Source organism: Streptomyces sp. NPDC037288, from assembly GCF_055603265.1.
Genome location: NZ_JBVJVY010000033.1, coordinates 1 through 55,467, shown reverse-complemented (window position 1 = coordinate 55,467; position 55,467 = coordinate 1). Strand labels below are relative to the sequence as shown.

Sequence of the window (55,467 nt, the reverse complement as noted above, 5' to 3'; positions counted from 1 at the left end):
TGCGGGAAGTAACTCCCGGACCTGAGCTTGGGGATGGCGAGTTCGACGGTGCCGGCCCGGGTGTCCCATTCGCGTGGGCGATATCCGTTGCGGTGGTTGACCCTCTCGTCGCTGACCTGCCCGTATTCGGCGTTGCACAGGGCGTCGGCCTCGGCGGACATGAGGGCGTCGGTGAACGTCTTGACCATCGCGCGCAGCAGATCAGGACTCGCCGCGGCGAGGTTGTCTTCCGCGAGGGCGTGCAGGGGCAAACTGTCTGGTGCGGTCATCGTGCTGATCTCCTTCGAGCCTTCGACATCTCGAAGATCAGCCGGTGGCCGTTCTTGTATCCGGACACTCACTCCGACGCCGGGGCAAACGCCCGGATCAGGTGGAAACCGGTACACCACTTCTCAGGACGCAACCCGCGGTGCCGGCCCTTCGCTGAACCACGGGGATCTGTTCGAATGGTGTCCTGATCACCGAAGCATGATGGATCTCAGGCGGCGGGAGGCTCCTCTTCCCGAGCAGCGCATCCAGGAGCTTTCCCATAACAAGCGCCTCCACGAATCACGGAGGTTCGGGCTCTCTTCAAGGCTATGCCTCGTCAGGAGCGCTGACGAGACGGGGAGTGTCGAACCGGATCAGAAGAAAGCGTGTTGGGGGCAACCCCTCACGAGTTCGAATCTCGTATCCTCCGCAGCCGCCCAGCTGGGCAAACGAAGGTCCCGACCGGAATCCGGTCGGGACCTTCGTCGTGTCGTGGTCTCAGTTTTGGTCTCAGTTGACGTGGTCGGACCGGGGCGGACCTCGGTGGACAGTGATCTGGTGCACGGTCCATGCGGGGGGCGACGGCGTTCGCTGATGGCGGGCAGCCGCGATGTGGCGGGTGGTCGCCGCGGAGTCCCGCACAACAGTCGCGAAACAGCCCCGTCAGTGGCTTCGGGCGAGCAGCACAACCGGGGCCGCGATCTCGATCACTTCGGTGCCGCTGATCCCGGCGCCCAGGCCACGCAGTCGGCTTCCTCGTCCAGCCGGTCCACGAGGATCATCGCCACATCGTCGGCCAAGCGGCCCTCGGTGTGATGGAGCAGTTGCTGATGCAGGCGTTCCAGGAACTCGCCAGGGGTGTCGGCGTGCATCCCTTCCATGGCCTCGGGCAGCGGGAAGAAGGCATTGTCCCGATCGCGGGCTTCGACCACGCCGTCGGTGTAGAGCAGCAGACGGTCACCAGGCAGGAACGGATAGCTTTCGGACTTGGCGGGTGGACCGCTGACGAGGTCTTCCAGGCCGAAGGGCGGCAGCGGGCTGGTGGGCACCAGGGCGTGAACCCTGCCCTGGTGAAGGATCAGCGGCGGCGGGTGGCCGCGGTTGACGAGCCGCACCACGGCTTCGCCTGGCGGCACCTGGGCCATGAGCGCGGTGGTGAACCCCTCCATCAGGGCGGTTTCATCGAACGCGCCCGGCACGGCGGCTTCCCTGTGCAGCGCAGCCGCGCAGTGGTTCATGACCTCCATCGGGTCATCCTCATAGTGCGCGGCTTCCCGGAAGGCGCCCAGCACCACGGCCACCGCGCGCATGGCTCTCAGCCCCTTGCCCCGCACGTCCCCGACGATCATCCGCACGCCGTACCGGGTCTGGACGGCCTCGTACAGATCACCGCCGACTTGCGCACCGGTCCCGGCCGCCAGACACAGGCTGGCCGCCCGTACCGGCCCCAGCCGCACGGGGACCGGCCGCAGGATGACCTCCTGGGCCGCCACCGCGATCCGCCGGACCTGATCCAGCTCGGTACGTCTGCGCCTGGCGATGGCCTTGCTCGTCATGACTCCGGCCACGGACACCAGCAGAATGGCCAAAAGGTTGGTGTAGACCTGCTGGGTGCCCCATGCCTGGTTGTAGGTGGCGGTGGTCACGCTGACGGCCAGCGCGAGGACGGCCGCCGAAACGGTGCCCTTGGGGCCCATCGTCACCGCGGCCAGCGCCGGCGTCGCCGTCAGCACAGGGCCGGTGTACAGGAAGTGCTCCGGCGACAACTCAATCGCGACGACGCTCAGAGCGAGCACGAAGGGGACACACCGCGCGAGCGTGAGGAGAACGCCGCCGAAGCCGTCCGCTCCTGGGCGAGGAAACGAGCGGAAGAGTGACCGCATGCATTCAGCCTGCCTTGGTGCAGCTCAATGCTCCACTTGCGCTCTCACGAAAATTGCGCAGCCCATGGCCGCGCCCGGAGTCGGTGCCGCCGCTTCCACCGTCCCCGCGGGAAACGCCGCTCAGCAGGGCCCGGGAATTCGCCGCCGCACTGCATGCAGCCCCGTGCGTCGGCACACTGGCCGCCATACTCGGCACGTCCGCCTGACGGCAGGATCGCCCACTGCGGCGACCTTGCGACAGCTCGACGCACAGCAGAGCGAACTGCAGTTGTTACGCCGCGCGCTGGGTCCCTCTGGTGGCTGGTGGCTGCGCGGGCGCGTCGAGGGCATCGTCCCCGTCCGCACCGCCTGCCGCGTCGATCAAGCAAGCCCGGCCGGAGACGAGGTACACCTGCGCCTCAGCGACAGGAGCAGTACAGGGGCCGAACTGGCCGTCGACCATGTGCTGGCCGCCACCGGCTACCGGCTCGACGTGGATGCCCTTCCCTTCCTCAGGCCGCCGGTGCGCCAGGCGCTGGCCCGCGTGCCGGGCGCTCAGGCACCACGCCTGTCCGGCGCGTTCGAGTCCGGCCTGCCGGGGCTGTACTTCACCGGCTCCCTTGCCGCGCCCACGTTCGGCCCGATGCTGCGCTTCGTGGCCGGCACCGAGTTCGCCGCCCGGCGGATCACCCAGCACCTGGCACGGCACGCCATGCACCACTGAAGTCCGCCACGCAAGCGTTCGCCGGCCTCCTGCGGTGAACGACTGTGCGACGGCGCATGCCCGGTCACCTGTACGGGTGCCGCTGCCGCAGCCTGGGCACGCGGGCCGGGCGGTGCCCATACCCTGCCGGAGTGAGCGAGAAGCCGCGGGCGCAACGCCCGATGGGAGGAAGGACGGCCATGGCCCGTCGCTACGACTGCTCCACGCTCTCCGGACGGGCCGAGGGACTGCGCGAGGCAGCCGTGGCGGTGCGCCGGGGCGAGCTGGTGGTGATGCCCACGGACACCGTGTACGGCATCGGCGCCGACGCCTTCAACCGCGACGCGGTGGATGATCTGCTGCGGGCCAAGGGCCGGACGCGCGCGATGCCCTCACCGGTTCTGGTCGCCTCCGCGAAGGCCCTGCGCGACCTGGTCGCCGACTTCCCCGAGCAGGGCTGGGCCCTGGTGGAGGCGTTCTGGCCGGGCGGGCTGACCCTGGTCGCCCGGCACCAGCCGTCGCTGGACTGGGACCTCGGCGAAACCCACGGCACGGTCGCGGTCCGGATGCCGTCCCATACGGTGGCGCTTGACCTGCTGGCCGAGACCGGACCGATGGCGGTCTCCAGCGCCAACCTGACCGGGCACCCCTCGCCCCAGGACTGCGACGCCGCCGAGAACATGCTCGGCGACTCGGTCGCCGTCTACCTGGACGGCGGCCCCACCCCGGCTGCCGTCGCCTCCTCGATCGTGGACCTCACAGGTCCGGCACCCGTCCTGAAGCGCGCGGGAGCAATCAGCGCCGACCGACTGCGCACCGTGGTGCCCGACCTGCAGTCCAGCTCCTGATTTCGCCCGGCGATGAAGGCAAGCGGTGATCGGCGTTGTGAACGGCGTAGTGGCGCACGGCGAACAGAACGTCGTCGGCAGAGCGCGCAGCACGCTGCGCAGGTGCCCGGCGGAGGGCAGCCCGCACGGCCCGAGCCGGCACGCCGCGAACTCAGCGCTCCGGGTTGGAAGCCGCCGGCGCCCGGCGCCCCGGTGTGCCCGGCGACACGACGACGTTCGCTCGCCCAGCGGCCGCCGGAACCTCGCCGGTGTGGCCCACTGCACGCTGTGGCGAGCCGGGCCTCGTCGTAGCCTGCCGCCATGACTGACATCCTCCCTCCGACTCCCACTCCGTCCGAGGCCGTCGACCTGCTGCTGGCCGGCAACCAGCGATTCGTCGCGGGTACACCGCAGCACCCGAACCAGGACGCTGCACGGCGTGCCGAGACGGCACCCGGACAGCGCCCGTTCGCGGTGCTCTTCGGCTGCTCCGACTCACGCCTGGCCGCCGAGATCGTCTTCGACCGGGGTCTGGGCGACCTGTTCGTGGTCCGCACCGCCGGCCACGTCGCGGGGCCAGAGGTGCTGGGCAGCATCGAGTACGGCGTCAGCGTGCTGGACTGCCCGCTGGTGGTGGTGCTCGGCCACGACTCGTGCGGAGCGGTTGCCGCCACCCGCGCCGCCCTGACCGACGGCCTGGGCGCCACCGGCTACGTACGCGACGTCATCGAACGCGTCACGCCCAGCGTGCTTGCGGCCCACGCCGCCGGGCTCACCTCGGACGACGACATCATCGCCGAGCACATAAGGCACACCGTCGACCTCCTCCTGGACCGCTCCCGGGTCCTCGCCGACCAGGTCAGCAGCGGACGGACCGCCGTCGTCGGCCTGTCCTACCGGCTGGCCGACGGCAGCGCCCGCCTCGTCACGGCCCGCGGTCTGGAGACGGAAGCAGCCACCCCCGCCCCCAGCGCCTGAAGACCGGGGGTCAGTCGCGTGGTGGGCTGCACCGAGCGGCGCAGCCCACCCCTTCAACGTCGAACTTGTGCACGTCAGTTTCAGACTCCGGGCCCCGTTGGAACGCAAAGTAGTAGACAAGGCAACCGGCAAGCCGGTGGGCGCCCTGGTCTCCACTCCAGCGGCGAGCGGTCGCGTGCCATGGGCGAGTTCGTGCGGAGGCGTCGGACCTCGTACGCGCTCCGCTGAAGGTTCGGCCTATCCCGTCACCCGCACCGGTGCCGCCACCGTCACCTGGTCCACCTCCGACACCCGTACCGTCACCTTCATCGTCCAGGTGCCCGGCAGGGGGAGGTCGAAGGAGTCGGCCGCCCAGTAGCCGCCCCGGTCGGTGACCCTGGTGTTCAGGGGGCCGATCCGCCGGCTGGGCAGGGTGAAGGTGACCCGCACTTCGGGGACCGAGGACAGGCCGCCGTCGGGACCGTAGACCACCGCCTGGACGGAGGTGCGGCCCACGCGGCCCGGGTCCAGGGTGACCTGGACCTTGCCGTGGCCGCCGGGGGTGCCGACGTCGAAGGGGACGGTGGTGACGTAGGCCGTCGGGATGCCGCTCGCCGGTGCCGCGGTCTGCGTGGTCCCGGCGGCCTCGGTGGCCGTCCGGCCGGGCACCGTGCTCGTCAGGAGGGTCGTCAGGGCCAGCACCACCACGCCGACGGCCGCCTCCGCCAGCACCGAGCGGCGCAGGAGGTGGACGGGGGGCTGCGGGGGCGGGGCGGAGGGCTCCGGCGGGAGCGGGGGGCCCATGGCCGGTTCGGGGACGCGGGCGGGCGCCGTCTGGTTCGCTCGGGCCTGCGTCAGGCGGGTCGTCCAGGTGCGGGAGCAGGCCGCCGCCAGCAGGAGCGCGGTGACCGCCGCCAGTTTGGCCAGCAGGGTGCGGCCGTACGTCGTGTCCGTGAGCGCCTGCCAGGAACCGAGGCCCCGCCAGGACTGGTAGACACCGGTCAGGACCAGGACCGTCACCGAGGCGGAGGCCAGGCGGGAGAAGCGGGCCGGGACCGAGACCGGGAGGGCCGGCGTGCGGTGCAGCACCCTCAGCAGCGCGGCCAGGCCGCCCAGCCAGGCCGCCATGGCCAGCAGATGGAGGGTGGCGGAGGTGATCGCCAGCGGGACCTGGAGGCCCGCGGAGGCGTGTTCGGCCGCCGACCAGGTCAGGGCGAGGGGCAGGGAGAGGGCCGCGGCCACGGCGAGGGTGGAGCGGCGCGGAAGCCTTGTGCGGCGGGCCCTCAGCAGCGCCATGGCGGCTGCCGCCAGGAGCAGGAGCGCCAGCCGGGCGAGCAGCAGTGCGCCCGGGCGGGTCGTGGCCGCGTGCGCGAGAGCGCGCAGGGAGAGGGCCCGCGCGGGGGAGGTGCCCTCCTCGTAGGGGGTGCGCAGGACGAACAGGGCGGCCGTCGAGGCGAGGAGGGTCCAGGCGGCGGCCAGGGCGGGGGCGCGCAGGGGGGCTGCCGCCGGCGGACGGCAGTACGCCACGAACGCGGCGGTGCCGAGGAGGAGGGCCAGGCAGAGATAGGCGAGCCAGCGGGCGATGTTGTACAGCGCCTCCGTGGTGGGGTTCTCCGTGGCGTCGGGGACCGGGGTCACGGTCGTCGCCGTGCGCTTGCCGACCGAGAAGGTGAGCGCGCCGGACACCGGGTGGCTGTCGGCTGACACCACCCGCCAGGCGACCGTGTAGGTGCCGGTGGCGAGCCTGGCGGGCAGGGAGACGCGGGCCGTGTCCGAGCGGCCGGGGGCGTGGCCGGCGTCGCCCGTGCGCACCCGGTGGTTGCGGGGGTCGTAGACCCGGAAGGAGTCGGTGAGCAGGCCGACCGACTCGGTGAAGGTCAGGGTGACGTGCCGGGGGGCCGTGCGCAGGACGCTGCCGTCGCCGGGGTCGCTCGTGCGCAGGGCCGCGTGCGCCGACGCGGGGGCCGCCGTGCCGAGCAGAAGGAACAGGAGGCCCGTACAGAGCAGGGTCAGCCTGCGCCACCGCCGGTGTGCCTCGCGCACCTCGTCCCTCCCTCGCCGCGTGAACTCCGCATGAGCGCGTGCCTCCGCATGAGCGCGTGCCTCCGCATGAGCGCGTGCCTCCGCATGAGCGCGTGCCTCCGCATGAGCGCGTGCCTCCGCATGAGCGCGTGAACTCCGCATGAGCGCATGCCCCGGTACGAGCGCGCGCCTCTGTATGAGTACGCAGAGACCGGGCGGAGTGCTCACCACGTCGGGCGGGCCGAGACGCCGCCGTCCACGGTCAGGTCGTGGCCGGTGATCCAGCGCGCGAGCGGCGAGGCCAGGAACACGCAGGCGTCGGCCACGTCCTCGGGGCGGCCGAGGCGGCCGGTGGGGGCGGCGGCCAGCCAGCGGCGTACGCCGTCCGGCCAGGCCTGAGCCAGGCCCTCCCGGTCGATCAGGCCGGGCGAGACGGTGTTGACGCGGATGCCGTCGGGCCCGTACTCCAGGGCGGCGGCCCGGGCGTGCATGACGACCGCCGCCTTGGCCGCGCTGTAGTGGGCGTGGCCGGGGGCGGGACGGGCGGCCTCGATGGAGGCGATGTGGGTGACGGTGCCGCCGCCGTGGGCGCGCATGTGCGCGGCTGCGGCCTGGGTGCAGGCGAAGACGCTGGTGAGGTCGGTGTCGACGACCGTGCGCCACTCGTCCGCCGTCATCCCGGGCAGGGGCTGTACGGGCTGCACGGCCGCGTTGTTGACGAGGGCGGTGAGCCGCCCGCCGGACCAGTCCGTGGTCTCCCGGATCAGGCGGTGGCAGGCGTCCTCGTCCGTCAGATCCGCCCGGAGTACGACGGCCTCGCCGCCCGCCTCCCGGATTCGGGCGGCCACGCCGGCCGCCGCGTCCACCGCCGTACGGCAGTGCAGGGCCACGGCCGCGCCCTCCTCGGCGAAGCGCAGCGCGATGGCGCGGCCGATGCCTCCGCCCGCGCCGGTCACCAGGGCGGTCTGTCCGTCGAGCAGGCTCATGGGCGGCACAGTTCCGCGATCCGGGCGGCCTCGGCCGGGTAACGCGCCGTGAGACCGGCCGCGGTCCCGTGCTCGTAGTCCGCGTAGGTGAATCCGGGGGCCATCGTGCAGCCGAAGAACGCCCACGCGCCGCCCGGCGCCACCCGCGCGCCCATCCAGGTGCGGGCCGGCACGGTCAGCTGGACGTGCTGCCCGGACAGCGGGGCGGGGCCGAGGACTTCGGTGCGGGCGGTGCCGTCGGGGGCGAGGAGCAGGAGATGGAGGGGGTCGCCGAGGTAGAAGTGCCAGATCTCGTCGGTGGGCAGGCGGTGCAGGGCGCAGAAGTCGTCCGCGGTCAGCAGGGCGACGATGGCGGTGCCCTCGGGACGGCCGTCGGGTCGTCCGGGGCCCTGCCAGGTCTGGCGGAACAGGCCGCCCTCGCGGGGGATGGGTTCGAGGCCGTAGTGGGCGATCAGCTCGTCGGGCGTCGTCACGCGGGGAAGGCTACCCGGCGTTCCAGGAAGGCGAGTTGGGCGTGCTTCTCCGGCAGGTACACGTCGGGGATGTCCACCTCGGGCAGGACGACCGCCGGGCCGCGTACGAAGCCCTGGCGTTCGAAGCGGGCGATCGCCCTGGTGTTGCGCACGTCCGGGTCGACCACCAGCCGGTGCCGGTCCGGGGTGCGCAGCGCGAACCTCGTCATCACGGTCAGCAGGGCGGAGGTCCACCCTGGCCGGGGTCCGTCGGGGCCGGCCGGGCCGAGGAGGACGTGGACGCCGAGGTCGCCGGGGAGGACGTCGTAGCACTCGCCGACCCGGTCCGCGGCCGGCTCGTACGTCTGCAGCAGGGCCGCCGGTGCGCCGTCCTTGGTGACGAGGTGGGCGTGGTGGGTGTCGAGGCCGGCCATGTGGGCGTAGACGTCGGCGACCTGGTCCCGGGTGAGGCCGGTCATGCCCCAGAAGAGGGCACGTTCCTCGCTCACCCAGCCGTGGACGACATCCGCGTCGGACGCCGGGTCGAGGGGACGGACACGGACGGTGCCGAAGCCGTCGACGTGCTGTTCGAAGGCTTCCCCGGAGCGGTCAGTCATGGGTTTCCTCGGTGCGTTCCAGCAGGGTCAGCAGGGCCCAGTCGGTGACGACGGGGGCCAGTTCCCCCTTGAGCCACAAGGGGAGTTGGTCACGGTGGTGGGGGGTGCCGGGGACGCCGTCGGCGCCGAAGGGGACCACCCAGCGGCTGGCCGCCCGGTCGGCCAGGTCCCAGACGTACCGGGCGGCCGGACCGCGGGCCGCGCGGTCGGTGAGGCCGGGGACGGCGGAGGTGCACAGCACGCAGTCGTGGTCACCGGCGAGCCCGGGTTCCGGGTCCCCCGGTGCCTTGGGGAGTGCGCGCCAGGGGGCGAGGCGGTGGGTGGTGGCCCAGGTGCCGGCCGGCTGCTCGGCGGCCACCTCCTCCAGGGCCGCGCGGACGACCGCCGGACGGTCGACGCCGTACAACTCCTCGGCGCGCAGCAGGTGTTCCAGGGCGTAGCCGATGCGCGGGACGAGGGCCAGCCAGGGCAGCAGGACCTCCGGGTAGGCCGGGGGCTCGGCGAGCGGGGCGAACACCGGGTGGGCGGCGAGACGGCGTACGACCGCGGAGCGTACGGCCGCGTAGCCGGCCGCGTCGGTGCTGTCGGCGTCCATGCGGCGGTTCCAGGCGAGCAGGCGGCGCCGCAGGCGGGCCGCTCCGGGGCTGAGGCCGTCGAGGGCGGCGAGGTGGTCCAGCAGGGGCGCGGCGGAGGCGAGATGGGTGTCGGTGTGGATCGCGGGCATGCCGTCGGCGGTCCAGGTGGGGCGCGCGTCGAGGAGGGCGCGGATGCGGTCGGCGCGGTGCGGTGGGGCGAACTCGACGCCGAGGGTGGCGGCGGCGCCCCGCTGGTTGGCCATCACCGCGATGCCGTCCCGCACGGGCGCGTACGGCGTCCCGTGCCAGCCGTGCCAGTCGTGCCCGGGGTGCCAGGCGGGTACGGGGTGGAGGCGGTTGGCCCGGGCGCGCACGGGGACGCGGCCCGCGACGCGGTGGAGGGTGCCGCCCCGGGTGTCCGCGGCCTGGACGACGTTGACGGGCTCGGCCCAGGCGTCGAGGGCACGGTCGATGTCGGCGACGGTGCGGGCCCTCAGGAGCGGGAGGAGCGCGCTGAAGCCCAGGTCTGCCGTGACGCGGGGCGGATGGCGCAGAGCCAGCGCCTCGGCTTCGCCTTCGGCGGGGTTCTCAGCGTCGGCGGCTTGCGGGCCGTACGCCCGTGTCGGCGTGGTGCCCGCCGCCAAGCCCTCCGGGCCCCCGGCGATCACCGGCCCCCGGTCCGTCTCGATCACCTCGATCCCGATCGGCGCCTCCCCCGCGATCCCGACCGTCTCCGTGTGCCGCGCGGCCCGGTGCCAGTGGCCGTCCGGGCCGAGGGCCTGGACGCCGGCGCCCGTGCGGCGCAGGCGTTCGCGGTACAGGTCCTGGTAGTCGGCCATGGCATTGGTGATGCCCCAGGCGACCGTGCCGGTGTGGCCGAAGTGGGCGATACCGGGGACGCCGGGCACGGCCAGGCCGATGACGTCGAACTCGGGGCAGGAGAGGCGGATCTGCTGGTAGACGCCGGGGTCCTCGATGAAGCGGTGCGGGTCGCCGGCGATCAGGGCGTGGCCGGAGGCGGTACGGGCACCGGTGACGAGCCAGCCGTTGCTGCCGGCGGTGCCGGGGCCGTCGGTGGCGAACAGGCCGACGGCGTCGGGGCCGAGGTGCCGTAGCGCCTGCTCGCGCCAGAGCTTGGCCGGAAAGCCCGCGAAGAGGAGGTGGGTGGCGAGCCAGACGCCGAGCGGGGTCCAGGGCTGCCAGCGGCCGGGGGCGAGGCCTACGCGGGTGAACTCGGCGGCGCGGCGCGCGCCGTCGGGCAGGCCCGCGTTGACGCCGCCGACGTACGTGCGGACCCAGTCGGCCGTTTCGGGGTCCCGGCTCTCCAGCGCGGCGAAGCAGCGGCGGGCGGTGTCGTCGAGGCGGGCGCGGCGGGCGAGGACGTCCCAGGACAGGGCGCCGGCGCCGAGGAAGGAGGCCGAGGTGCCCTGGGAGCGGTGGCGCTCGACCTCCAGTTGCCAGGCGCGGTCCAGTGCGGTCACCCGGCCCTGGGCGTGGGCCAGTTCGCGGGTGCTGGAGGCGCGCAGGTGGGGGATGCCCCAGGCGTCGCGGTAGGTCTCGGTGGTCACCCGGAAAACCCCCTTGTTTTAGGTAAGCCTTGCCTAAGTTTCAGTGATGGGGGAATCGTACGCGAGCTGTGGCGGCACGACGGTCCGGGGGGCGGCGGGGGCGGCGGGCCGGGGGCCGTACCGGCAGGCGTACAACCATTCGGGTACTTCGCGGGTCGAGTGGGGCGTCCGTTACCAGTGGGGGATTCAGTGCGCAGAGTTCTCACCGCGGGCGCCGTGTTCGCCGCGGTCGCCGCCGTTCCGCTGACCCCGGTGGCATCCGCATCCGCCGCCGCGCCCTACAAGGGGGCCAACACCGCCACCGTCCAGGACGACTTCAACGGGGACGGGTACCGGGACGTCGCGATCGGCGCCCCGGACGCCGGGAACGGCAGCGTGACCAAGGCCGGCGCCGTCGTCGTGCTGTACGGCTCGGCATCGGGAGTGAACGGCTCGGTCGCCCTCTCCGGCAAGAGCGCCGGCCTCACCGTCGGCTCCACCGACACCCGCTTCGGCGCCGCGCTGCCAAGCACCGGCGTGACCCGGTAGCCGGCGGGCGCCCGGTCCGGCCGGGCGGCGGGCGGATCCCGGGCGAGGCATGATCGAAGCATGGACGTCACGCTGCACCTCGCCCAGGATCCCGAGGCCGACGCGCTCCTCGGGCGCAGCCCGCTCGCCGCGCTGACCGGGATGCTGCTGGACCAGCAGATCCCGATGGAGTGGGCGTTCAAGGGGCCCCGGACCATCGCCGACCGGCTCGGCGCCGGAGCCGACGGGGACCTCGACGCCCACGACATCGCCGCGACGGACCCGGAGGCCTTCGCGGCACTGCTCGCCCAGAAGCCGGCCGTGCACCGCTACCCCGGCTCGATGGCCAAGCGCATCCAGCAGCTGTGCCAGTACCTCGTCGAGCACTACGACGGGGACGCCGAGGCGGTCTGGCGGGGCGTCGGCAGCGGCGCCGAGCTGCTGAAGCGGCTGGAGCAACTGCCGGGGTTCGGCAAGCAGAAGGCGCAGATCTTCCTCGCACTGCTCGGCAAGCAGCTGGGAGTCACCCCCAAGGGCTGGCGGGAGGCTGCGGGCGCGTACGGCGAGCCCACGTCCTTCCGCTCCGTCGCCGACATCACCGGACCCGAGTCGCTGGCGAAGGTCCGCGCGCACAAGCAGGAGATGAAAGCGGCGGCAAGAGCGGCGAAGGCCTCCGACAAGTAGCGGGGTACGGGACGCGAGGACTCCCCGGACATCACCCGGCCGGCCCCTCCCCGCTCGCACCCGCCGCCCGGGCGGTCCAAGCATGGACCATGACCGAGGCACCCAGCAGTGGCCCGGAATGGGGCCGTGAGTACGACGACCAGCGCGCCCACGCGGCACAGCCGCCCGGCGGGCCGCACACCCGCCACGAGCCCGAGCCGCCGTTCGAGGGTCCCCTGCACGCCCTGTCCCGGGCCGCCTGGCAGGTGGTCCTGGTCACCGGGATCGCCTCGCTGATCCTCGGCATCCTGGTCCTCGTCTGGCCCGGCTCCTCCCTGCTCGCCGCCGGCGTCCTCTTCGGCCTCTACCTCGTGATCAGCGGCGTCTTCCAGCTGGTCTCCGCGTTCGGCACGCACAAGACGACCTCGCTGCGCGTACTGGCCTTCATCAGCGGCGCCGTGTCGATCCTGCTCGGCCTGTTCTGCTTCCGCGGACCCATGCAGTCGATCCTGCTGCTCGCCCTGTGGATCGGCATCGGCTGGCTGATCCGCGGGATCACCCAGACTCTGGCCGCCCTGCACGACTCCCGGACGCCCGCCCGGGGCTGGCAGATCTTCCTCGGGATCATCACCTTCATCGCCGGTATCGTGCTGATCGACTCGCCGTTCCGGTCGGTCGCCGTGCTGACCCTGATCGGCGGCATCTGGCTGGTCGTCGTGGGGATCACCGAGATCGTCACCGCGTTCGGCATCCGGGGCCGGGCCAGGGCGGTCCCGCGGACGCTGTGACACCGGCGGGTCCCGCGGGCCCTGTGACCGGGCGTCAACCGCGCGCCCCGTTCCTACGCCGAGCGGGCGGATCTCGCGTCCCGCATGCTGCATGCGCCACCGCCCCGGGGACACACCCGCTGTGAGCAGGACCGCGAGCCGTCCCCGCAGCCGAACCCGGCTGCGGGTGCTCGTACTGCTCCTCGCCCTGTGGGTGCCCGGCGTCCATGCGCAGGCCCAGGCGGCCCCCGCGCTGGGCGTGTCGGCCGAGACCCTCGAGCACGACGCCTTCGACATGCTCGTACGGCCACCGGCCCGTGCCGTCCACCGGGCCGACGTACCCGAGCGCCCGGCCCCCCTCGCCGACCCGGCGCCCGCCCGGCCGACGGTCCGGACGTGCCCCGCCGCGCCACGGGTGCCCTACGCCCCGTCCCTGCTGCGCACGGTGGTCCTGCGCTGCTGACAGACCCGCGTCCCCCGCGATAGGTCGGTCGGCTCGACGCAAGGAGCACAGCCATGCCCAAGGATCCCTACGCCGTTCTGCGCGCCCTGCTGCGCGCGGAGGCCAGACGTGCGACGGCGCCCAGGCCGGAGCAGAAGGAGGAACCGCAGCGACCGCCCGGGCGACAGGGCCGCTGAACCGGTGCCGGCGGGGGCGGGCCACCGCCTCCGCCGGACGGTGCCGCACGGCCCGGCCGAACGGGGGAATTCGGCCGGGTCCTTGCTCCGGCGCACCGCCAAAGCCCGCGATGCACCGCGATAGCAACCCGCATGTCCCTTTTGCGGCATCTTTTCAGGTGCCACACTCCGCCGCCATGGCTGCGCCCGGAACGTCTTGACCGGTAGGCTTTCCGTGTGATCTTCAAGCGCATCGGAAACGGCCGGCCGTACCCCGACCACGGCCGGGAAAGCACCCGGCAGTGGGCGGACGTCGCGCCGCGCCCGGTCCGCCTCGATCAGCTCGTGACCACCAAGCAGCAGCTCGACCTGGAGACCCTGCTGGCGGAGGACTCGACGTTCTACGGCGACCTCTTCGCGCACGTCGTGAAGTGGCAGGGCGACCTCTACCTGGAAGACGGGCTGCACCGCGCGGTCCGCGCCGCCCTCCAGCAGCGCCAGGTGCTGCACGCACGGGTGCTCGAACTCGACTGACCCGTCACGACACGGCCGTTGGCCTTGACCCTTTCGGGTTCCGCTGAGCGGCATCTACTGATCATCTAATAGGCATCGCCGCCCAGGCGCACTACGCTGCGCCCATGAGCATGCTGACTCCTCCGGGCATGGGCGGCCAGTACCGGATCACGGGGGACAAATACCCGCGGATGCGTCCGCCGCGCCGACGCGGCAGGCTCGTGGCCGCTGTGGTGGCGTCCGCCGCGGTGCTCGGCCTGCTCGGCTGGGGCACCCTGCAGCTCATCGACGTCTTCACCGGCGGCAAGAAGGGCACGGTCGCCTCCGCCAAGGCCGGGTGCCGGACCAAGGCCGCGCCGGCGGCCCAGGTCAGGGCCGTGCCCAAGCCCGGCGACATCACGGTGAACGTCTACAACGCCACCCAGCGCACCGGGCTCGCCAAGGACACAGCGGACGCGCTGAAGAAACGCGGCTTCACCATCGGCGACGTGGGCAACGCGCCCAAGGAGTTCGACAAGAAGGTCAAGGGCACCGGGATGCTCCTCGGCCCGGCCGACGCCCGGAACACCTCGCTGGCGGTGCTCGCGACACAGCTCTCCGGCGCCGAACAGCGCGCCACCACCGGCCGCAAGGGCGCCGCGGTGGATCTGATCATCGGCGACGCGTTCAAGGGCCTGACCCAGCCGGCGGCAGCGGAGCAGGCGCTGACGGCCCTGACCGCACCGCAGCCAACGGCATCTACGAAGAAGAGCTGCTGACGAGCGCCCCGGAAGGGGCGCGGGGAACTGCGCGACAAGCCACAACGCACCCGCACCCGCACCCGCACCCGCCGGACAAACGGCACCCCGGTAGGCGCGGCACTCTACTCAGCCGCGCCGTACAGGCGATCCCCCGCGTCCCCCAGCCCCGGCACGATGTACCCGTGCTCGTTGAGGTGGTCGTCCACCGCCGCCGTCACGACCGTCACCGGCGTCCCGGCCAGCTCCCGCTCCATGACCTCGACACCCTCGGGAGCCGCCAGCAGAACCACGGCGGTCACGTCGTCCGCACCCCGCTTGATCAGCTCCTGGATCGCCGCGACCAGCGTGCCGCCCGTGGCCAGCATCGGGTCCAGGACGTACACCTGGCGGCCCGAGAGGTCCTCCGGCATGCGCGAGGCGTAGGTGGAGGCCTGCAGCGTCTCCTCGTTGCGGATCATGCCCAGGAAGCCCACCTCGGCGGTCGGCAGCAGCCGGACCATGCCGTCGAGCATGCCGAGGCCGGCGCGCAGGATCGGCACGACCAGCGGGCGCGGGCGGGCGAGCTTGACGCCGGTGGTCCGCTCGACCGGCGTCCGGATGTCGACGGCCTCGGTGCGCACGTCCCGCGTGGCCTCGTAGGCGAGCAGGGTGACCAGCTCGTCGGCCAGCCGGCGGAAGGTCGCGGAGTCGGTGCGCTGGTCGCGCAGCGTGGTGAGCTTGTGAGCGACCAGGGGGTGGTCGACGACATGGAGACGCATGCCCCTAACGGTACCCGCGCCCGGCACCCCGCCGACGCTGGCGTCGGACCCGCCGTCCGAGGGAAAGTGGGAGGGACGGACTGGGGTGGTGTGACGTGCCTGACCTGCCTGAGCTGCCCGATGACGCGGGCGCCGATCCCGAGATAGCCGAGCCCGCGGCGCCGGAGACGGACGCCGAGCGGCGCCGCCGGCGCGCCCAGTTCCTGCGCGACCTCGCCGAGGCCCGCGCGCTGCGCGCCCGGGTCCAGCCGCGACGCGCCAAGGCCGCACGGCTGCGCCACGCGATGCGCATGCGGACGTTCCGCTGGTAGGGAGGACCCCTGTGAGCTCTGTGAGCAGGACACCGCGGGGAAAGTTCCGGGTGCGTAAGTTGCGGGCGCGCTCCGGTGTTTGCGCGGTGGGCGTGCGTGAGCGCCTGGAAAAGCCGCGTACGATCCGCAGGTGGCGGCAACGAACGCTCAACACACAGGGAGCCGAAGACGTCCCCTGAAAGCCTTGTTTCTGCCACGATTCCGAGTGGGTGGGGCTCGGAGCCCAGCTCTCTCCGCCCAAGTACCTCCGCCGGGGGGACCCCCAACCGGCACGCCTATGACCAGTGGGAGAGTCACGGTGTACTTCGCCGCACTGCTCGCGCGCACCGAAGACGGGTGGGAAGCGAGCGACACAGAGCTCGACGATGTGGAGACCCTGTCGGATCTGGCCGACCTGGCCCGGGAAGCCTCTCCCGACGAGGACACGGTGCTCGTCCTGATCGAGCAGGAGGACGCCTGGTTCGGCGTCGTCCGCGTGGACGGCGAGGACGACCCTCGCATCTACGTCTCGGACGCCGCCGCCGCCCAGCGCAGCGCGTACGGCGAGCTGCTGCTCACCGACGAGCTGCTCGGCCGGGAGCCGGGTGCCGACGACGGCCCCGACCTGGACTCCCTGGACCTCGACGGTACGGAGGACGGCGAGTCCGAGTCCGACGAGGACGACGGGGAGGGCGGCGCCGACGCGGTCCCGCACAGCCCGGTCGGCGACAGCCAGATCCTCGACGACCTGGGCATCAGCGAGAAGGAACTGCGCGTCCTGGACGCCGATGACGCGCTCAGCTCGATCGCCGAGGCCCTGGGCGCCTCGGAGGTGCTGGAGACCGTCCGCTGACCGCGGCACAGAACACGCACGGCTCCGTGGACCCGGTACGCGACCGCTGGCGGGCCGCGATGCGGCTCGCCCTGGACGAGGCCGAGCGGGCCGTCCTGGGCGGGGACGTCCCCGTCGGCGCCGTCGTACTGTCCCCGGACGGTACGACGGTGCTGGCCGCCGCGCACAACGAGCGCGAGGCCACCGGCGATCCCACGGCCCACGCCGAGGTCCTCGCGATCCGGCGGGCGGCTGCCCGGCTCGGGGAGTGGCGGCTGGCCGGCTGCACGCTCGTGGTCACCCTGGAGCCGTGCACGATGTGCGCGGGCGCGATCGTCCAGTCCCGGATCGACCGGGTCGTCTACGGCGCCCGGGACGACAAGGCGGGTGCGGCGGGTTCGCTCTGGGACGTGATCCGCGACCGGCGGCTCAATCACCGTCCGGAAGTCGTGGAGGGTGTTCTCGCGGCGGAGTGCGCGCGGCTTCTCACCGAGTTTTTCCGGGACCGGTGACGGTGCCGCCGAATTCCGATTTCAAACCATGCCCCACCTTGCTGTAAGGTCTCCCTCGGTAGCGTGTCCGAGCGGCCGAAGGAGCTCGCCTCGAAAGCGAGTGTGGCGCAAGTCACCGAGGGTTCAAATCCCTCCGCTACCGCTTCAGAAGGGCCCCGTTGAAAGACGGGGCCCTTCGTCCGTTCCGGGAAGGGGACGGACGGGGAACGGACCCTCAAGTGCGCGCCGCCTTCAGGCGATCCGGCGGCCCGCACCCCGCGGTCGGGGCCCGTCCCCGGCCCGCGGATTCCTGCCGGACCCCGCCGGGCTCGGTGTCCGGCGTGCCCGGCGCGGCGCCCGTACGGGCCCGGCAAAGGACCTCGGACGGCGGGCCGTTGGTCCTCCCAAAGGGGTGTGAAGGTTACACTCACCGCCGGCAGCAGGGGGCCCACAGGGCGCAGGCACAGCACAGGGGAGGCCGCGGTGGCGGTGAACGCCAAGAAGATCGCCGTATACGTGCTCGTGGTCTTCGCGCTGTACGTGATCATCACGGACCCGGCCAAGGCGGCCGACTACGTCCAGATAGGCTTCGAGGGCATATCGGACGCGGCCAAGGCCATCGGCGACTTCATGACCTGGGTCGCCCACGGAGGAAAGAGCTGAGGTACCCCCCATGATCCGCCACCTGGTCCTCTTCAGGCTCAACGAGGGTGTCGAGCGCGACGATCCGCGGGTCGTGGCAGGCGTGGAGGCCTTCAGGGCACTCGGCGGCCAGATCGAGGAGCTGCGCTTCTGGGAGTGCGGCTGGAACATCAGCGACCGGCCGATCGCCCACGACTTCGCGATCAACTCGGCGGTCGAGGACACCGACGCCCTCAAGCGCTATCTGGAGCACCCGGCCCACCAGGCGGGCGTCGCGTTGTGGCGCGAGTTCGCCACGTGGGTGATCGCCGACTACGAATTCTGACTTCCCGCGCCAAGAGCCCTCCGCCGTTCCGGCGGGGGGCTTTCCTGTATTTACGCCCCAACTTGTCATTGTTTGAGCACAACACGGCGTTATGCGGTGCTTGCACACAGTGCACATCTCTTGTGATGCTATGACCACTTTTGACGGATGGTTGATCGATGAAGAGGTGGCGTTGACCGTGTCGGCCAGTACTGCGCCGCCCCAGGAGGAGGCGGCCGCTCCCGCCTGCGAACCCGCTCCCGTGGCCCCAGAGAAGCGGCGCGGCGCCGACACGCGAGCCCTCACCCAGGTGCTCTTCGCCGAACTGAAGGAGCTCACCCCGGGCACGCCGGAGCACAACCGCGTGCGGGGGACGCTGATCGAGGCGAACCTCCCGCTCGTGCGCTACGCGGCCGCCCGATTCCGCTCCCGCAACGAGCCGATGGAGGACGTGATCCAGGTCGGCACCATCGGCCTGATCAACGCCATCGACCGCTTCGACCCGGACCGGGGCGTGCAGTTCCCGACCTTCGCGATGCCGACCGTGGTCGGCGAGATCAAGCGCTACTTCCGGGACAACGTCCGCACGGTCCACGTACCGCGCCGGCTGCACGAGCTGTGGGTGCAGGTCAACAGCGCCACCGAGGACCTCACCACCCTCTACGGCCGCTCACCGACCACCGCCGAGATCGCCGAGCGGCTGCGCATCACCGAGGACGAGGTTCTGGGCTGCATCGAGGCGGGACGCTCGTACCACGCCACCTCGCTGGAGGCCGCGCAGGAGGGCGACGGACTGCCCGGCCTGCTGGACCGGATCGGCTACGAGGACCCGGCCCTGGACGGCGTGGAACACCGCGACCTGGTCCGGCATCTGCTCGTCCAACTCCCCGAACGCGAACAGAGAATCCTTCTCCTGCGCTACTACAGCAATCTCACCCAGTCACAGATCAGCGCGGAACTCGGCGTCTCCCAGATGCATGTCTCCCGGCTCCTCGCCCGCAGCTTCCAGCGACTGCGCTCCGCGAATCGCATCGACGCGTAGAAGGACGTCGAGGCACAGAAGGACATCGGCGCACGGAAGGACTCGCGGCGAAGCACAGCGGGCGCACGGAAGCACATCCACGAACACCCCCTGCATCGCAAACCCGCTCGATCCATCACCGCAGCGAGCGAATCGCTCACCAGCGCAGATGCCGACAGTTGGAAGCCGAAAAGGCGTCAGACCCCTTCTTTCCAGGGCTGATTCACCTCTCTCATGTCGACATGTCACTACAGCGTGTTGCCGACATGTGACATTCTGCGGGAGACGCGTTTGCCGGGCCTTCGGCTCCGGTATTCAGGTGAAGGCTGCGTTGCTCGAAAGACTGCGCCGCCCCGACCGTCCCGCGACCCAAAGGGGGTGGCATGTCCGCAGACCAGGGCAGCTCGAAGGTGCTGACGCCCGCGAAGAGCGAGGCAGCGCCCAAGGAGCTCGACGCTTTCGACGTCCTCGACGGCATCGAGGGCGTCACGGCCCTCGATGCCGTGCCGGCCCCGCCCGCCCAGGCGGCCGCCGACACACCGGCCCCGCCGGCGTCGGGGGACATCGACACCCGCACCCTGTCCCGCTCCCTGTTCCTGCGGCTCGCCGCACTCGGCGAGGAGAGCCCCGAGCGGGCCTACGTCCGGGACACGCTGATCGAGCTGAACCTGCCGCTGGTCCGCTACGCGGCCGCGCGCTTCCGCTCCCGCAACGAGCCGATGGAGGACATCGTCCAGGTCGGCACCATCGGCCTGATCAAGGCGATCGACCGGTTCGACTGCGAACGGGGGGTGGAGTTCCCGACCTTCGCGATGCCGACGGTGGTCGGCGAGATCAAGCGCTTCTTCCGGGACACCTCCTGGTCGGTCCGCGTCCCGCGCCGGCTCCAGGAGCTGCGCCTGGCCCTGACCAAGGCCAGCGACGAGCTGTCCCAGAAGCTGGACCGCTCCCCGACGGTGACGGAGCTGGCCGCGGTACTCGGCGTCTCCGAGGAGGACGTGGTCGACGGCCTCGCGGTCGGCAACGCCTACACCGCCTCCTCGCTGGACTCCCCCGCCCCCGAGGACGACGGCGGCGAGGGCTCCCTGGCCGACCGGCTCGGCTACGAGGACACGGCCCTGGAGGGCGTGGAGTACCGCGAGTCCCTCAAGCCCCTGCTGGCCAAGCTGCCGCCCCGGGAACGCCGGATCATCATGCTGCGCTTCTTCGCCAACATGACCCAGTCGCAGATCGGCGAGGAGGTCGGCATCTCCCAGATGCACGTCTCCCGCTTGCTGACCCGGACACTGGGCCAGCTGCGGGAGGGCCTGATCTCGGACTGACCCTTCAGTTCTGACACCCCGTCAGCCACACTGGCCCGATGCTGGGAGCGACCGGGTCGGGCAGGACGGCGGGGACGACATGGACACGTGGCCGCCGAGGCGCCGTTACGGCAGCGTCGGCGGCCGTCGTCGTCCTGGGCGGGGTACTGGCCGCGTACGCGGACCACGGGCCGGGCGGCGGCTACGTCGCGGTCGGCTCGGCGGGCGGTTCCGGGAAGCAGAGCGCGGCGAGCACACCGACGGGCTCGGTGTCACTGGTACCGCTGGACGGCAGCCGACACCCCGTCGGAGCCGAATCGCCCTCCGCGGCGCCCGATCCACCGCGGCCGGGCAGCGGACCGACCGCCCCCGGCACCCCGGTGCGGCCCACACCCACGCCGGGCACGCCGGACCCTTCCGGCAGTACGGGCGACGGACCCGGCGGCACGGACGGTCGTACGGCACCGCCCCCCGGCGCCTCACCCAGCCCAACTCCCGGCCGCGGCACGCCACCCGCACCCGCCGACCTGTCCTGGGGGAAACCGGCGACCGAGGCGGCGGATCAGCGCTGGTGCCAGAAGGTGACCGTCGCCTTCCGCAACTCCGGAGGTACGGCGGTGCGTTCGGGTTCGGTGAGTTTCGGCACGCACATCGTCGGCGCGCTCGGCATCGACTGGGGGACGGTCACCTCGACGGTGGACCTTCCGGCACCGGTCGCTGCGGGCGCGCACAAGGATCACACGTGGACCGTGTGCGTCGACGCCTGGCGCGTACCGCTCGGCATGCACATCGAGACGCGGGACGTCTCGGTGGAGTGGAAGTGACGCCTACTTCAGCGCCAGCCAGGCGACGCCGGCCACCACGGCCAGGGCCACGATGACGCCGATGATCACGCCGACGCGGGGACCGGAGGGAGCGGCGGCCTGCGCCTGGCGCCCCTGGGGAGCCTCGTCGACGAACGCGCGGAACATCTGGGTGCTGCCGGCGGGGTCGTAATTGCCCTGGGGGCCCTGGGTGTTAGCCATGGCCCGAGACACTAGCGAATCCGCGTGAGCGACCCAAGTGCGGGGCCACCGGGACAGACGGGGGCAGCCCACCCCCACCCGCCTGGACATTTACGTTTGCAATACTTACCTTTGCCAATTTTTTGCGACCTCGCCACCGGATTTGTTTGCCTGCAGCAACCAAACATAGCTATGGTTGCCCCAAGCAACGAATACGGGAGGTGTGATGGCCGAGCGGGCGCAGTTTGAAGAGCTGGCGCGTCAGCTCAGTGCCGTCGGAGCCGTGAAACGGGACATGGGGCGGATCCTGCCGCCCGACTGCCCGGCCGGCTCGGCCGCCGTGCTGACTCTGCTCGGCCGGCACGGAGACATGCGCATGAGCAAGCTCGCGGAGCTGCTCGCCGTGGACATGTCGGTGACCAGCCGGCATGTCGCGCACGTCGCCGCGCGCGGCTGGATCGAACGGCACCCGGACCCGGCGGACAAGCGCTCGCGCATCCTGCGCCTGACGCCCGCCGGCCTGGAGCAGCTCGAGGAGCTGTCCCGGCGCACCACGCGTCTGCTCGCCGAGCGGCTCGCCGACTGGACCGACGACGAGGTGGGCCAGCTGATCCGGCTGATGACCCGCCTGCGCGAGTCCTTCGGCGACTGCCGCACCGCGTTCCGGCTCCCGGCCTCCGTGGCCGCTCCCGTAGTCGAAGAGACCACCCGTACACCCGCAAGCACGTAAGAAAAGGAAGCCCATGGCAACGACCACACCAGCCGGTGTGCGGGCTCACGCCAAACACGGGGGAGGCGCGGACGCCCACGCCCCGATGACGCACCGGCAGATCATGGAGGCCCTGTCCGGGCTGCTGCTCGGGATGTTCGTGGCGATCCTGTCGTCCACGATCGTCTCCAACGCCCTGCCGCACATCATCGGGGACCTCGGCGGCGGCCAGTCCGCCTACACCTGGGTGGTCACCGCCGCCCTGCTGTCGATGACCGCGGCCACTCCCCTGTGGGGCAAGCTCGCCGACCTGTACAGCAAGAAGGCTCTCGTCCAGATAGCCCTGATCATCTATGTCGTCGCCTCGATGGCGGCCGGTCTGTCGCAGAACCCCGGCATGCTCATCACCTTCCGGGTGTTCCAGGGCATCGGCGTCGGCGGTCTGTCCGCCCTGGCGCAGATCGTCATGGCGGCGATGATCTCCCCGCGTGAGCGCGGCCGGTACTCCGGCTACCTGGGTGCCACCTTCGCCGTCGCCACCGTCGGCGGCCCGCTGCTCGGCGGTGTCATCACGGACACCTCCTGGCTGGGCTGGCGCTGGTGCTTCTACGTCGGTGTCCCCTTCGCGATCATCGCGCTGATCGTGCTGCAGAAGACCCTGCACCTGCCCGTGGTCAAGCGGGAGGTCAAGGTCGACTGGGCCGGCGCGTCCGTCATCTCCGCCGCCGTCTCCCTGCTGCTGATCTGGGTCACCTTCGCCGGTGACAAGTACGACTGGCTGTCCTGGCAGACCTACGCCATGGTCGGCGGTTCGATCGTCCTCGGCGCGCTGTTCGTGCTCGTCGAGGCCAAGGCGAGCGAGCCGATCATCCCGCTGCGCCTGTTCAGGAACCGCACCATCACCCTCGCGTCGCTCGCCTCGCTGTTCGTCGGTGTCGCGATGTTCACCGGCACTGTGTTCTTCAGCCAGTACTTCCAGCTGGCCCGCGACAAGTCCCCGACGATGTCGGGCGTCATGACCATCCCGATGATCGGCGGTCTGTTCGTCTCCTCGACCGTCTCGGGTCAGTTCATCACCCGCACCGGCCGCTGGAAGGCGTGGCTGGTCAGCGGTGGCGTCCTGGTCACGGCCGGTCTGGTGCTGCTCGGCGGCATCCGGTACGACACCGCCTACTGGAAGATGGCCGTCTTCATGGCGCTGCTGGGTCTCGGCATCGGCATGATGATGCAGAACCTGGTGCTCGCCACGCAGAACCAGGTGGCCCCCTCCGACCTCGGCTCGGCCAGCTCCACGGTGACCTTCTTCCGCTCCCTCGGCGGTGCGGTCGGCGTCTCCGCGCTGGGCGCGGTGATGTCCCGCCGGATCACCCACTACGTCCAGGACGGCGTCGCCGCCCTGAGCCCCAAGTACCAGGCGGCCCTGGCCGGCAGCTCGGGCTCGACCGACAGCATCCCGGACATGGACAAGCTCCCGGCGCCGATCCGGACGCTGCTGGAGAGCGCCTACGGCCACGGCATCGCCGACGTCTTCTTCATCGCCGGCTGCCTCGCCGCCGCCGCCTTCCTGATCACCCTGTTCATCAAGGAGGTCCCGCTGAAGACGAAGGGCGCGCTCGCACAGGCCGCCGAGGGCGGGGCCCCCGTGGCCGGCCCGGCCGCCACCCCCGTCGAGGCCGGCCTGGAGAACGCCGGGCAGGAACCCGCGCAGGAGAAGGTGCCCAGCTGGGCCGAGCCCGTCGTCGCGGCGGACCGCTTCCAGGAGGCGCCGGCCACCGCGACCGCCACCCGGCAGATGACCGCCGTCGCCATGCTCGCCGAGCCCGGCACCGGTGGCGGCACCCCGGTGCACGGCTTCGTCCGGGGCGCCGAGAGCGCCCCGGTCCCCCAGGCCGCGGTCACCCTGATCTCGCTGTCCGGCCGCCAGCTGGGCCGCGCGGTCGCCCGGTCCGACGGTGCCTACGCGGTCGACGCCCCGGGCACGGGTTCGTACGTCCTGATCGCCTCCGCCGACGGCTACCAGCCGCAGGCTTCCACCATCGTGGTGGGCGAGGAGCCGCTGTCGTACGACATCCTGCTCAGCGGCACCAGCGGGCTGACCGGTGTGGTCCGGGCCGCCGGGAACGCGCTGCCGGTCAAGGACGCCATGGTGATCGTCACCGACGTGCGCGGTGACCTGCTGGCCACGGCCGCCACCGGGGAGCAGGGCGACTTCGCCTTCGGCGACCTGGTGCCGGGCGCGGTGACCGTCGCCGTCAACGCGAGCGGGTTCCGGCCCCGCGCGTTGCCGGTCGAGGTCGGCGCCACCGGGGTCACCCGGATCGAGGTCGACCTGGACGCGGGCGCCCGCCTCCAGGGTGTCGTCAGGGCCCCGCACGGCCCGCTGGCCGACGCCCGCGTGACGCTCGTCGACCAGGCGGGCAACGTGGTCGGCACCGCCACCACCGGTACGGACGGCGCGTACGCCTTCACCGACCTGGACAGCGGCGAGTACACCGTCATCGCGACGGGCTACCCGCCGGTGGCGACGGCCCTGACCGTCTCCGGCATCGGAGTCGACGGCCACGACATCCAGCTCGCCCACCCCGGCGAGTAGTCAGCCGCCGGCCTGTGGCACACGGACGTACGTGTGCCACAGGCCGGTTCTCTACGACCGATTTATAAGACTTTTTCAGGGAGTTGGCGGGATGGGACTGACCGCGAAGATCCGTACGCGGGACGGGTGGGCCGTGTCGCACGCGGTCGTCACGGTGACCGACATGACCGGTACGCAGGTGCTGCGCGCCGAGGCGGACGCCGAGGGAGCCGTACGGGATGCCACCGAGCTGTCGCCGGGGGCGTACACGGTGATCGTGACGGCCGTCGGCTACGCGCCCGCGGCCTCCTCCGCGATCGTCACCGCGAGCGGCCGGGCCGAGGTCGGCACGGTCACGCTCGCCCGGCAGGGCGGCACCGAACTGCCGCCGCCCGGGCCCTGGACCATCGACCCGGTGCACTCCTCCGTCGCCGCGGTCGCCCAGCACCTGGGGATCTCCAGCGTGCACGGCCGGTTCACGGAGTTCGGCGGCACGATCGAGATCGCGCCGGACGACGTCACCAGGTCCCGCGTGGCGGCGGTGATCAGGGCCGCGTCCATCGACACGGGCAACGGCATGCGCGACACGCATCTGAAGTCCGGGGACTTCCTCGACGTGGAGCGGCACCCCGAGATCACCTACCGCTCCACCGGGGTGACGGCCGCGGGTTCGGACCGCTGGACGGTCCACGGCGAGCTGTCCATGCACGGGGTCGTACGACCGGTGGACCTGGACCTGGCCTACCTCGGCACCGGCGGCGACCCGTGGGGCGGCACGCGCGCCGCGTTCCGCGCCACGGCGGAGCTGCACCGCGAGGACTTCGCGATGAACTACAACCAGGTCCTGCAGGCGGGCATCGCCGCGATCGGCACGACCCTGAAGGTCGAGCTGGACATCCAGGCGGTGCAGGGCGACTCGCCGCCCCAGGCGTAGGCACAGCGGGGTCAGCCACGGGGGCACACACCGCCCCTAGGTGCCCCCACGGCACCGAACATCGCGACCACCACCCGCGTCTCCCTGGACGAGCTGCTGGACTTCGTACGGCCCCGCCACCGCGCCCTGCTGATCACCCGCCGCGCCGGCGGCGGACCGCAGGCCTCCCCGCTGACCTGCGAGGTCGACGACTCGGGCCGGATCGTCGCGTCCGCCTACCCCGAGCGCGCCAAGACCCGCGACGCCTGGGGGTCCTTGGAACCGCTGGTCGAGTACTACCGCGACATCGCCGGTGAACACCCCGACTGGGACGAGTACCGGGAAGCCATGGTCAGGCAGGGCAAGTCCATCATCCGGGTCACCCCCGAACACTGGGGCCCGGTGGCCACCGGCGGCTTTCCGGCGCGGCTGGTGTCCGACGGGGAGTAGTCAGCCGCGCTCGACCATCGCCTCGATACCGGCGATCAGCAGGTCCAGGGCGAAGTCGAAGTCCCGGTCCATCATCTCGGCGACGGTGTCCCCACCGCGGGCGTCCATGATCTCCTTGGACTCCTGGAGGAGGTCCGCGGCCTGGGGGTGCCGCTGGGCCTCGGTCATGGACTGCTGGAAGTAGTCCTCGGGGGACAGCCCGGAGTCCGCGATCCGTCCCAGGAACTGCACCTCCAGCGTGCCGTAGCCGTACACGAACTGGAAGACGGCCGAGATGGCGCTCATCATGCGGTGCGCCGGCAGCCCGGTGCGCCGCACCACCCGCTGGACCACGCGGGAGTACGCCAGCGCGTTGGGGCCGATGTTGAGGTATTGCCCGGCCAGCGGCGACAGCCAGGGGTGGCGCACCAGCAGCGCCCGGTACGCGGCGGCCAGCCCCCGCAGCTGGTCCCGCCAGTCCTCCGCCGTGTCATCCGGGTCGGGCAGCGACAGCTCGCCGAAGGCCGCGTCCAGGGCGAGTTCGAGCAGGTCGTCCTTGGTGTCGACGTACCAGTACAGGGACATCGCGGTGACGTTCAGCTCCGCGGCCAGCCGCCGCATGGAGAACTTCGCCAGCCCCTCGGCGTCGAGCAGCCGTACGGACACCGAGGTGATCCGCTCCCGGTCGAGCCCCGAGGGCTGCCCCCCGCTCCGGCCGCCCCGGCGGGCCTTCCCCTCCCGCCAGACACTGGCTCGCGGAGACCGACCTGCTTCCTTTGCCACCAGCGCACCTTTCTACTTTCCGGCTACTGGTCCAACTTAAAGGGACACGGGGCCGCACCGGCATGCGGCTACCGCCGCGTCGGCGCGATCAACCGCCCACGCCCGCCGAGCCCTCAGCCAACCTTCCGCTCCGCCCGCCGCAGCAACCCCGGCGGTTCACGGGTGCGGTCGCCGGGGCCGTGCTGAGGTGGCCGCGTGCAGCTCGCGGGTGAGCGAGGGGATGGCCACGTTCAGGACGGTGCGGTTGGGGTGACCCGAGGACGTGGGCGCAGACATGTTGTACACCGCATAGCGGAAGATATACGGTGTACAATACGGTTTCTCCTCAGCTGTTCTTCCGCGTGAGGTCGTAGAACGTGGCGGAGCCGGCCGTGACCTTCTTGAAGGTGCTCTGGACCCAGGAGCTGATCCGCGAGGACGAGCCGGAGTTCGCGCCGGCGCCCATGCCCCCGCCGGCGATGAAGTAGTGGATCCTGCCTTCCGCCACGTACTTCTTGAACTGCGCCGGCGTCGGGGACGGGTCGGTGCCGTTGAAGCCGCCGATCGCCATCACCGGGTCACCGGTGGCGAGCTGGTAGCCGGCCGCGTTCTGGGAACCGACGGACGCGGCCACCCAGGTGTACTTCGAGGCGTCCTTCTCCAGCAGCTCCTTGGCGGCCGACGACACGTTCGCGCCGTTCAGCAGGCCGCCGGCGCCACCGCCCATGCCGCCTTCGCCCATCCGGCCACCACCGGGGAAGCCGTTGCCGTTCTGCCTGCCTTGCTGCCCCTGACCGTTCTGGCCCTGCCGGCCGGGCATGCCGCCGCCGAAGCCGCCGCCCGGGAACCCGCCGTTCTGGCCCTGACCGTTCTGGCCCTGCCGGCCCGGCATGCCACCGCCGAAGCCGCCGCCCGGGAACCCGCCGTTCTGCTGCCCCCGACCGTTCTGGCCCTGCCGGCCCGGCATCCCGCCGCCGAAGCCGCCCCGCATGCCGCCACCGCCGGGGCCCCGGCCGCCGCCGAAGCCCATCATGCTCGCGCCCGCCGGGCCGGCCGTCGGGATGGATCCCGTGTGCGCGGAGTCCACCGTGCTGAGGGTGTACGCCGTCGGTCCGGCGAGCGCGGCCACCAGGCCCACGGCCGCCGCCCCGAGGGCCGCCCGCCGGGAGATCCGGCCGGCGAAGACCAGGCCCAGGGCCGCCGCCAGACCGCCGATCAGCACCAGCCACTTCAGCCAGGGCAGGTACCCGGGGGTGCGGTTGAGCAGGACGTAACCCCAGGCCGCCGCGGCCACGACGGACGCGGCGACGGTGATCGACGCCCAGGTCTCCCCGCGCCTCTCCCACAGCAGTCCGGCCCCCATGCCGACGACGGCCGCGAGGTAGGGCGCGAGGGCCACCGTGTAGTACTGGTGGAAGATGCCCGCCATGTAGCTGAACACCACCATGGTGATCAGCAGCGAGCCGCCCCACACCAGGAACGAGGCCCGCGTGACGGACGTACGGCCGAGCTTGCGGGTCGCCCACAGGCCCGCGACCAGCAGGATCAGCGCGGCCGGGAGCAGCCAGGAGATCTGGCTGCCGATCTCGGAGTTGAACATCCGGTCCCAGCCGGTCTCTCCCCACTGCCCACCGCCCTTGCCGCCGCCCCCGGGGACGACGCTGCCGGTCTCGTCGCCGCTGATCCGGCCGAGGCCGTTGTAGCCGAAGGTCAGCTCCAGGAAGCTGTTGTTCTGCGAACCACCGATGTAGGGGCGCGAGGAGGCCGGCCACAGCTCGACGACCGCCACCCACCAGCCGCCGGCGACGACCAGCGCGACGGTGGCCAGGCCCAGCTGGACCAGGCGCTTGCGCAGCTTCACCGGACCGCAGACGGCGTAGACGAGCGCCAGCGGCGGCAGGACCAGGAAGGCCTGCAGGGTCTTGGCGAGGAAGGCGAAGCCGATCGCGGCCCCGCCAGCGACCAGCCACCTGGTCCGGCCGTCCTCCACCGCCCGTACGACGAAGTAGCAGGCCAGCGCCATCAGCAGGGCCAGCATCGCGTCCGGGTTGTTGAACCGGAACATCAGCGCGGCGACCGGGGTGAGCGCGAGCACCGCACCGGCGACCAGGCCAGCCACCGGGCTGAACCGGCGCCGCACGGCCGCGTGGACCACGGCCACCGTGCCCACGCCCATGAGGACCTCGGGTGTGAGGATCGCCCACGAGTTCAGGCCGAAGAGCCGGACCGACAGCTCCATCGGCCACATGAACGCCGACGGCTTGTCGACGGTGATCGCGTTGCCCCCGTCCAGCGAGCCGAAGAAGAACGCCTTCCAGGACGTGCTGCCGGCCTGTACGGCCGCCGAGTAGAAGGAGTTGGCGTAGCCCGAGGCGCTGAGGTCGTACAGGTAGAGCAGGAGGGTGGCCGCCAGCAGGCCGAGGAGGGCCGGGCGCGCCCAGCGCGGGTCCTCGGGCCGGCCGCGCCACAGTCTGCGGACGAAGGGCCGCTCGGGCGCGCCGGTCCCCTGCGCGTGCGGGGGTGCGCTCGGGGGCGGGCCCCCTACCGCGGCGCTGTCCTGGTCGCTGGCCGGCTGGTCGTAGTGGGTGGTCATCGGGGGTCCCCCGGGTCGGTGTCGTGAGGGCGCACCGGCTGCAGTCGCACGGTGGCGTCCCTCCAGCTGCCGTCCGCGGCTGTACCGGCGCGGACCTGGTTGGTCGTCGGGTAGGGGGCGTACGACTGCTGGTACGACTGCTGGTACGGCACCGGCCGCTGCGGCAGCGGTGCGTACGGGGCCGTCGGCGTGCCGCAGGCCGGTGAGGACGGGCCGTGGACGGCGGCCACCGGCGGGGCGGCGTCGGACTCGCCGCGGTCCGGGAAGACCCAGGCGCGGAAGAGCAGGAACCGCAGCACGGTCGCGGCGAGGTTGGCGGCGATGAGCACCGCCAGTTCGGTGGAGTGTGCCGGGTTGTCGCTGGCCGCGTTCAGGGCGGCCAGCGAACCGCTGGTCAGGGCGAGACCGATGCCGAAGACGACCAGGCCCCGCGCCTGGTGCCGTACGGCGCCGCCCCGGCCGCGCACCCCGAAGGTGAGCCGGCGGTTGGCGGCCGTGTTGGCGACCGCCGAGACCAGCAGCGCGAGGGCGTTGGCGATTTGGGAGCCGGAGAACTGCCGGAAGACGCCGTAGAGGAGGAGGTAGAAGAGGGTGGACAGGCCGCCCACGACACAGAACCCGACGAGCTGGCGGGCCAGTCCCGTGGGGACGTTGGTCAGTTCGCGGTCGCGCGGGTCGTCACCGAAGGGCCGGGTGAGCCGGTCCAGCGGCAGCGAGCCGCCGGCCAGTGCCTTGCCGACCCGCCAGACGCCCTTGAGGTCGTCGGTCGCGGTCTTCACGATGTGCACGGTGGAGTCGGGGTCGTCGACCCAGTCGACCGGCACCTCGTGGATCCTGAGCCCCGCCCGCTCGGCGAGCACCAGCATCTCGGTGTCGAAGAACCAGCCGGTGTCCTCCACCAGCGGCAGCAGCACCTGCGCCACATCCCGCCGGATGGCCTTGAAGCCGCACTGCGCGTCCGAGAAGCGGGCCTGGAGGGAGCCGCGCAGGATCAGGTTGTAGGCCCGGCTGACGAACTCCCGCTTCGGGCCGCGTACGACCCGGGAGGTGCGGGCGAGCCGGGAGCCGATCGCGAGGTCCGAGTGGCCGGAGATCAGCGGCGCCACCAGCGGCAGCAGGGCGTTCAGGTCGGTGGACAGGTCGACGTCCATGTAGGCGAGGATCGGCGCGTTCGAGGCCGACCACACGGTCCGCAGGGCCCGCCCCCGGCCCTTCTGCTCCAGACGGAAGGTGGTCACCTCGGGGATCTCCGCCTCCAGCCGCGCCGCCGCCAGCGGGGTGGCGTCCGTGGACGCGTTGTCCGCGATCGTGATGCGGAAGGCGTACGGGAAGGTGCGCGTGAGGTGCTCGTGCAGTCTGCGGACGCACGGCTGGAGGTCCTTCTCCTCGTTGTAGACGGGGATCACTACGTCCAGGACAGGCGTTCCGGCGTCTCCGGCCGGGAGGTGCTCCCGCGCCGGCAGGGTGCCGGGAGAAGAGTCGGTTCGCATGGGACCGACTCTCGTCAGGCGCCCTGTTCCACCCATGTGGTGGCGCTGTGCTGAACCTGTGAGTGCGACCGCCAGTCGGTTTCGCGGGCGGGCTGCGGCACGGCCGGGGCGAGCGCCGGCAGATGCACGGTGAACACCGTCCGCCCCGGGACGCTGTCCACGGTCACGGCACCGCCGTGCGCGGCGGCGACGGCCTGCACGATGGCGAGCCCGAGACCCGTGGACCCCGTTGCCCTGGACCGCGCGGAGTCCCCTCGGGCGAACCGCTCGAACACGTGCGGCAGCAGGTCCGGCGGAATGCCCTGCCCGTTGTCCTCGACATCGACGCACATCCACGGCCCGCGCCGCTGCACGCGCGCGGTGACGGTCGTACCGGGCGGGGTGTGCTTGCGGGCGTTGCCCAGCAGGTTGACCAGCACCTGCTGGATGCGGGCGGCGTCCGCGGACACGAGCGCGGGCTCGTCGGGCAGGTCGAGCCGCCAGCTGTGGTCCATGCCGGCCGCGCGGGAGTCACTGACGGTGTCCACGACCAGCGGGACGAGATCGGTCTGCTCGAACTGGAGGGGCCGTCCGGCATCGAGACGGGCCAGGAGGAGGAGATCCTCGACGAGGAGGGTCATGCGGCCCGCCTCGGACTCGATACGGCCGAGGGCGTGCCGCGTGTCGGGGCCCACCTGCTCGCGCCCGCGCCGGGTCAGCTCGGCGTAGCCCCGGATGGAGGCGAGGGGCGTGCGCAGTTCATGGCTGGCGTCCGCGACGAACTGCCGTACCCGCATCTCGCTCTGCTGCCGGGCGTGCAGCGCACCGTGCACATGGTCGAGCATCCGGTTGAGCGCGGAACCGACCTGACCGACCTCGGTGTGCGGGTCGCACTCGGACTCCGGGACCCGCTCGCTGAGGTTCACCTCGCCGGTGTGCAGGGGGAGTTCGGAGACCCGGGTGGCGGTGGCGGCCACCTTGCGCAGAGGGCGGGTGGCGACGCCGACGAGTACGTATCCGGCGATACCGGCGGCGCCGAGACCGGCGGCGGTGACGCTCACCTCGACGAGGACCAGGGTGTTGATCGTGTTGTCGACCGTCTCGGTCGGCAGGGCGACGTAGTAGGTGCCCTCGGCTCCGGTGACATACCGCACGAGGTACTCACCCAGGCCCGGGATGCCGACGGTGTGCGTCCCCGTGGTGGGCGCCGTGTTCAGGGCGGCCTTCTGCTCGTCGCTGAGGACGACGGCGTGGTTCCGCTGGAAGGGCCCGTTGTTGGTGGAGGCCCGCTGGGCGATGACCGCCCGGGTGACCGTGCCCTCCGTGCCGACCTCGGCGGCGATGGTCTTCAGCTGCGTCGGCCCCTCGACGAAGCCGGTGAGCCTGTCCCTCGGCCCGGAGTCGGGCATGCCGCCGGGCTTCATGGGCCCCGACAGGCGCTTGCCGGCCTCCGCCACCTGCCTCTCCAGCTGCTCGTACAGGTGGGACCGCAGCGCCACTGTGGTCACCGTCCCCATCACCGAACACACGACGGCGATCAGCGCCACGGAAGCGACGACAAGCCGGGCCCGCAGGGTCCGCGGCTGTCCCCCTCGTCGTTTCCGCGGACGTGGCCGTCGTCGCCGGCTCACGACACGGCGGGCTTGATCAGGTAACCGGCCCCGCGCCGGGTGTGGATCATCGGCTCACGCCCCGCGTCGATCTTCCGCCGCAGATACGAGATGTACAGCTCGACGACGTTGGCCTGCCCGCCGAAGTCGTACGACCAGACCCGGTCCAGTATCTGGGCCTTGCTGAGCACGCGCCGCGGGTTGCGCATGAGAAAGCGCAGCAGCTCGAACTCGGTGGCGGTCAGGTGGATGTTCTCCCCGGCCCGCGACACCTCGTGGCTGTCCTCGTCGAGCGTGAGGTCTCCGACGACGAGCACGGAGTCCGACCGCCGGTCGGCGGCCCCGGACCGCCGGATGAGCCCGCGCAGCCGGGCCACGACCTCCTCCAGGCTGAACGGCTTGGTGACGTAGTCGTCACCGCCGGCGGTGAGCCCGGCGATACGGTCCTCGACGGCGTCCTTGGCGGTCAGGAACAGGACGGGCACGTCCGGCAGCTCGCGGCGCAGCCGTCCCAGCACGGTGAGCCCGTCCATGTCGGGCAGCATCATGTCCAGTACGACGGCGTCGGGCCGGAACTCACGGGCGCTCTGGACGGCTCCCTGCCCGTCCCCCGCGCTCCTGATCTGCCAGCCCTCGTAACGAAGAGCCATGCTCAGCAGTTCGGTGATCGACAGCTCGTCGTCCACCACAAGCACGCGGACGGGGCTCCCGTCCGGCCTCAGCAGTTCGGTGCGCCCCTGGGGCGAGATCGTGGTCATGGTGGACACCCTGTCGGGGTCCTCTGAGAAGACGCTTTCCGATGTCTGTGATTTCCCTGAGAAACGCACAGGCGTCTCTCAGGAAGCAGCTGGGAAGCGCCCCTCAGAACAGGCCCTCCGGCCGTTGTGCGAACTCCCGGACAGGGAAGGTGAGTTCATCGGATCCGGGAGCCGTGGGGGACACCAGCCCCCAGCCGGTCATGAGCCGGGTGTCGAGGACGACCGCTCCCCGGCCTCCGGCGACCGCCAGATGCAGATCGGGCCCGGCGGTCGCGACCAGCTCACCGCTCACACCGCCACCCGGGACGAGCTCCACCACCTCCCCGAGGGCGGAGGGGGCATCGGCGAGCCCGAACACGCCCACGTGGTCGGCCACTTCACAAGGCTCCGGCCGCAGGGACTCGGGCCATCCGCCGAGCGCCCCGGCCCGCGCATGCAGCTCCCGCACCTCAACGGCGCGCTCCGCCTCGGTCTTCGGCAGCGCCGACCGCACCGCCCGCTTCTCGGCGTACGGAATCCGGTCCGGCACCCGGAGCGCGGCCCGCAGCAGTTCCTCGGTGCGCCGGGCGGCCATCAGCGGTCCGGTGCCGAGCCAGCTGAAACAGACCGCGCCCTGCTCCAGCAGCCTGGCCGGGCCGCGCTCGACCGCGGTGATCCCCACCTTGACCATCCCGGGACCGAACCACGCCAGATACACCCGGTAGGGCCGCGGATCGTCGGCGATCGTGTCGGCGGCCACGGAGTGCGCCCGGTCCAGCCGCGCGCACTCCTCGCACCGGGCCCCCCTGCTCCGCCCCGGCACCGCGGCGCGCACCGGACAGGCGTGCCCCCGCGCCCCCACGCACCGCCGCGCCGAGCCGTCCGCGACGGCGAACGCGACCCGCTTCCCCCGGGGCAGGGCACTGCGCCGCCCGCCGTCCCACATCAGCACGGGGCCGTCCGGCGTCCAGCGCAGTCCCGCGCACGTCCATACGTGTGCCATCACTCGTGAGCCTAGAGGCCGGGTCCGACAGTGCGCCGGGGTCGGCCCGGCGAAGGCAGGAGGGGACCGATCCGCCGACCGCGGGCACCGCGTTCACTCGGCGGGTGACAGGGGGACCGATTCGGCGCGCACGTCACCCGATGCCGTCGGCACCGGCAGCGCGCTCGGCGCGGGCCGTCCCCGCCCCGCCAGCCGGCAGCCGACGCACCCGGGGTGTCCCCGACGGGCCAGCGGGTCCCGGGTCCGCATCCCCCACTGCCCGCGCGGACGCACCCCCGGCGGCTTGCCCCATCCGGTCAGGTGCAGCGCCCAGGTGACCAGGACGCTCACACCCACGATCACCAGCCCGCCCGCCACCCCGGCACAGGCGCTGTCGGCGATGGACCACCTCATCGCCGCCCACCTGATCGGACAGCAGGAGCTGGCCCGGCGGCTGGGCCGGAACGCCACCGACCTGACCTGTCTCGCCTTCGTCCTGGAGGCGGGCGAGAACCTGCTCACGGCCGGCGATCTCGCGGCCCGCGCCCACGTGACCACGGGTGCGGTGACCGGGATCCTCAACCGCCTCGAACGCGCCGGCTACGTCACCCGCCGTCCCGACCCCACGGACCGCCGCCGGGTGCGGGTGGCCGCCGTACCGGCCGCGGTGACCCGCGTCGAGGCGGTCCACGCGGGCCACTACCGACGCCTGACGGTCCTGTTCGCCGACTACTCCCCCGCGGAACTGGCCGTCATCACGGACTGGTTCACCCGCGCGACGGCGCTGGCCCACGAGTACCTGGAGAAGCTGAACAGGAACGACCCCGGAGAGGAGTGCTGAGACGCCCGTCGCGGGCGAGGGCGCATGACGAAGGCCCCGGATCCCTCCGGGGCCTTCTGTCTCACCCGAGGGTGATCAGCGGATCTCGTGGATCAGCGGACGTCGACGTAGTCGTAGGCGTCGGCGACGGACGAGTTGCCGTTGCCCGCGTAGTGGAAGCGCCAGGTGCCGTCCGCGGAGGCGGTGACCGTCGTCTTCGCGTAACCGCTGGAGGAGGTCGTCACGGTCTTGACGGTGCTGTAAGTGCTGGTGCCCGCCTTCTTGAACTGCAGCTGGACGGGCTGGCTGCCGTAGCCGTAGTACTTCATGTTGGTCCAGCTGGCGCGGTTCAGGGTGCCGGAGACCGTGATGGTCCCGCCCTTGGCCACGGGCTCCGGGCCGGCGTTGAAGCCGCTGAAGCTGCTGGCGCGCTTGATCCAGTGGTTCTTGTAGAAGTCGTTCTCGTAGGAGTCGCCGTCGTTGGCCGACGCGAAGACGGTGACGTTCCACTTGCCGTTCAGCGAGCTGTCCCACAGCCCGTCGGCCTCGCCCGGCTTGGCCGTGATGGTGAACTTGCAGGTGGCGGCGGTCGCGCTCCAGTAGTCGCAGCTCTCGGCGCCGTTCTCGTTCCAGAGGAAGCCGTCGAAGTCGCCGCCCTCCAGGTCGGTGCCGTGCCACAGGGCGACGTCCACGCCGTGCTGCTCGGGGTTGACGCCCGACGGGTCGGTCACCGTCACATAGACGTTGAACGACTTCGGCGACAGGCCGACGACGACGTCCTTGTTGGCGTTGACGGTGACCTTGGTCACCTGGATGTCGCCGTCCGCCTCGGTGGCGGGCGAGGCGGCGAAGGACTGCTGCTTGCCCGGCGCCTGGTGGGCGCTCTTGAACTGCTCGGCCTTGGCGGCAGCCGGGTTTCCCTCGGCGTGCGCGGCCGGGACGGCCAGGGCGGTCAGGGCTGCGGCACCGGAGAGAGCCGCGGTGGCCAGGCTGGCACGAATGCGCATGTATGTTCCCCAAGTGAGGAATGGGGCCTTGGCGAGGTGGGGGACTCACGGGCCCGACGGGTCTGAGGAGTCTGACGACTCCTACCGAAGACCTACGGCAACAGCGAACGGTTGTACGGAAGATGGAAATTCTCCCAACCGGGTTCACCGCCCAGGTGACCTATCGCTTTCCCGCCGGGTCGCGGGTCTCCCCTGCGAGAAGGAGAACGAGGAGCTGGGAAGAAGCATGACGGCGGCGCGGCGGGGTCTACGGTTGCCGTCAGACACTGCCGTCGAGGCAAGCCTGCAGCCTTCTCCTCCGCCGCTGCGGAGCCGCCCGCGTTTCGTCAGTGGGGTCTGATGACGGCCGTTGCGTTGTACCCGCAGCACTCGATCTCACGGACCGGCGCGACGGTCGTCCCGGTGATCCGGTCGCCACGCAGGATGCCGGTGGTGTCGACCGCGTCGGCGACGACGCCGATGCCTACCTGGCCGCCGGTGATCGTGTTGTGGTCGGTCGTGCCGTCGCCGTCCTGAATGACGATCCCGAAGAAGCGATTGTTCTCGAGCTGGTTGTGCCTGATCTGGCAGCAGTTCGGGCTGAAGACCTGGTAGACGCCGATGTCCGCGTCGGAGACCTGGTTGTGGGAGATCTGTGTGCCTGCCGAGACGCCGATGGCGGCGATGCCGGCGGACTGGATCTCATTGATCGGATCCGCACCACATCCGGGGAAGGTGCACACGGAGTGGGAGACGGTGTTGTGGGTCACGGTCGTCACCGCGCCCGCGATGACGATGCCGTACTGCGCGGTCGGGATCTGCGCACCGCCGGTGACGACGTTGTGCGTCGCGACCACCTGCGAGGGCGTGCCCTCGCTCGGGCCAGTCAGACTGACGCCCGTGGTCTGGTAACGGGTGACCGTGATGTGGGCGATCTTCCCAAAGGCATTGCTGCCGGCCGCGCCGTCCACCTGGACGAAGCCCGGCAGCCCGATGGACACACCGTGGCCGAGCGTCTGATCGGCCGGACAGGACGGGGCGGGCTGAATATCGGTGATGCGGGAGTGTGACAGATCGAGCGTGGAGCCCTGGAGCGCGACAATGCCGCTGACGGCTTGACCGCATGGGACCGGCCCGGTGACCGTGAACCCGGACATGCGGACGTGGGCACCGTGCGCGATGCGCACGACGGAGGTCACCGGCACGTCATGGCGTGTGTCCTGAGCGAAGGGGGTGAGCGTCGCTGGCGACTTGATGACCGGCGCCTGCTCGCCGACGCCCTTGATATTGAGATCCTTGCCGCTGACGACGACCTCTTCGGTGTAGGTTCCGCCCCGGACGAGGATGGTGTCACCCGAGGCAGCCGCGTTTACCGCGGCCTGGATCGTCGGGTAGTCACGCGGGACAACGAGCGTCGACGCCGCGTGGGCGGCGGGCGCGATTCCCACCATGGCGCCCAGTGCCGCAAGGACCGACAGACAGACAAGAGCGCTTCTCGTCCACTTCCTGCAGAGTTGCACTCTTCTCACCAAAACACCCAAGGGCCCGCAGCCCATCCGGCGGGCGGCAAGCCCGCCAAGCCCTACGGCCTGCTCACCGCCCCGAAGGTCACGCATGACGCGTATGAGGTGATCGCGCGGGCGACCTGCCGTCCCTGAGTCGGACCTCACCCAGGGCGCCGACGCCCGTCGGGATCTCCGATCGGCCCCGCACCCGCCCTCTGAGGCGGTTGCCGTCAAACACTGCCGTCAAGGAAAAGCCAGAGGCCCTGTGGAGTGATCCACAGGGCCTCTGGCGTGCTGCGCACTCGGCAGGATTCGAACCTGCAACCTTCTGATCCGTAGTCAGATGCTCTATCCGTTAAGCTACGAGTGCTTGTTCTTTTGTTTTTGCCCCCGCCCCCGGTCCTTTCGGCCCGCTCGCGGCGACAGGAAGAACATTACATGACTGCCGCCGTCATGTGAAATCCGATTCGCACACCCCTTGTGACCTGCTGAAACGCCGACGAAGGCTGAGGGGTACACGTACGGGCGGCGAGGGCGGGAACGCCGAAGCCCCGGTCCTGAGGACCGGGGCTTCGGGATCGGTGCGGAGGCGGAGGGATTTGAACCCTCGATGGGCTTTAAGGCCCAAACCGCATTAGCAGTGCGGCGCCATAGACCGGACTAGGCGACGCCTCCAGCACAACCGCTCACGCGAGCGCGCGAGTGGTGCGTGCAGATGATGACACAGCCGTGCGGCCTGTCACCAATCGCCCCCCACGGTACTAGGCAGTCGGGTCACAGGGCAAAGGGCTTTGTCCGGCGAGGCGCGCCGCAACGTCCGGGGGCCGCAGACGTTGGGCAGGACATGGTCTTTCTTCTTCAGCGAGGTCCGGCGCGCGCCGGTGTCCGGCCGGGTCCGGTCCGGGGCGGCGTGGGGCCTGTCCTGGCCGCTGTCTCGGGGGTCCTGGCCCTGTCCGCCGTACCCGCCGCCGCCGCGCCCGCCGCACCCGCCGCGCCCGCCGCGCCCGCCACGCCCACCGGGCCGTCGCCCGTGCGGCCCGAGGACCGGGGCGGCGATCACCTCACCGTCGTCGTGCGGCAGGCCGGATCCGGGCGGGACGGGAGGTACGAGCTGTCCTGTCATCCGGCCGGCGGGAGCCACCCGGACGCGGCGGAGGCCTGCCGGGTGCTGGACGAGCACACGCGCTGGGGGCGGGACCTCTTCGCTCCGGTGGCACCCGGCACCACCTGCACCATGCTCTACGGCGGACCGGCCACCGCCCGGGTGACCGGCACCTGGGCCGGACGCAGGGTCGACGCCGGCTACGACCGCAGCAACGGGTGCGAGATCGGGCGGTGGGACGGGCTGGTGCCCCTGCTGCCGAAGCTGGGGTCGGTGACCGTCTGAGCGGCCGGCCCCCCGCTGGGGCGAGGGCTCGGACGAGGTGGGGAGGCCGTGGGCGGCATGCGGTCACGCGTTCGGTGTCACTTCGTCGTGGGACCTCCCTCTCATCCGGCGTCGCGAGCGCAACGTGTGCGCTTAGACTCCCTCGCGTGACACGTCGCGGGCCGGTTGGCAAGATGGCCCGAGCGGTCGGCAAGGTGCGGTAACAGGGAGGAAGGCGTCTCGTGAGCAGCAGGCCATCCCGAGGCGCTGCTCGCCTCGCAGCCATACTCGACGCGCTGCCGGACGCGTTGGTCCTGGTCAACGCCAACGGAACCGTCGTCAACGCGAACACCATCGCGCTGGAGGCCTTCGAGGCACCGGGCACGGCACTCGTCGGGCGCGGGTTGCTGGATCTGCTGCCGGAGTTCGACTCGCGGCTCATCCCCGGCTCGATGCGGCGCCCCGCTCACATGGACCCGCACGGGCGCACGAAGCCGACGCGGATGATCGCGCGGCGGACCGACGGAACCGAGTTCCCGGTCGAGGTCACGAGCGCGAATCTGGAGAACGGCCAGCAGGCGTACGACGGTTACGGCTACACCGGCGACGAGCTGCTGATGGTCGTCGTACGGGACCTGTCCGGGACCGTCGACACCGAGGCCGAGCTGGCGCGTTCGCAGCGGCAGACCGAGATGATCCTGCGGGCCGCGGCCGAAGGCGTCGTGGGCACCGACACCGACGGGCGGATCGTCCTCGTCAATCCGGCCGCCGCCCAGATACTGGGTTACCGGGCCGGTGAGCTGGGCGGCAAGGAGCTGCACACACTCGTGCTGCACTCGCGCCCCGACGGCTCCCCCTTCCCGTACGAGGAGTCCCCGCTCGCCGACACCCTGCGCTCCGGGCGCAAGCACCGGGTGCGCGGGCAGGTGCTGTGGTCCAAGGGGGACGAGAAGGTCTCCGTCGACCTCACCACCGCTCCCGTGCGCGACGGGGACCAGCTCGTCGGCGCCGTGATGACCTTCACCGACCGGCGCCCGCTCGACACCCTGGCCGAGGAGAAGGCGGCGCTGGAGAAGGCGCACGCGGAGGAGGTGGAGCGGCTCTCCGAGGAGCACGCCTCCGACCTGACCGCGCTGCGCCAGCAGCACGTCACCGAGCTGGAGGAGCTCCGCGAGAAGCACGTGGAGGAGCTGGCGGCCGGCGAGGAGCGGTACGCCGCGCTCGCCGAGCGGGAGAAGGACCGGTACGAGGCGCTGGCGGGGCGCCATGAGCAGTTGCTGACCCTGCTCGGGCAGTCGCTGCGCGGGCCCCTGGAGGAGCTGCGGCGCGAGCTGGCCGCGCTGGCCGCCGACGATGCCGGGCAGCTGTGGCCCGAGGCCAACCAGGTGCTCCACCACCTTTCCGCCGGGTACTCGCGGATCACGACGCTCATCGACAACGTCCTCGGCTATCAGCGGCTGGACGCCGGCGCCGACGACATCACCCGCACGAAGGTGATGCTGGACGCCGTCGTCGCCGCGGGTGTGGACGGGGCCGTCGAGCTGATCGGGCCGGGACGGGTGCAGTTCGCCGTGCACGCGCCGCCCATCGAGGCCGAGGTGGACCCGCAGCGGCTCGCCACCGCGCTCGCCCACCTCGTGGCGGACGTGGCCGGCGTCGACGCGACCGGCAACTCCCCCGTCTCCGCGGGCGGTTACCTGGACAACACCGTCGTGGTCGCCGCCGCGCAGCGCGGTGAGGTCGCGCGGATCGAGGTGCGCGGACCGTACGCCGGGGGAGACGCGGTGCACGAACCGATCGTGCGCGGGATCGTGCGGGCCCACGGCGGCGTGCTGCAGACCCACGAGGTGCCGGGCATGAGCGGCAGCGCGTACGTGCTGGAAGTGCCGCTCGGCGGCGGCGCCGGGACGGTCGACGGACAGGTACCGGCGGTCGCGGCCCTTCCGCCCGGGCAGGGGACGGGCATGCAGGGACCGGGCGCGCAGGTCTCCGGCGGCGGTGAACCGGCCGCGGAGGAGACGGCCGGTGCCGTCGAGCAGTCGGCCGGCGGCGGACGGCGGCGGGCCCGGCGCGCCTCCACGGACGCCTTCCTGGACAGTGAGGTGCCCGCGGCGGCTCAGGCCGGTGACACGGAGGCGCCCGCACCGACCGGGCGGCGCCGCAGGCGTGCCGCCGCGCCCACCGAGGAGACCGGCGCGGTGCCGGCGGCCGAGGGCGTGGAGAGCGCGTCCGGCGGTACCGGGCGACGGCGCGGCCGGCCCGCCGAGAGCAACGCCGGTGAGGGTGCGGCCGTGAGCGAGGGGGCGGTGGTGACGGCTGCCGAGCATGCCGCCGGGGCCGCTGCCTCGGGTACGGGCCTCGGCTCCGCCGTTCCGCCCCAGGGCGTACCCGTGCCCACGGGCCGACGCCTCCCCCACGACTCGGGCGCCCCGCAGCCGGCTTTGCCGCCCGCCCTGCCCGCGGCGGCAGGCAGCGGAGCGGCACCGGGGGCTGCGGCCGTTCCGGCTGCGGACGGCGTTCCGGCCGAGGGCGGGCAGCCGACCGGGCGGCGCCGACGTGCGCTGGCCGCCGCGGCGGAGCGGGCCGCCGCACAGGAGGCCGGCGCACGTACGGTCTTCGCCCTGCCGCCGGCCGAGGCCGACCGCTCACCGCAGTCCGCGGACGCGGCGAACGGGGTGGGTACGGTTCCGGTGGCCGGCGGGGTCCCGGGCGCGGGTGCGCCCGCGGAGCCCGGGGGCGCTGTGCCGGTCGGGCCCGGGGCGGTCGCGCCTGCCGGGCCGGGTACGGGTCTCGTCGCGGGTGCCGCGCCAGGGGCCGCCGAGGGGCAGCCGCGGATTCCGGGGCAGGACGCCGGACAGGTACGGGTGCCGGCTCAGCAGCCGCTGCCCGTCACGCGGGTACCCGGTGACGGCGGCCGGCACGACGCCGTACCGCTCGACCAGGCCTCGGACCACACCCCACCGCAGCCGCACCCGACCAGCGCGCCGACCGGTCGCCGCCGCCGGGCCGTGACCCAGCCGACGGGTCCCGCTCAGCCGATGGCACCGGACAGCACACAGCCGGCCTCGGCACCGATCCCTGCCGCACAGACGCCTCCCGCGCAAGCCGCTCCCGGCCAGGCGCTCCCGGGGCGGGCCGGGCCGCCCCCCGCCGGGGCGCAGACCCCTGGTCAGGGCACGCCCGTTCACGGTCTTCCGGCGCAGGGTACGGCCGGGCAGGGTATCCCCGTCCAGGCCGGTCCCGCGTCGGCCGCGGGGCAGACCCCCGCTCCCGCGCAGGCGGCACCGGGCGCCCAGGCCGGTGTGCCCGCGCCGGGTCAGCAGCCTGCCGTACCGGTCCTCCCGGCCCAGCAGCCTCCCGCGGTCCCGGCCGCGACTCCGCCCGGTGGTACCCCGAGCGGCGGGCCGTCGCCGGCCGGGGCGGGTACCGGGCAGGTGCCGACGGCCGTCCCGGCGCCCGGCGTGCCCCAGCAGTGGCCCGGCGCCGACGGCACCTCCGGCGCGGGCACGCCCGTACCGCAGACCGGCACGCCCGCCCCCGGCACCCCGCTCCCCGCGGAGCACGCCGGTGCGCAGGCGCCACGGGCCGCGCAGCCGTTGCCCGCCGAGGACGCCGCGGCCGACCCGAACTCGACACAGGGTCGGGCGATCAGTGTCCGCACGCTCGGGCAGGGCGTTCCGTTCTCGCGGCAGGCCGCGCAGGTGCAGCAGCCGACGGCGACCCCGCCGCCGCACACGCCGGGCGGATCCGGCCGGCGGCGCAAGCTGGGCACGCCTCCCGACCCGGCCCAGCGCGCGGAACAGCAGCCGGAGCAGGCGGCCCTGCCGCATCCGCCGGCCGAACCGGCGCCCGCACAGCCGTCACTCGCGCAGCCCTCACTCGGCGGACAGCCGGTCCCCGCGCAGCCGTCGCTCGCCGGGCAGTCCCTGCTCGCCCCGGGCACCGAGGGCGCGGGCCGGTCGTACGCCATAGGCGCGCCGGACGCCGATGCCGCCGAGGGGCCCGAGCCGCTGGACGGCCCCGGTGGTGCGGTCGAGGTCTCGGACGCGCCGTTGCCGCAGCCGCTCGACGACGAGCTGCCGCCGGAGCCGCTGGACAACCCGCGCCGGCTGCTGGTGTGGCCCGCGCCGGACGCGACGACCCAGCAGGCGCTGAGCGACCGTGGGTACCGGCCGGTGATCGTGCACTCCCGTGAGGAGGTCGACGCGCAGATCGCGGCGTTCCCGGCCGCGCTGTTCGTGGACCCGCTGACGGGACCCATCACGCGGACGGCCCTGCAGGCGCTGCGGCAGGCCGCGGTCGCGGCCGAGGTGCCGGTACTGGTGACGGCCGGGCTCGGGCAGGCGACGCGCGAGGCGGCGTACGGCGCCGATCCCGCCGTTCTGCTGAAGGCGCTGGCACCGCGGGACAGCGAGCAGCATCCGCCGCGGGTGCTGCTCATCGAGGAGCACGCGGAGATCGCGCTGGCGCTGACCTCGACGCTGGAGCGGCGCGGGATGCAGGTGGCGCGGGCCGCGAGTGACACCGACGCGGTGACGCTCGCCGGGCAGTTCCGGCCGAACCTCGTGGTGATGGACCTGATGCAGGCACAGCGGCGGCAGGGCGCCTTCACCGGGATCATCGACTGGCTCCGCGCGAACGGGCAGCTCAACCGGACCCCGCTGGTCGTCTACACGGCGGCCGTCGACCAGGCCGACCTGCCGCGGCTGGCCTCGGGCGAAACGGTGCTGTTCCTCGCGGAGCGGTCGACCAGCACCGAGGTGCAGAGCCGGATCGTGGATCTGCTGGCGAGCATCGGCACGAACTAGACCCGCCAGGCCCTGGGTCCTGGCGGGTGACCAGCCTGCGGGCCGCCTCCCTGCGGAGGTCCGCAGGCGGTCACGGTCGGCGTCCGGCGTGCCCGTGAGGGTGCGCCGGCGAGTGCCTCTCCTCGGTCAGCTCGGTCAGAGGTGGGTGACGTCCAGGTGGCCGTCCGCGTACTGCCTGCGCAGCACCTTCTTGTCGAACTTGCCCACGCTCGTCTTCGGCACCGCCTCGACGATCGTCCAGCGCTCGGGCAGCTGCCACCTGGCGATGCGGCCCTCCTCGGCGAGGAAGGTGCGCAGGGTCGCGAAGTCGGCGGTGGCACCCTCCCGCAGGACGACCGTGGCCAGCGGGCGCTCGCCCCACTTCTCGTCGGGCACGGCGACCACCGCGGCCTCGGCGACGTCCGGGTGGGACATCAGCGCGTTCTCCAGCTCCACCGAGGAGATCCACTCGCCGCCTGACTTGATGACGTCCTTGGCCCGGTCGGTGAGGGTGAGGAAGCCGTCGGGGGAGATGGTCCCGACGTCGCCGGTCTTCAGCCAGCCGTCCTCGCTGAACTTGTCGGAGGGGCGCAGGGGTTCGGCGTCGGGGCCGTTGTAGTACGCGCCCGCGATCCAGTTGCCGCGCACCTCCAGCTCACCCGCCGACTCGCCGTCCCAGGGCAGGAATGCGCCGTCGGGGCCGGTGAGGCGGGCCTCGACGCCGGCCGGGAAGCGGCCCTGGGTGAGGCGGTAGGCGAACTCCTCCTCCGTTCCGGTGGCGTGGGCCGGCGGGCGGGCGACCGTGCCCAGCGGGGAGGTCTCCGTCATGCCCCAGGCATGGCAGACCCGCATGCCGAGGTTGTCGTACGCCTTCATGAGGGAGGGCGGGCAGGCCGCGCCGCCGATGGTGACCTGGGTGAGGGAGGAGACGTCCCGGGGGCGGGCGGTCAGTTCGGCCAGCAGGCCCTGCCAGATGGTGGGGACAGCGGCCGCGTGCGTCGGCTTCTCGCTCTCGATCATCTCGGCGAGCGGCGCCGGCTGCAGGAAGCGGTCCGGCATCAGCATGTTCACGCCGGTCATGAAGGTGGCGTGCGGCAGCCCCCAGGCGTTGACGTGGAACTGGGGCACCACGATCAGCGAGGTGTCCTGGTCGGTCAGGCCCATCGACTGGGTCATGTTGACCTGCATGGAGTGCAGGTAGATCGAACGGTGGCTGTACACCACGCCCTTGGGGTCGCCCGTCGTGCCGGAGGTGTAGCACATGGCGGCGGCCTGGCGTTCGTCGATCTCCGGCCAGTCGAACCGCTGCGGCCGGTCCGCGATCAGTTCCTCGTACTCGTGCACCCGCGCGGTGGCGCCGTGCAGCGGCGAACGGTCACCGGGGCCGGAGACGACGATGTGCTCCACCGTCGGCAGCTGGGGCAGCAGCGGTGCGAGCAGCGGGATCAGCGAGCCGTTGACGATGACGACCTTGTCGGCCGCGTGGTTGACGATCCACACCAGTTGCTCGGCGGGCAGCCGCAGGTTGAGCGTGTGCAGCACCGCGCCCATGGACGGGACCGCGAAGTACGCCTCGACGTGCTCGGCGTTGTTCCACATCAGGGTCGCCACCCGGTCGTCGCCCCGGACGCCGAGTTCGTCGCGCAGGGCGTTCGCCAGCTGCACCGCGCGTACCCCAGCCTCGGCGAAGCTGCGCCGCTGCGGCTCGGCCTCGCCGGTCCAGGTGGTGATCTGGGACCTCCCGTGTACCAGTACCCCGTGCACGAGGATGCGGGTGACGGTCAGCGGTACGTCCTGCATGGTGCTCAGCACGGAGTCCTCCCGGGGCGGCGTTGCCTAGGCGGTGGTAGAGGTAGCGCTGATTCTGCTCACATACCGCGCGGTATGTCACTAGGGGATGGGTCACCCCGGGGAAAACGGAGGGAAATTCCGGGCTAGCGGACCAGTTCCAGCTCGGGGTCCTCGCGCAGCTTGCCGAGCGCACGCGACACCGCCGACTTCACCGTCCCCACCGACACCCCGAGCACCGCGGCGGTCTGGGCCTCGCTGAGGTCCTCGTAGTAGCGCAGGACGACCATCGCCCGCTGCCGCGCCGGCAGCTTCATGACCGCCTGCCACATGGCGTCGTGCAGCGCCTGCCGCTCGGCCGGGTCGCCGTCACCGGGCACGGGTTCCGGCTCGGGCAGCTCGTCGCAGCTGAACTCGTCCACCCTGCGCTTGCGCCACTGCGAGGTCCGGGTGTTCAGCAGCGCCCGGCGCACATAGCCGTCGAGCGCCCGCTGGTCCTCGATCCGCTCCCAGGCCACATAGGTCTTGGCGAGCGCGGTCTGCAGCAGATCCTCGGCGTCGCTCAGGTTCGCGGTCAGCGAGCGGGCGGTGCGCAGCAGGACCGGCTGGCGGGCCCGCACGTACGACGCGAACGACGGGTAGGCGGGAGTCTCCCCGCCCGGCCTGAGCCGTGCGTGCGGGAGAGTCTGCCGCCTTGGTGCGGCGGCGGCCGAGGCGCTGGTGCAGACGGGTGTGGTCATGGCTCCACGCTAGGAGCGGGTCCCCCTGCGGCGGATCGCCCGCAGGTCCCGAAGCGGAGTCCCCCTCAGGTTGTAGGGGTGGGGCTGACTCCACCTCCTGAAGGTGGACGGCGGACACACCCCGTCTGCGGGTACGACCCCGGCTCCCCACCGATCACCTCCGGGTCCGCCCACCGGCCCGACCCTGACTCGGGTGCGGGTCCGGCCCGTCGGTCAGCGCGCCTCGGGACAGGGGCCCGGCCCGCGGATCAGCCGTCCCCCGTCAGGATGAGTCCCGACGTCGGCACCCCGGTGCCGGCCGTCACCAGGGTCCGGGTCGCTCCCGGTATCTGGTTCGCCGCCGTGCCCCGCAGCTGGCGCACCGCCTCCGCCATGCCGTTCATGCCGTGCAGGTACGCCTCCCCGAGCTGGCCCCCGTGTGTGTTGAGCGGCAGCCGCTCCTCGGCCACGAAGTCCGCCGCCTCCCCCTTCCCGCAGAACCCGAACTCCTCCAGCTGCATCAGCACGAACGGCGTGAAGTGGTCGTACAGGATCCCCACATCGATGTCGGCCGGGCCGAGACCCGAGCTGCGCCACAGCCGGCGGGCCACCCCGGCCATCTCCGGCAGGCCGGTCATGTCGTCCCGGTAGAAGCTGGTCATCTGCTCCTGCGCCCGGCCGGCGCCCTGGGCGGCCGCCGCGATGACGGCGGGGGGATGCCGCAGGTCCCGGGCCCGCTCCAGGGACGTGACGACGATCGCCTGCCCGCCGTCGGTCTCCTGGCAGCAGTCCAGCAGCCGCAGCGGCTCCACGATCCAGCGGGAGGCCGCGTGTTCGGCCAGCGTGATCGGGCGGCCGTGGAAGTACGCCGCCGGGTTCGTCGCGGCGTACCCGCGGTCCACCACGGCCACATGCCCGAAGACCTCCGCTGTCAGCCCGTACGCATGGAGATACCGCTGGGCCGCCATCGCCACCCAGGAGGCCGGGGTGAGCAGCCCGAACGGCAGCACCCAGCCGAGCGCCACCCCCTCCGCCGAGGGCTCCCGGTGCCGCACGCCCGCGCCGAATCTGCGGCCCGACCGCTCGTTGAAGGCGCGGTAGCAGACCACCACCTCGGCCACGCCCGTCGCCACGGCGAGGGCCGCCTGCAGGACCGTCGCGCAGGCCGCGCCGCCGCCGTAGTGGACCCGGGAGAAGAAGGACAGCTCGCCCATCCCGCAGGCCTGGGCGACCGTGATCTCCGGGTTGGTGTCCATCGTGAACGTCACCATCCCGTCGACGTCCGCCGGTGCGAGCCCCGCGTCGTCCAGCGCGGCCCGCACCGCCTCCACGGCCAGCCGCAGCTCACTGCGCCCGGAGTCCTTGGAGAACTCGGTGGCCCCGATGCCGGCGATCGCGGCGCGCTTGGCCAGGGTGTCCCGGCTGCGCACGCTCATGAGCGGCCCTCCGGGACCGTGACCGTCACCGTGCCCGTCACATGTCTGCCGAGGGCGTTGGCACCGACGACCCGCACGGTCGCGGTGTCGCCGTCGACCGCCTCGATCCTGCCCGTCAACACCATCGTGTCCCCCGGGTAGTTGGGCGCCCCGAGCCTGATGGCGACCTTGCGGAGCACCGCCGTCGGGCCGAAGTGGTCCGTGATGTACCTGCCGACCAGGCCGTTCGTCGTCAGGATGTTCATGAAGACGTCCGGTGAGCCCTTCTGCCCGGCCAGCTCGGCGTCGTGGTGGACGTCCTGGTAGTCCCGCGACGCGATCGCCCCCGCCACGATCAGGGTCCGCGTGACCGGGATCTCCAGCGCAGGCAGCTGCTCCCCGGCCCTCACCGTTCCGCCACCCGGAACACCGGCACCGTCAACTCCTCGTCGCAGGACTGGAATTCCAGCCGCACCGGCATCCCGATGCGCACCTTGTCGTACGGCACCCCGACCACGTTGCTCACCATCCGCACCCCCTCGGCGAGCTCGATCAGGCCGACCGCGTAGGGAGGTTCGAAGGCCGGGAAGGGCGGGTGGTGCATCACCACGTACGAGTAGACCGTCCCCTCGCCGCTCGCCTCGACCGTGTCCCAGTCGAGGCAGCCGCACGCGTTGCACCCCGGCAGCCAGGGGTGGCGCAGGGTGCCGCAGCCCGTGCAGCGCTGAATCAGGAGCCGGTGGGCGGCCACACCCTCCCAGAAGCCCGCGTTGTCCCGGTTGACGACCGGGCGGGGACGCGGGGCCCGCGGTTCTGGACGGGCCGGGGCGTACTTGAGGATGCGGAAGCGGTGCACGCCCACGAGGCCGCCGTCGACCCGGACGTCCGTGCGGGTCGTGACGAAGTACCCGGTGCCCAGCTTCGTCGTCTTGCGGCCGGAGACCGACTCGATCACCGAGTCGAACGTGACCCGGTCACCCGGGCGCAGGGGCCGCAGATACTCCTGCTCGCAGTCGGTGGCCACCACGGACGTACAGCCCGAGGCGTCGAGGAGGGCCAGCAGCTCGTCGTAGGCGCCCGTGCGGCCCTCGTGCCCGGACAGGCCGCCCATCGTCCAGGCCTGGAGCATGGTGGGCGGGGCGATGGCATCCGGGCCGCGATAGGCCGGGTTGGCATCGCCCATGGCCTCGCACCAGTGCCGGATCATCGGCGCGTTCACCGGGTCCTTGCCCACCCCGGCGACGGCGGCCGGCCGCCCCTCGTACGCCCTGAGCCGTGCGCCGAGCGGGTCGGGCACCACATCTGCCGTGCTCACAGCCGCCCCCTCGTCATCCCGAGCCGCCTCACCGCGACACCGGTTTCTGACTGTCCGTCAGATCCCGACGGGTGTCAAGGTCCGGAAAACGCCTGCGCGGCGGCACCGAGGTACCGCCGCGCGGACGTGTGACGACCCAGAAGCACACCCCGGAGGACCCTCACCCGAAGGGACCTCCGCCAAGGCTCACCACAGCTGGGTGAAGTGGACGACCGCGTTCTCGTTGCCCTGCTGGACGGCTGCGAACGGGGAATGGTCGACCTGGGCTGTATTGCTCTGGTTCGAGGCGCCGGTACCGACCGCGCTCTGCTGTGCGGTGGACGAGTTGCCGTTGTTGTTGTGACCGACTCCGCTGCCGATGAGGGACGCCACACCCGCGTTCGATCCGTTGTCCGCGAGGGCACCGTTGTCGGCGACCGCCACGCCGCCCAGGAGGGCGGATGCGAGCGGGAGCGCGGCGACGGCGGCGAGAACGCGGGCGGTACGGATGCTTGCCATGTTGTTCCTCCGTGAACTGCGGTTTGCGTCAGGGCGGTTGGCCGACCGCTCCGACGGTGGTGGACGACGTCGCGAGACCAGAGTTGCCCACCGAATCCCCGGCGAACCACCCCGAAAGCTGCCATTCGCACGCAAGTGTGATGACAAGTCGATAAACCCCCATCGCCACCTTCGGCCCCCTCCACCCCCAGGAGAGGGCAGAAGGAACATCTCCACCCTCAAGTGACACATGAGGTGAACCGTTCCTTCGCACATCGGGCCAATTTCTGCCCATCCGGCGCGCCGCCACGGCCCCCTCTTCCCTTTTTCGAACGTGTGTACGAACATGGAAGCATGGCCACCACCGACCGGCAGGCCACGACGCTGGCCCTCGCACACGCCCTGTCAGCCGCCGAACGCGGCCTGGCCGTCATCCCCCTGTCCCGGACGAAGCTCCCGGCCCTGCGCTCCCCCCACCGCGACGACCCCGACCCGGCCGCAGCGCGCTGCCACGGCGCGTGCGGGCGCCTCGGCCACGGCGTGTACGACGCCTCGGCCGACCCGGTCCGCATCCGCGAGCTGTTCGCCGCCGCACCCCGGGCCACCGGCTACGGCATCGCCTGCGGCCTGCCGCCGTACCACCTGATCGGCGTCGACCTGGACACCAAGTCCGGCACCGACTCCTCGACCGCGCTGCGTGAACTGGCCCTGCGCCATCTGTTCACCATTCCGGAGACGGTCGTCGTGCGCACCCCGAGCGGCGGGCGGCACCTGTGGCTCACCGGCCCGCCGGACGTCGTCGTACCGAACTCCGCCGGCCGCCTCGCGCCCGGTATCGACATTCGCGGCGCCGGCGGCTACCTCGTGGGCCCCGGCTCCCGCACCGACCACGGCGTGTACACCACCGCCCCGGGCACCGCGCACCTGGCGCCGGCTCCCTGCCCGCCCTCCCTGCTGCGCCTGCTCGTGCCCCCGCCCCGGTCCACGCACCCGGCCCCGCCCACCCCCGGCGACCACGGCCGCGGGCTGGTCCAGTTCGTCCTCTGCGCGCACGAGGGCCAGCGCAACACCCGTCTGTTCTGGGCGGCCTGCCGCGCCTACGAGAACGGCATCGGCCCCGCCCTGGTCGACCCGCTGACCGAGGCGGCTCTCGGCACCGGCCTGTCGGAGCGCGAGGCCCGGGCGACGATCGCCTCGGCGGCACGGATGACGGGGCACCGGCCCTGACCCGGGCGCGCCCGCACCGTCCGTGCCCGGTCACAGCACCACGGCCCCTGACCGTGATGCCTGGTCAGGGGCCGTTCAACTGCGCGGTGGGTGTGGGATTTGAACCCACGGTGACTCGCGCCACGACGGTTTTCAAGACCGTTCCCTTAGGCCGCTCGGGCAACCCACCTCGCTCGCGCTCACCTGGGGCGGAGCGGGTACAGCGTACCGGTCCCGGGCTTCACGCGGGGCTCGTGGTCCACACGGGGTCCACTGACCGCGCTCGCCCTGCACCTCGCGGAGCACAGCCGCACCGCCGCACGCCAACCTGTCACGAGGTGAGGATGGAGATGCCGTCTCCGAACAGTTTCAGCCCGAGGACGAAGAACAGAACGGCCATCACAGCGACATTGTGCTGAGCCGCCCAGTCCTTCCAGTTTCCGAGCGTGGACCTGGCCCGCTCTCCGCCGAGGAGGAACACTCCGAGCGGGATCAGCAGGCCGAGCGTAGCTATCACGACGAAGATCGCCAGCGATGCGATCTGCTGCCCGACCGGCAGTCCGGCCGAGCCGATCGCGGCGCCCGCGGCGATGGTCAGCGGGGCGTTCTTGGCGTTGAGCGCGGCCAGGGCCGTGCCGAGTCCGAAGACCTTGACCGGCGTGAGGCGGTCGATCGCGCCCATCCACTTCGGAAGTTTCGCCTGCGAGGGATCCCTCGGGCGCCGCTGCCACTGCCGGGCACCGAAGAGGAGGAGGAGCACGCCGAGAGCGAGCTTGAGAGCCCCCACCCAGGTGGCCGGATGCTGGTGCGCGGAGGCACCCGCGGGGGAGGCGATCGCCAGCATCACCGCGCCCAGTGCCGACAGTCCGAGAATCCAGCCGGTGGTGAAGAGGATCCCGTTGAGACGCCCCCGAGGCGTGGCGAGGATGAGGATGACGGCGATGATCGGAAGCGGGCTGACCGCGACGCCGGCCGCGAAACCCAGCACGTCACCGAGAACTGCGCCCATTGGTTGCCTCCAGCCGGGGGTCAGGGTGGCGATCCAGTCGAACAGAGGTCCGGAAGAGGCGGTCGCCCCAACCGTACGGGCGGCGTGACGGGGGTTACCGAGCGATCGGTTGCGCCGCGGCTCAGCGGAGCGGCTGACCGGAAAGGTGACGGCCCCGTGCTCAGCACACACGCCTCAACACCATCTTCCTGTGCGTGGCTCGGTCTGTCCTCGGGAGCATCAGAGGGTGGCATCGGCCCGCTGCACCCGCGTTGCCTCCCTGAGGGACAAAGATGCGAGGGCTGCACATCCGTGGTGAGGATGGAGCGTGAGGGCGATGGCGCCCCGTGCTCCGGGCGTTTGGCGACCCTCGCACCGATCCGTGGCAGGGGAGTCTCGCCATGACTGCAACGGCACAACCATCCCAGTCGGCTCACCCCGAGCGTCCGGGCAGGTCGGACGGGGTCTGCAGTGAGTTCACCGTCTTCACCAAGATCAAGCCGGGTGAGGCTGATGCGCTGCGCGACGTGCTCGCCGCACTCAGCGATGCGGCGGATGACGAGAGAGTTCACGCGGCGGTGCGCCAGATCGGCACCCTGCACGACGCACGGCACGTGATCTTCGACAACGACACCCGGTTCATGTTCGCCAGTGTCTTCGACGGCTCGTGGGACGCCTACATCGACGACTTCGCCAAGACGGTGGTCGGAGAACGCTTCGACAAGGTCTTCTCCCACAGCGAGGGGTTTCCCGGCATCTCCGATCCGGGCGTGAAGGACTGGTTCGTCTCCCACCAGGCGCCCGCAGGAGTCTTCGTCAGCGCCTATCCCGATCTGACCGTTCAGCAGATCTTCAAGGATCACCGCGTGGAAGAGGCGTTCGAGGAGGTGCTGGACACCCCTGAGTTCCGGGCGGCGCTGGAGAACCCGGCCAACGCGGAGTTGGTGGCCACGCCCGCCTTCCAGAAGCTGCTGGACGAAGCCTCGGCCTAGAACCCGGACACGGCTGTCCCTCAGAGCCGACCCCGCTTCGGTGAACCGCGTCGGCGGGCGCGCACCCGTCGCTGCGGGGTTGCCCGGACAGGGACCGATGCGGAGGCACGAACATCATGAACACGGCAGACAGCGGTGGCTCGGCCGGTGTGCGCGTCGAGATCGAGGACGTCCAGAGCGGGGCGTTGCGCCCGCGGCCCGTGCCCTACCAGGGGAAGTTCGTCTTCCTGCGCGTCGACGACCGCCATGCCGGACGTGCGCTGCTGCGCCGGCTACTCCCGGTGACCTCAGGGGGACTGCCGAGCGCGGACCGGAGCGGGGATGCGTGGGTGGCTGTGGCGTTCACCTACCAGGGGCTGAGGGCCCTGGGGGTGCCTCAGGAGTCGCTGGACAGCTTCCCGCGGGCGTTCCGTGAGGGCATGGCCGCTCGGGCGGAGTTGATCGGCGACGTGGGCGAGAACGCCCCGGCCCACTGGGAGGCGCCGTTCGGGACGGGCGACGTCCACATCGCACTGAGCGCCCTTTCCTCGGATGCGGCGCGATTGGCCCAGGAACTGGAGCGTGCCCGGGTCGCCTTCGAGGACACGCCCGGTGTCCGGGTGATCTGGCAGCAGGACGTTCACCAGCTTCCGACCGGGCGCACCACCTTCGGCTTCCGGGACGGCATCAGCCATCCGAACATCGAGGGCGTCGGACTGCCCGGTTCCAACCCGCAAGAAGCCCCCATCAAGGCGGGCGAGTTCATCCTCGGCTACCCCGACGAAACCGGCAATCTGCCGCCCATGCCCACCCCGGATGTGCTGGGACGCAACGGAACCTATGTGGCCGTTCGCAAGATCCACACCAACGTGGCGGCCTGGCGCCGGTACCTGCGCGCCAACAGTTCCAACGCCGAGGAGGAAGCACTCCTGGCAGCGAAAATGGTCGGACGCTGGCCGAGCGGGGCACCGCTGACACTGACGCCGGAACACGACGACCCGGAACTGGCGACGGATCCGCAGCGCGTCAACAACTTCATGTACCGGGAGCACGACGATCGCGGTCTGCGATGCCCCGCCGGAGCACACATCCGCCGGAACAACCCCCGCGATGCCACCATCGTCGGCGACGCACGGATGCACCGGCTCATCCGCCGCGGCACCACCTACGGTCCGCCACTGCCCGAGGGTGTGCTGGAGGACGACGGTGCTGACCGGGGACTGGTGGGAGTCTTCGTCGGGGCCCACCTGGAGCGGCAGTTCGAGTTCATCAAGGCCGAGTGGGTCAACGACGGCAACTTCATCGGCTACCCCGGCGAGCAGGACCCGGTGGCCGGTCATCACGGAGGGACCGGCAGCGTCACCATCCCGGAGAAGCCGGTCCGGCGCCGCCTGCGGAACCTGCCCAGCTTCGTCGTCACCCGCGGCGGCGAGTACTGCTTCGTGCCGGGGCTGCGTGCCCTGCGCTGGCTCGCCGAACTGGAGGACTGAAGGCGCTTACTGCGCTTCCTCCCACTGAAGTCCGATCACCCTCGCCGAGGAGAGGTCGAAGTCATGGCAGCACAGTTCCTCCCCTACACGCCTGACGTCGAAGTCAAGGACCCGGACTTCGACCAGCACGTGCAGACGGTGATCGAGAGGACCGAGAGCTATATCGCCGAGTCGGTCGAGGGCGGTGGCACCGGACGGGCCCTGCGTGACGCCCACGCCAAGGGCTACGGACTGATCCGAGGGCAGGTGGAAATACTGGACGGGCTCCCCACCGAGTACGCCCAGGGCATCTACGCGACCCCGGGAACCCACGACGCGCTCATCCGCTTCTCCAACGGCTCCCCGCACGCCGGCGCCGACGCGCGGCTGGGCGCCGCCACCGGACTGGCGCTGAAGATGTTCGACATCCCCGGCCCGACTTTGCTGGAAGACGAACCGGACACCGGCACATTCGACTATGCCAACATCAACGGACCGATCTTCTTCTGCAACACGGTCGAGCACTACCTGTTCATCCAGGAACTGTTCCTGAACGCGGCGGCGTACTTCTCCCAGGGCCGGCCCGGCGCACACCGTTTCTTCACCGAGTTCGTGACCGGCAAGGGAACGCTGGCCCAGGAAGACTGGGCGTGGGACGAGTTCCTGGCCTTCCTGCGCCTGGCAAAGACCCCTCCGGCGAACGTACTGCTGTCGAGCTACTGGACCATGGGCGCGGTCCGGCACGGGGACTACATCGCCAAGGTGCGCATCACCCCCGACCCGGACTCCGCCGCCGCGGTGGTCCGGCGCACCATCGACCCGTCCTCCGCGGCGGAAGTCTTCCGGCCCGCCCTGCAAGCCGAACTGCAGGAGCGGCCCTACGCCTTCGACATCCAGGTCCAGCTCTGCACCGACCTGGAACGCATGCCGGTGGAAGACACCACCGTGGAGTGGCCCGAGCACCTCTCGCCGCCCGTCACCGTGGCCAGGCTACGGCTCCCACAACAGGACATCTCCAGCCCGGAGAACCTGGAGAAGATGGACTCACTGTCCTTCACCCCCTGGCGGGTCACCGCCGAACACGCCCCCCTCGGCAACATCATGCGGGCCCGCAAAGAGGTCTACCGGCGCTCCTCCGTCCAACGCCACAAGCTCAACCAGCAGCCGCGCACTGAGCCCCGAAGCGCCGACGAGGTACTCGGCCCGGCCCAGTGATACCAGCGGCACCCGATGGCCGCACCCCGTGGCTCGGTGCCGGTGAACGGCGACCGCCCGCAGGGATCGGCACTTCCCGACCACGAAGTGGGGCTTGCCGGAGGTTCCGACGTCTCAGCAGATCGAACGGGTCTGGGAGGCCGCCGACGAGGAATGGGCCGGGCGGCCCGTCCAACCCACAGGCGCCATCCACACCCCCATCAGCTCCGGACCTGGACCCGCCGTCGGGACAGCCCGGCCACCCTCGGGCCTGACGTCCCGTCGGAGCCTGGGAGGTTGCCCGCGAGACAGCCTGTGCCGCGCAGGTCAGACATCCCATGGCGTAGGGATGTCAAGCGGCTCCGGCGAGGGTTGCGTGGTGTGACCACGCGGTGGCCTCGTCGTAGAGGGTGCGG

The 55,467-nt window shown here is 71.8% G+C and carries 53 protein-coding genes, 4 tRNA genes and 1 pseudogene (1 of these 58 only partly in view); 30 read left to right on the top strand and 28 right to left on the bottom strand.

Translation table 11 applies throughout. The annotated features are described in order from the left end of the window. A pseudogene (locus tag ACZ7GZ_RS30275) lies at positions 1-269 on the bottom strand (transposase); its annotated part reaches 184 nt to the left of the window's first position; the annotation flags it as partial. A gap of 687 nt (positions 270-956) precedes the next feature. After that, a complete protein-coding gene (locus tag ACZ7GZ_RS30270; protein WP_471029008.1) occupies positions 957-1,982 on the bottom strand; it encodes a PP2C family protein-serine/threonine phosphatase in 1,026 nt (341 codons plus the stop codon). A 382-nt stretch (positions 1,983-2,364) separates the two neighbouring features. Between ACZ7GZ_RS30270 and ACZ7GZ_RS30265 the strand changes: the two genes are divergently transcribed. The 3 genes from ACZ7GZ_RS30265 to ACZ7GZ_RS30255 all read left to right on the top strand — a co-directional run bounded on the left by ACZ7GZ_RS30265 (position 2,365) and on the right by ACZ7GZ_RS30255 (position 4,619). After that, a complete protein-coding gene (locus tag ACZ7GZ_RS30265) occupies positions 2,365-2,835 on the top strand; it encodes a hypothetical protein (RefSeq protein ID WP_471029007.1) in 471 nt (156 codons plus the stop codon). A gap of 179 nt (positions 2,836-3,014) precedes the next feature. Further along, a complete protein-coding gene (locus ACZ7GZ_RS30260; RefSeq protein WP_471029006.1) occupies positions 3,015-3,662 on the top strand; it encodes an L-threonylcarbamoyladenylate synthase in 648 nt (215 codons plus the stop codon). A 300-nt stretch (positions 3,663-3,962) separates the two neighbouring features. Next, on the top strand, positions 3,963-4,619 hold the full coding sequence (locus ACZ7GZ_RS30255) for a carbonic anhydrase (RefSeq protein ID WP_471029004.1): 657 nt from the start codon (positions 3,963-3,965) through the stop codon (positions 4,617-4,619). Positions 4,620-4,856: 237 nt separating this feature from the next. On the opposite strand, the gene ACZ7GZ_RS30250 is transcribed toward ACZ7GZ_RS30255, so the two are convergent. From ACZ7GZ_RS30250 to ACZ7GZ_RS30230, 5 genes are all read right to left on the bottom strand, one after another. After that, the gene (locus ACZ7GZ_RS30250) at positions 4,857-6,641 is read right to left on the bottom strand and encodes a copper resistance CopC/CopD family protein (protein ID WP_471029003.1); all 1,785 of its coding nucleotides are present in this window, start codon (positions 6,639-6,641) and stop codon (positions 4,857-4,859) included. 203 nt (positions 6,642-6,844) lie between these two features. Next, positions 6,845-7,606 (bottom strand): SDR family NAD(P)-dependent oxidoreductase, encoded by a 762-nt coding sequence (locus ACZ7GZ_RS30245; RefSeq protein WP_471029001.1) that lies wholly within the window; start codon positions 7,604-7,606, stop codon positions 6,845-6,847. Continuing rightward, positions 7,603-8,079 (bottom strand): cupin domain-containing protein, encoded by a 477-nt coding sequence (locus ACZ7GZ_RS30240; RefSeq protein WP_471029000.1) that lies wholly within the window; start codon positions 8,077-8,079, stop codon positions 7,603-7,605. The genes ACZ7GZ_RS30245 and ACZ7GZ_RS30240 overlap by 4 nt, the downstream gene beginning before the upstream one ends. Next, positions 8,076-8,675 carry a GNAT family N-acetyltransferase gene (locus ACZ7GZ_RS30235; protein ID WP_471028998.1) on the bottom strand — a complete coding sequence of 200 codons (600 nt, stop codon included), beginning with the start codon at positions 8,673-8,675 and terminating at the stop codon, positions 8,076-8,078. Before ACZ7GZ_RS30235 ends, ACZ7GZ_RS30240 begins: the two co-directional genes overlap by 4 nt. Next, a complete protein-coding gene (locus ACZ7GZ_RS30230; RefSeq protein ID WP_471028996.1) occupies positions 8,668-10,818 on the bottom strand; it encodes a penicillin acylase family protein in 2,151 nt (716 codons plus the stop codon). Before ACZ7GZ_RS30230 ends, ACZ7GZ_RS30235 begins: the two co-directional genes overlap by 8 nt. Positions 10,819-11,007: 189 nt before the next feature. Here ACZ7GZ_RS30230 and ACZ7GZ_RS30225 point away from each other — a divergent pair, with 189 nt between their 5' ends. From ACZ7GZ_RS30225 to ACZ7GZ_RS30195, 7 genes are all read left to right on the top strand, one after another. Beyond that, positions 11,008-11,346, top strand: coding sequence for an integrin alpha (locus ACZ7GZ_RS30225; RefSeq protein ID WP_471028993.1), 339 nt, complete (start codon positions 11,008-11,010; stop codon positions 11,344-11,346). A 60-nt stretch (positions 11,347-11,406) separates the two neighbouring features. Then, positions 11,407-12,009 carry an HhH-GPD-type base excision DNA repair protein gene (locus tag ACZ7GZ_RS30220; RefSeq protein ID WP_471028992.1) on the top strand — a complete coding sequence of 201 codons (603 nt, stop codon included), beginning with the start codon at positions 11,407-11,409 and terminating at the stop codon, positions 12,007-12,009. Between the two features lie 89 nt (positions 12,010-12,098). Further along, entirely contained in the window at positions 12,099-12,776 is a 678-nt protein-coding gene (locus ACZ7GZ_RS30215; RefSeq protein WP_471028991.1) for an HdeD family acid-resistance protein, read from the top strand. A 121-nt stretch (positions 12,777-12,897) separates the two neighbouring features. Next, entirely contained in the window at positions 12,898-13,218 is a 321-nt protein-coding gene (locus ACZ7GZ_RS30210) for a hypothetical protein (protein ID WP_471028989.1), read from the top strand. A 53-nt stretch (positions 13,219-13,271) separates the two neighbouring features. Continuing rightward, the gene (locus tag ACZ7GZ_RS30205; protein ID WP_471028987.1) at positions 13,272-13,394 is read left to right on the top strand and encodes a hypothetical protein; all 123 of its coding nucleotides are present in this window, start codon (positions 13,272-13,274) and stop codon (positions 13,392-13,394) included. A 216-nt stretch (positions 13,395-13,610) separates the two neighbouring features. After that, positions 13,611-13,907, top strand: a complete 297-nt coding sequence (locus ACZ7GZ_RS30200; RefSeq protein WP_004943146.1) for a type II toxin-antitoxin system VapB family antitoxin — start codon at positions 13,611-13,613, stop codon at positions 13,905-13,907. 104 nt (positions 13,908-14,011) lie between these two features. Beyond that, positions 14,012-14,644 carry a LytR C-terminal domain-containing protein gene (locus ACZ7GZ_RS30195; protein WP_471028986.1) on the top strand — a complete coding sequence of 211 codons (633 nt, stop codon included), beginning with the start codon at positions 14,012-14,014 and terminating at the stop codon, positions 14,642-14,644. A 104-nt stretch (positions 14,645-14,748) separates the two neighbouring features. On the opposite strand, the gene upp is transcribed toward ACZ7GZ_RS30195, so the two are convergent. Beyond that, positions 14,749-15,384: a uracil phosphoribosyltransferase gene (gene upp / locus ACZ7GZ_RS30190; protein ID WP_471028985.1), complete on the bottom strand. Its 636-nt coding sequence runs from the start codon at positions 15,382-15,384 to the stop codon at positions 14,749-14,751. Between the two features lie 104 nt (positions 15,385-15,488). On the opposite strand from upp, the gene ACZ7GZ_RS30185 reads away from it, so the two are divergent. The 9 genes from ACZ7GZ_RS30185 (at position 15,489) to ACZ7GZ_RS30145 (ending at position 21,089) form a co-directional block, all read left to right on the top strand. Then, a complete protein-coding gene (locus ACZ7GZ_RS30185) occupies positions 15,489-15,695 on the top strand; it encodes a hypothetical protein (protein ID WP_471029057.1) in 207 nt (68 codons plus the stop codon). Positions 15,696-15,993: 298 nt separating this feature from the next. Further along, positions 15,994-16,527: a tRNA adenosine deaminase-associated protein gene (locus ACZ7GZ_RS30180; RefSeq protein ID WP_471029056.1), complete on the top strand. Its 534-nt coding sequence runs from the start codon at positions 15,994-15,996 to the stop codon at positions 16,525-16,527. 59 nt (positions 16,528-16,586) lie between these two features. Beyond that, positions 16,587-17,018, top strand: a complete 432-nt coding sequence (tadA, locus tag ACZ7GZ_RS30175; protein ID WP_471029054.1) for a tRNA adenosine(34) deaminase TadA — start codon at positions 16,587-16,589, stop codon at positions 17,016-17,018. Positions 17,019-17,075: 57 nt separating this feature from the next. Continuing rightward, a tRNA-Ser gene (locus ACZ7GZ_RS30170) sits at positions 17,076-17,160 on the top strand. Positions 17,161-17,480: 320 nt separating this feature from the next. Continuing rightward, on the top strand, positions 17,481-17,660 hold the full coding sequence (locus ACZ7GZ_RS30165) for a hypothetical protein (protein ID WP_103817756.1): 180 nt from the start codon (positions 17,481-17,483) through the stop codon (positions 17,658-17,660). Between the two features lie 10 nt (positions 17,661-17,670). Next, a complete protein-coding gene (locus ACZ7GZ_RS30160; protein WP_470811315.1) occupies positions 17,671-17,964 on the top strand; it encodes a Dabb family protein in 294 nt (97 codons plus the stop codon). 130 nt (positions 17,965-18,094) lie between these two features. Then, positions 18,095-18,985, top strand: coding sequence for an RNA polymerase sigma factor SigF (locus ACZ7GZ_RS30155; protein WP_471028983.1), 891 nt, complete (start codon positions 18,095-18,097; stop codon positions 18,983-18,985). 362 nt (positions 18,986-19,347) lie between these two features. Continuing rightward, positions 19,348-20,286 carry an RNA polymerase sigma factor SigF gene (locus ACZ7GZ_RS30150; RefSeq protein ID WP_471028982.1) on the top strand — a complete coding sequence of 313 codons (939 nt, stop codon included), beginning with the start codon at positions 19,348-19,350 and terminating at the stop codon, positions 20,284-20,286. Positions 20,287-20,324: 38 nt separating this feature from the next. Continuing rightward, the gene (locus tag ACZ7GZ_RS30145; protein ID WP_471028981.1) at positions 20,325-21,089 is read left to right on the top strand and encodes a hypothetical protein; all 765 of its coding nucleotides are present in this window, start codon (positions 20,325-20,327) and stop codon (positions 21,087-21,089) included. Between the two features lie 3 nt (positions 21,090-21,092). On the opposite strand, the gene ACZ7GZ_RS30140 is transcribed toward ACZ7GZ_RS30145, so the two are convergent. Then, positions 21,093-21,290 carry a hypothetical protein gene (locus ACZ7GZ_RS30140; RefSeq protein WP_471028980.1) on the bottom strand — a complete coding sequence of 66 codons (198 nt, stop codon included), beginning with the start codon at positions 21,288-21,290 and terminating at the stop codon, positions 21,093-21,095. A gap of 205 nt (positions 21,291-21,495) precedes the next feature. Here ACZ7GZ_RS30140 and ACZ7GZ_RS30135 point away from each other — a divergent pair, with 205 nt between their 5' ends. The 4 genes from ACZ7GZ_RS30135 to ACZ7GZ_RS30120 all read left to right on the top strand — a co-directional run bounded on the left by ACZ7GZ_RS30135 (position 21,496) and on the right by ACZ7GZ_RS30120 (position 25,913). After that, positions 21,496-21,999, top strand: a complete 504-nt coding sequence (locus ACZ7GZ_RS30135; RefSeq protein WP_471028979.1) for a MarR family winged helix-turn-helix transcriptional regulator — start codon at positions 21,496-21,498, stop codon at positions 21,997-21,999. Between the two features lie 85 nt (positions 22,000-22,084). Then, positions 22,085-24,571: an MFS transporter gene (locus ACZ7GZ_RS30130; protein WP_471029053.1), complete on the top strand. Its 2,487-nt coding sequence runs from the start codon at positions 22,085-22,087 to the stop codon at positions 24,569-24,571. Positions 24,572-24,662: 91 nt separating this feature from the next. Further along, positions 24,663-25,484: a YceI family protein gene (locus ACZ7GZ_RS30125; RefSeq protein ID WP_471028977.1), complete on the top strand. Its 822-nt coding sequence runs from the start codon at positions 24,663-24,665 to the stop codon at positions 25,482-25,484. A gap of 60 nt (positions 25,485-25,544) precedes the next feature. After that, positions 25,545-25,913 (top strand): pyridoxamine 5'-phosphate oxidase family protein, encoded by a 369-nt coding sequence (locus ACZ7GZ_RS30120; protein ID WP_471029052.1) that lies wholly within the window; start codon positions 25,545-25,547, stop codon positions 25,911-25,913. On the opposite strand, the gene ACZ7GZ_RS30115 is transcribed toward ACZ7GZ_RS30120, so the two are convergent. From ACZ7GZ_RS30115 to ACZ7GZ_RS30085, 7 genes are all read right to left on the bottom strand, one after another. Continuing rightward, positions 25,914-26,675 (bottom strand): TetR/AcrR family transcriptional regulator, encoded by a 762-nt coding sequence (locus ACZ7GZ_RS30115; RefSeq protein ID WP_471028976.1) that lies wholly within the window; start codon positions 26,673-26,675, stop codon positions 25,914-25,916. A gap of 325 nt (positions 26,676-27,000) precedes the next feature. Continuing rightward, positions 27,001-29,247 carry an ArnT family glycosyltransferase gene (locus ACZ7GZ_RS30110; protein ID WP_471028975.1) on the bottom strand — a complete coding sequence of 749 codons (2,247 nt, stop codon included), beginning with the start codon at positions 29,245-29,247 and terminating at the stop codon, positions 27,001-27,003. Continuing rightward, positions 29,244-30,737, bottom strand: coding sequence for a bifunctional glycosyltransferase family 2/GtrA family protein (locus tag ACZ7GZ_RS30105; RefSeq protein WP_471028974.1), 1,494 nt, complete (start codon positions 30,735-30,737; stop codon positions 29,244-29,246). The genes ACZ7GZ_RS30110 and ACZ7GZ_RS30105 overlap by 4 nt, the downstream gene beginning before the upstream one ends. Before the next feature lie 14 nt (positions 30,738-30,751). Next, entirely contained in the window at positions 30,752-32,347 is a 1,596-nt protein-coding gene (locus ACZ7GZ_RS30100) for an ATP-binding protein (protein ID WP_471028973.1), read from the bottom strand. After that, a complete protein-coding gene (locus ACZ7GZ_RS30095) occupies positions 32,344-33,084 on the bottom strand; it encodes a response regulator transcription factor (RefSeq protein ID WP_471028972.1) in 741 nt (246 codons plus the stop codon). Before ACZ7GZ_RS30095 ends, ACZ7GZ_RS30100 begins: the two co-directional genes overlap by 4 nt. 103 nt (positions 33,085-33,187) lie before the next feature. Continuing rightward, positions 33,188-34,066 (bottom strand): DUF2797 domain-containing protein, encoded by an 879-nt coding sequence (locus tag ACZ7GZ_RS30090; RefSeq protein ID WP_471028971.1) that lies wholly within the window; start codon positions 34,064-34,066, stop codon positions 33,188-33,190. A gap of 93 nt (positions 34,067-34,159) precedes the next feature. Further along, on the bottom strand, positions 34,160-34,459 hold the full coding sequence (locus tag ACZ7GZ_RS30085) for a hypothetical protein (protein ID WP_471028970.1): 300 nt from the start codon (positions 34,457-34,459) through the stop codon (positions 34,160-34,162). Between ACZ7GZ_RS30085 and ACZ7GZ_RS30080 the strand changes: the two genes are divergently transcribed. Continuing rightward, on the top strand, positions 34,446-34,886 hold the full coding sequence (locus ACZ7GZ_RS30080) for a MarR family transcriptional regulator (protein ID WP_471028968.1): 441 nt from the start codon (positions 34,446-34,448) through the stop codon (positions 34,884-34,886). The genes ACZ7GZ_RS30085 and ACZ7GZ_RS30080 overlap by 14 nt on opposite strands. A 92-nt stretch (positions 34,887-34,978) precedes the next feature. On the opposite strand, the gene ACZ7GZ_RS30075 is transcribed toward ACZ7GZ_RS30080, so the two are convergent. The 4 genes from ACZ7GZ_RS30075 to ACZ7GZ_RS30060 form a co-directional block, all read right to left on the bottom strand. Next, positions 34,979-35,872 (bottom strand): calcium-binding protein, encoded by an 894-nt coding sequence (locus tag ACZ7GZ_RS30075; RefSeq protein ID WP_471028967.1) that lies wholly within the window; start codon positions 35,870-35,872, stop codon positions 34,979-34,981. A gap of 326 nt (positions 35,873-36,198) precedes the next feature. Then, positions 36,199-37,467 (bottom strand): right-handed parallel beta-helix repeat-containing protein, encoded by a 1,269-nt coding sequence (locus ACZ7GZ_RS30070; RefSeq protein WP_471028966.1) that lies wholly within the window; start codon positions 37,465-37,467, stop codon positions 36,199-36,201. A 186-nt stretch (positions 37,468-37,653) separates the two neighbouring features. Then, positions 37,654-37,726 (bottom strand) — tRNA-Arg (locus tag ACZ7GZ_RS30065). A gap of 214 nt (positions 37,727-37,940) precedes the next feature. Beyond that, positions 37,941-38,031 (bottom strand) — tRNA-Ser (locus tag ACZ7GZ_RS30060). Between the two features lie 235 nt (positions 38,032-38,266). Between ACZ7GZ_RS30060 and ACZ7GZ_RS30055 the strand changes: the two genes are divergently transcribed. Further along, positions 38,267-38,743: an SSI family serine proteinase inhibitor gene (locus ACZ7GZ_RS30055; RefSeq protein ID WP_471028965.1), complete on the top strand. Its 477-nt coding sequence runs from the start codon at positions 38,267-38,269 to the stop codon at positions 38,741-38,743. 221 nt (positions 38,744-38,964) lie between these two features. Continuing rightward, on the top strand, positions 38,965-43,530 hold the full coding sequence (locus ACZ7GZ_RS30050) for a PAS domain-containing protein (protein WP_471028963.1): 4,566 nt from the start codon (positions 38,965-38,967) through the stop codon (positions 43,528-43,530). Positions 43,531-43,665: 135 nt separating this feature from the next. Here ACZ7GZ_RS30050 and ACZ7GZ_RS30045 read toward each other — a convergent pair whose 3' ends face one another. The 6 genes from ACZ7GZ_RS30045 to ACZ7GZ_RS30020 form a co-directional block, all read right to left on the bottom strand. Further along, positions 43,666-45,309 carry a long-chain fatty acid--CoA ligase gene (locus tag ACZ7GZ_RS30045; protein WP_471029051.1) on the bottom strand — a complete coding sequence of 548 codons (1,644 nt, stop codon included), beginning with the start codon at positions 45,307-45,309 and terminating at the stop codon, positions 43,666-43,668. A gap of 134 nt (positions 45,310-45,443) precedes the next feature. Then, a complete protein-coding gene (locus ACZ7GZ_RS30040) occupies positions 45,444-46,037 on the bottom strand; it encodes a SigE family RNA polymerase sigma factor (RefSeq protein ID WP_471028962.1) in 594 nt (197 codons plus the stop codon). A gap of 248 nt (positions 46,038-46,285) precedes the next feature. Then, positions 46,286-47,452: a lipid-transfer protein gene (locus ACZ7GZ_RS30035; RefSeq protein WP_471028960.1), complete on the bottom strand. Its 1,167-nt coding sequence runs from the start codon at positions 47,450-47,452 to the stop codon at positions 46,286-46,288. Continuing rightward, positions 47,449-47,841: a hotdog family protein gene (locus ACZ7GZ_RS30030; RefSeq protein ID WP_471028959.1), complete on the bottom strand. Its 393-nt coding sequence runs from the start codon at positions 47,839-47,841 to the stop codon at positions 47,449-47,451. Before ACZ7GZ_RS30030 ends, ACZ7GZ_RS30035 begins: the two co-directional genes overlap by 4 nt. Continuing rightward, entirely contained in the window at positions 47,838-48,746 is a 909-nt protein-coding gene (locus ACZ7GZ_RS30025) for a bifunctional MaoC family dehydratase N-terminal/OB-fold nucleic acid binding domain-containing protein (protein ID WP_471028957.1), read from the bottom strand. The genes ACZ7GZ_RS30030 and ACZ7GZ_RS30025 overlap by 4 nt, the downstream gene beginning before the upstream one ends. 186 nt (positions 48,747-48,932) lie before the next feature. After that, positions 48,933-49,244 carry a hypothetical protein gene (locus ACZ7GZ_RS30020; RefSeq protein ID WP_471028955.1) on the bottom strand — a complete coding sequence of 104 codons (312 nt, stop codon included), beginning with the start codon at positions 49,242-49,244 and terminating at the stop codon, positions 48,933-48,935. Between the two features lie 333 nt (positions 49,245-49,577). Between ACZ7GZ_RS30020 and ACZ7GZ_RS30015 the strand changes: the two genes are divergently transcribed. Beyond that, entirely contained in the window at positions 49,578-50,450 is an 873-nt protein-coding gene (locus ACZ7GZ_RS30015) for a bifunctional DNA primase/polymerase (protein WP_471028954.1), read from the top strand. 84 nt (positions 50,451-50,534) lie between these two features. Here the strand turns inward: ACZ7GZ_RS30015 and ACZ7GZ_RS30010 are convergent. Then, a tRNA-Ser gene (locus tag ACZ7GZ_RS30010) sits at positions 50,535-50,619 on the bottom strand. 141 nt (positions 50,620-50,760) lie between these two features. Then, positions 50,761-51,438 (bottom strand): GAP family protein, encoded by a 678-nt coding sequence (locus ACZ7GZ_RS30005; RefSeq protein WP_471028953.1) that lies wholly within the window; start codon positions 51,436-51,438, stop codon positions 50,761-50,763. 380 nt (positions 51,439-51,818) lie between these two features. Between ACZ7GZ_RS30005 and ACZ7GZ_RS30000 the strand changes: the two genes are divergently transcribed. The 3 genes from ACZ7GZ_RS30000 (at position 51,819) to ACZ7GZ_RS29990 (ending at position 55,072) form a co-directional block, all read left to right on the top strand. After that, on the top strand, positions 51,819-52,409 hold the full coding sequence (locus tag ACZ7GZ_RS30000; RefSeq protein WP_471028951.1) for a hypothetical protein: 591 nt from the start codon (positions 51,819-51,821) through the stop codon (positions 52,407-52,409). Positions 52,410-52,525: 116 nt separating this feature from the next. Continuing rightward, positions 52,526-53,878 carry a Dyp-type peroxidase gene (locus ACZ7GZ_RS29995; protein ID WP_471028950.1) on the top strand — a complete coding sequence of 451 codons (1,353 nt, stop codon included), beginning with the start codon at positions 52,526-52,528 and terminating at the stop codon, positions 53,876-53,878. A gap of 63 nt (positions 53,879-53,941) precedes the next feature. Next, entirely contained in the window at positions 53,942-55,072 is a 1,131-nt protein-coding gene (locus ACZ7GZ_RS29990; protein WP_471028949.1) for a catalase family protein, read from the top strand. Positions 55,073-55,467: the final 395 nt, after the last annotated feature.

Coding starts and splice junctions, on each gene's coding strand:
- ACZ7GZ_RS30140 (WP_471028980.1), bottom strand. CDS start 21,290: ATGGCTAACACCCAGGGCCCCCAGGGCAATTACGACCCCGCCGGCAGC.
- ACZ7GZ_RS30135 (WP_471028979.1), top strand. CDS start 21,496: ATGGCCGAGCGGGCGCAGTTTGAAGAGCTGGCGCGTCAGCTCAGTGCC.
- ACZ7GZ_RS30235 (WP_471028998.1), bottom strand. CDS start 8,675: ATGACTGACCGCTCCGGGGAAGCCTTCGAACAGCACGTCGACGGCTTC.
- ACZ7GZ_RS30090 (WP_471028971.1), bottom strand. CDS start 34,066: ATGGCACACGTATGGACGTGCGCGGGACTGCGCTGGACGCCGGACGGC.
- ACZ7GZ_RS30260 (WP_471029006.1), top strand. CDS start 3,015: ATGGCCCGTCGCTACGACTGCTCCACGCTCTCCGGACGGGCCGAGGGA.
- upp (WP_471028985.1), bottom strand. CDS start 15,384: ATGCGTCTCCATGTCGTCGACCACCCCCTGGTCGCTCACAAGCTCACC.
- ACZ7GZ_RS30040 (WP_471028962.1), bottom strand. CDS start 46,037: ATGACCACACCCGTCTGCACCAGCGCCTCGGCCGCCGCCGCACCAAGG.
- ACZ7GZ_RS30195 (WP_471028986.1), top strand. CDS start 14,012: ATGAGCATGCTGACTCCTCCGGGCATGGGCGGCCAGTACCGGATCACG.
- ACZ7GZ_RS30005 (WP_471028953.1), bottom strand. CDS start 51,438: ATGGGCGCAGTTCTCGGTGACGTGCTGGGTTTCGCGGCCGGCGTCGCG.
- ACZ7GZ_RS30080 (WP_471028968.1), top strand. CDS start 34,446: ATGGACCACCTCATCGCCGCCCACCTGATCGGACAGCAGGAGCTGGCC.
- ACZ7GZ_RS30085 (WP_471028970.1), bottom strand. CDS start 34,459: ATGAGGTGGTCCATCGCCGACAGCGCCTGTGCCGGGGTGGCGGGCGGG.
- ACZ7GZ_RS30160 (WP_470811315.1), top strand. CDS start 17,671: ATGATCCGCCACCTGGTCCTCTTCAGGCTCAACGAGGGTGTCGAGCGC.
- ACZ7GZ_RS29995 (WP_471028950.1), top strand. CDS start 52,526: ATGAACACGGCAGACAGCGGTGGCTCGGCCGGTGTGCGCGTCGAGATC.
- ACZ7GZ_RS29990 (WP_471028949.1), top strand. CDS start 53,942: ATGGCAGCACAGTTCCTCCCCTACACGCCTGACGTCGAAGTCAAGGAC.
- ACZ7GZ_RS30075 (WP_471028967.1), bottom strand. CDS start 35,872: ATGCGCATTCGTGCCAGCCTGGCCACCGCGGCTCTCTCCGGTGCCGCA.
- ACZ7GZ_RS30155 (WP_471028983.1), top strand. CDS start 18,095: ATGACCACTTTTGACGGATGGTTGATCGATGAAGAGGTGGCGTTGACC.
- ACZ7GZ_RS30215 (WP_471028991.1), top strand. CDS start 12,099: ATGACCGAGGCACCCAGCAGTGGCCCGGAATGGGGCCGTGAGTACGAC.
- ACZ7GZ_RS30110 (WP_471028975.1), bottom strand. CDS start 29,247: ATGACCACCCACTACGACCAGCCGGCCAGCGACCAGGACAGCGCCGCG.
- ACZ7GZ_RS30205 (WP_471028987.1), top strand. CDS start 13,272: ATGCCCAAGGATCCCTACGCCGTTCTGCGCGCCCTGCTGCGCGCGGAG.
- ACZ7GZ_RS30020 (WP_471028955.1), bottom strand. CDS start 49,244: ATGGCAAGCATCCGTACCGCCCGCGTTCTCGCCGCCGTCGCCGCGCTC.
- ACZ7GZ_RS30095 (WP_471028972.1), bottom strand. CDS start 33,084: ATGACCACGATCTCGCCCCAGGGGCGCACCGAACTGCTGAGGCCGGAC.
- ACZ7GZ_RS30150 (WP_471028982.1), top strand. CDS start 19,348: ATGTCCGCAGACCAGGGCAGCTCGAAGGTGCTGACGCCCGCGAAGAGC.
- ACZ7GZ_RS30145 (WP_471028981.1), top strand. CDS start 20,325: ATGCTGGGAGCGACCGGGTCGGGCAGGACGGCGGGGACGACATGGACA.
- ACZ7GZ_RS30220 (WP_471028992.1), top strand. CDS start 11,407: ATGGACGTCACGCTGCACCTCGCCCAGGATCCCGAGGCCGACGCGCTC.
- ACZ7GZ_RS30105 (WP_471028974.1), bottom strand. CDS start 30,737: ATGCGAACCGACTCTTCTCCCGGCACCCTGCCGGCGCGGGAGCACCTC.
- tadA (WP_471029054.1), top strand. CDS start 16,587: ATGCGGCTCGCCCTGGACGAGGCCGAGCGGGCCGTCCTGGGCGGGGAC.
- ACZ7GZ_RS30245 (WP_471029001.1), bottom strand. CDS start 7,606: ATGAGCCTGCTCGACGGACAGACCGCCCTGGTGACCGGCGCGGGCGGA.
- ACZ7GZ_RS30255 (WP_471029004.1), top strand. CDS start 3,963: ATGACTGACATCCTCCCTCCGACTCCCACTCCGTCCGAGGCCGTCGAC.
- ACZ7GZ_RS30000 (WP_471028951.1), top strand. CDS start 51,819: ATGACTGCAACGGCACAACCATCCCAGTCGGCTCACCCCGAGCGTCCG.
- ACZ7GZ_RS30015 (WP_471028954.1), top strand. CDS start 49,578: ATGGCCACCACCGACCGGCAGGCCACGACGCTGGCCCTCGCACACGCC.
- ACZ7GZ_RS30070 (WP_471028966.1), bottom strand. CDS start 37,467: ATGCGTGACCTTCGGGGCGGTGAGCAGGCCGTAGGGCTTGGCGGGCTT.
- ACZ7GZ_RS30125 (WP_471028977.1), top strand. CDS start 24,663: ATGGGACTGACCGCGAAGATCCGTACGCGGGACGGGTGGGCCGTGTCG.
- ACZ7GZ_RS30035 (WP_471028960.1), bottom strand. CDS start 47,452: ATGAGCGTGCGCAGCCGGGACACCCTGGCCAAGCGCGCCGCGATCGCC.
- ACZ7GZ_RS30130 (WP_471029053.1), top strand. CDS start 22,085: ATGACGCACCGGCAGATCATGGAGGCCCTGTCCGGGCTGCTGCTCGGG.
- ACZ7GZ_RS30045 (WP_471029051.1), bottom strand. CDS start 45,309: ATGCAGGACGTACCGCTGACCGTCACCCGCATCCTCGTGCACGGGGTA.